Consider the following 57,671-nt stretch of genomic DNA (forward strand, 5'->3'; position numbering starts at 1 on the left):
AGCGACCTAATTGAGGAGATCGGTTTCTACAGTCTCGATCTAGGTTCCCTCGCAGAGGGCGGCCGACTCCAGTAAGCCGGCGGACCACTCGTGGGGGTCAATCCTACGTTCAGTGAACGGTTCCGTCCTTCCTATGATCGACTGACCAGGGAGGACGTGGCGCTTCACAATGACCTGTCGTTATTCTCTTTGTGACCGTCGCAACGATCACACCGGCTGGCGCAACGACGCTGGCAACGGTTTCCGGCGCTCATTTCGGCTATCGGCGCTCGTTGCCCCATATGCAGGTATAGCGATTGCCTTGGGATCGATGGCCGCAACCGCCGCAGCGGGGTTGGCGGCCTGGTGCTGCTTCGGCCGGCATTGCTACCAGGTGTTAAGGCAAGCGAGACCGACGCCACCGTTGTTGCTGCATTCTGGAAGCCTCGTTGTAGCAACCGATCGCACCGAAAGTTGCGATCACGATTCATCCGTCGAACTTGACCAAGTCCTTAAAGATCAGTTGACCCCAGCTATTTCCACGCGCCTGCACAAGCAGTCCACCGTCCGAAAGCCCGCCAAGTTTGATCGGCGAGAAACCGAGATTTTCCGCAAGCGTACCAATCTCCGCTGCGGCGCCGTCATCGTCGCTCGCCAGGAACACGACTCTCCTGCCGCCATGTACGGCCGGATCCTGGTCAAGGACAGCCGCGCCCAAATGGTTGAAGCCCTTAACCAGTCTACCGCCAGTGAAGGCCTGTGCGACGACCCTGGAAGAAGGTTGTCCGCCCAGTTCCTCAGGGGGCACGCCGTAGGCATTGGTCACATCGACGATAGTCTTCCCCTGCCAGGTGGACAGCGCGTTCGCGACATCCTGGTGCGACTCGAAACGGACAGCCAGAAAGACGATGTCCGCCTTGACCGCTTCCGCCAGTTTTTTGGGAACGATCCCGGGTCCGATCGCGGCCGCAGCGGACGCAAAGTTTTCCGGGTCGCGAGTGGTTGCAACGGATACTTCGATGCCGCTTCGGGCAAACGCCCTGGCAAGAGCCTGGCCGATCTTGCCGAAGCCGATAATTGCGTAGCTCATATATTTTCCTTCGGTTTACCACGCCCTGCGGGCTCCAAATATCGAATGGAGTGACCGGCCGGGCGTGGCGGTTCAGAGTTGCGGTAGCGCATCAGAGCTGCGCAAGGCCGCCGTCAACCGCGACCTCGCTAGCGGTCATGAAGCTGCTGTCCGGCGATGCGAGAAAGGCGGCCACCGCTGCGATCTCCGCCGGATCGGCCATGCGCTGAAGCGGAGTCATCGAGGCGAAGACCTTCTGGCCCTCCTCGCCTAGCGCTTCCTTCGCGAGTTCGGTCGCCGTCGCCCCGGGCGACAGCACGTTGACCCGGATGCCGGTGCCCTTCAGGTCCTCCGCCCAGCTCCGCGCGAGGTTGCGCACTGCCGCCTTGCTCGCGCTGTAGGCGCTCATTGACGGGGCACCCGTGGTGCCGGCGCTCGATCCGGTCAGGATGATCGAACCGTCCTGGCCCATCAGCGGCAGCGCCTTCTGGACCGTGAAGATCGTGCCCTTCACATTGGTGTCGAAGGTTTCGTCGATGTGCTCGGCGGTGATCTCGCCGAGCCGAAGCTGGCTTCCCGCCCCGGCATTGGCGAAGACGATGTCGAGGGTTCCGCGCTCGGCCTTCACCGCCGCGTAGAGTCGGTCGAGGTCGGCCAGATCGGAGACCGAGCCCTTCATCGCGCGGGCATTGGGCCCGAGGTCGGCCACAGCGGCGTCGAGCGCTTCCTGCCGGCGGCCGAAGATGAAGACGAAGGCGCCCTCCTCGATGAAACGCTTTGCCGCCGCGCGGCCGATGCCGGTAGCGCCACCGGTGATCACGGCGGTCTTTCCATTCAGTCTGGTCATGATATGCATCCTTCCTCGGAGTTGTACGGAAGCAGGAAACTGCTTACTTGAGGGAAGTATGCTGTTCTGGTAACTTGAGGACAAGTATGCACTTTTTGGTAAGTATCAAAACATGACGACGCCCTCTCAAATCTGCGATACCGGCTGCGGACTCAACGCCACGCTCCGCATCATCTCGGGCAAGTGGAAACCGCTGATCCTGTTTTTTCTGCGCGACGGCCCGAAGCGCTACGGCGAGCTCAAGCGCTTGACCCAGGGCGTCAGCGACAAGGTGCTGATCCAGCAATTGAAAGATCTGGAGGCCGATCGCGTGGTAGCGCGGACCGACTACAAGGAAGTGCCGCCGCGTGTGGACTACGCGCTGACCCCGCTCGGTCGCAGCCTGGCCGACGCGATCGTCCCGCTGTGCACTTGGGGAACCGAGAACGCAGCGGAAATGGCAAGCATCTTCGCCGAGCGCGACGCGTTGTCCTAGCGGGATGCTGAAGAACCGCCGGGTCGGACGATGCGAGGCGAAAGCATTTCGATTACATGTGGGCCGGTCTGTGCAGATCTCCCCGTCAATCCAGTGACGGTGGCCGATGTCTCACCTTGAATGACTTCAATCTCCTGCTGTGTATCCGTCCAATCCTCATTCATCCAATCGTAGTCGCCGTTGCTCGGCACCATGATCATTGCTGCGTCGAAATCCAGCGTAAGCGACCCGAGTGCGATGGAAGATATAGAGGCGTTTGATTTGCGCTAGAAGAAGTTGTCTGCAACCCACTGTCGACAATTTAGGCAACACTGTCGAACGGTTCTTTGTGGCCGAACCTTGTCCATTGTCTTCCAGCGCTCGTGGTTTTTCACGCCGCGCGCTACCCGGCAGTCCGTGCCCGACACGGACTGCCCGTCGACCCGGTGCCACATCTACGACGGCTTTCAAGGTACAACGGCCGTTCTTCGACTCGCGACGGTCAGTTCGAAGCGAGGCGACCACCCGGCGATGGCAACTCTGCAGGATGGCTATCTTGTGATGAACGTCAGGCGCTGCTTTAAGCCGCCAAGCCCCGGGCTTCGTGAAGAATCCATTTCGCAAATGCCTGTAGTGGCTCCTCACCCAACTCGATCGGCTCTGGAAGAACGAGGCAGAAGTTTTTGGTAATCGCTTTGCCGTCAGGCCAAGGCGCGACCAAACGGCCTTGTTCAAGCTCTGCCCCGATGTAAAGACGCGGCACCAACGCGACACCCAGGCCAGCCACCGCCGCCTCTATCAACATCGAATGGAGATCGTAACGTGCGCCAACCGCCGAATTGGTCAGCACGATGCCGGCCTCTTGTGCATAAAGCTGCCACGCGTCCGGATTTTGCCGCCTGTGAAGGCGTGGCAGCTCGTCGAGCGACAGGTTCGCAGCGGCGTCCGCGAGGAGCGCCGGACTACAGACGGGCACAAGCACCTCCTCCAGCAGGTGATGTAGATGCATACCCGCCCATGCTGGATGCCCAAAATGGATTGCTGCATCGAAACCGCTACCCGCAAGAATGAAGGGCTCCATCCGCTCGGCGATATGCACGGTGATGTTCGGATGCATATTCTGAAAGCGTTTCAGCCGAGGGATAAGCCAACGGGTGGCGAAGGTCGGAATGGCGGCGATATCAATGCTCGCGCCCTCGATGGGCTGCCCCATCAGATATAGGCTGTCCCGTTCCAGTCGATCCAGAACCTCGCGAACCTGCAACGCGTATCGCGCGCCGTTGGGCGCAAGCCTCACCCGATTTCCAACGCGCTCGAACAGCACAGCACCCAAAAACGCCTCCAGGCGGCCGATCTGACGACTGATGGCGCCCTCCGTCAGCGCCAATTCCTCGGCCGCGCGGGCGAAGCTGCCGTGTCGAGCCGCGGCCTCAAAAGCCAGGAGCGCGGAATTGCTTGGAATCTTACGTCGCATCGAAAGTCTCGCCGGTTGGAATGCGTTTGACCAGCTTGAGAAAACATCACTGAAGGCTGACTTTATATCGCTATATACGCGGAAAACATCAGATTAGCATTACGTTACTGCAATGAACATGGATCGTTTGCTGCATCATGACCAGCCGTCACGAAGGATAATCCGATGATCTACACCGTGGAATGCAGCTTCGCCGATGCCAACAGCGAAGCCGAATGGAATGACTTCTACAGCCTTGAAAAGCTGCCCGCCCTCATCTCGGTTACTGGCTTTCACACATCGCAGCGCTTCAAGTCGTTAAGCGACGGTTGCCCGGTCTACCTCGCCGTCCACACGATTGACGGTCTCGATGTTCTGACGGGAGAGGAATATCGCCAGAAAGGCGGTGGCAATTTTGCGAGGTGGCAGCAACACATCACCGACTGGCATAGAAATCTTTACAGCGATATCGGCCTCGCGCCGGCGGTCAATGCTGACGAACTCCTCGTGCTTTGCGCAGGCGGCCCCGAACCTCTGATCCAGATGGGCCTCACACCGTTGGCCATGCGAGCAGTCGCGCTGGAGAAGTTTCCGGACCGCCGTTGGCTCGCAAGACTGCCTCGGCGAAACGCTCAACTTGTCGAGAGCATGTCGGAAGGCGTTCACCTCTACTCGCCGATGACGGAACAACTGATACGCTCCTGCACCGTTTCGACCGGACAGGAAAAATAGGTCCGCGATGCCCAATGTCACTTTCTATATTCCTACCGGGCAAATGCCGTCTGATGAGAGGCTTGCCGAACTTTCCAGCGACTGCATCGTACTCTGTACGAGTGTCCTTGAAGCGGCGCTCGAAAACGTTCATGTCGTCTATGTCGACGTTCGGCATGGGCACGGACATCCCGTCTTCGCGGAAATCCAATATCGCCTTGAGACGTTTCGCACGCCTTCGGTGATGAACCAGTTCATGGAAGCCCTGGACGATGCCATTGCGCACCGCACGGGTTTCACGGCGCGCATCCGTTGTTTTGGGTATGCCGCATCGAACCTTCACGGTAAGCGTCAATCTGAGGCCGTCTTGACGATCAGAACTTGACCTCTGAGAGCCGCTGATTCGCGAGCACGAGATCGAAGGCGGCGGGATCGAAGCTGCCGCCACACCACTCGAGGAAGTGGTCGTGCTCCTCGTGCGTCGGATCGGTGATCGCTTCGAGGAAGTCGGCATATCCTGGCACTCCACCGACGTCTTCCGGCGGACACGCATTCTGCCCGTCCAGGCACAGCGGCCGGCTCATGTCTGGATCAGGCACCAGCGCCTTCTCGACCTTGATCCGATGCTGCCAGTTGTCACCGTAGTCGTAGATATAGGTGAATGATTTCAGCCCGCCCAGCGCCTTCGCCAGCGTGACCCGTGCTTCATTGAGCATCGGTGGATTGCTCTGGAATCCGAAGTCATCAGGTTCACCATAGTTGGTTTCGCCGAAGACGAACTCGTGCAGGTGCCCGCCTTCCCAGCCCATGGCCAGTTGCAGCACGACATGCAGCTTGTCCAGCCGGATCGAGCCGGGAACGATGATTCGTCGCCAGATCGCCGGCTTAATGTACTTCAGCTCAGCGCGCAGTACGTAATCGGGCACTGGCGCCTTGACCAGGCGCACGGCAGGTTTGCGGGGTTGGACCATCGGCTTGATTGTCAGGCGGCTTGCTGCTCGATGTGTGCAGCCGGCATCAGGCGCCACGGCAGCAACTCGTCGATGCGGTTGATGGGATGATCGGCGATGCGCTCAAACACCGTGCGCAGGTAGGCAAACGGCTCGATGCTGTTCAGGCGCGCCGTACCGATCAGGCTATAGATCACCGCCGCGCTTTGGCCACCGCCGTCGGAGCCTGCGAACAGATAATTGCGCCTGCCGAGAACCAGCGGCCTGATCGCGCGCTCCGCCGTATTGTTGTCCACCTCGACGCGCCCGTCTTCACAATAGCGTATGAGTGCATGCCAGTGTCCCAGCGAGTATCTGATCGCCTTCGCCAGCCCCGATTTCGTCGATACCTGTGACAGCGTGTGTTCGAACCAGGCCTTCAGTTCAGCGAGCAATGGGGCCGAGCGCAGCTGACGCGCAGACAGGCGCACGTCCGGCGTCTGGCCGCGAACCTCGCGTTCAACGGCATACAGCGCCCCAATGCGGCGCAGTGCTTCCTCGGCAATTGGTGAGCTGTCCAGCTTGTACAGGTCGTAGAACTTGCGCCGCGCATGCGCCCAGCACCCGGCCTCGATGACCGTGCCGTCACGATATAGCGCGTCATACCCGCTGAAGGCATCTGCCTGCAGGATTCCCGTGTAGCCCGCCAGATGTTCCCGAGGTCGTTCACCTTTGCGGTCGGGTGAGTACCTGTACCAGACCGCTGGCGGCGCGCGGCTCCCTGCCGGGCGGTCATCGCGCACATAGGTCCACAGGCGCGCCGTGCGTGTCTTGCCACGCCCCGGCTCCAGCACCGGCACGGGCGTGTCGTCGGTATGGATCTTGTCTGCGGCGCGCACGTAACCACCGAGCGCATCGGACAGCGGTTGCAGCAGCGCAGCCGCTTCACGAATCCACGATGCCAGTGTTGCCCGGTCCAGTTCGATGCCCGCGCGGCGATAGATGCCGGCCTGCCGGTACAGCGGCATATGGTCAGCGTACTTCGCGACGACGACCTGCGCGAGCAGCCCGGCACCCGCCATCGAGCGCGCTATCGGTCGCGAAGGTGCAGGCTCCTGCACCACTGCAGCACAGCGCGGGCAGCTCAGCTTCGGACGTACGTGACGCAGTACCTTGAAGTAGCCGGGCACATAGTCGAGCACCTCCGAGACGTCTTCGCCGAGCGCACGCATCTGTTTGCCGCATTCCGGGCATCCGCAGTTTGACGGCGCATGAACAACCGTATCGCGAGGTAAATGGGCAGGGAAGTGCCGCGGTTTGCGGCGCAGTGGAATAAGGTTCGTGGTGGCCGACGTATCCGCAGTCGCGTCGGCATCAGGCGCCTTCGCCGGTGCTGCCATATCTGGTTCAGGAACAGGCAGCTCACCGAGCGCGAGCTGCAGCTGGTCCATCAGTTCTGTCATGCGCTCAGATGAGCGGCCATACTGCCATCGCTTCAGTCGCGAGATCTCGGCCAGCAACTGCGCGATGGTCTCGTCGCGCGAGGCGACGATGCGCTTGAGAGCGGCGATGTCATCGGGCAGATGATTGGCTGGCATGCATGCCAGTGTAAATGAAGCCCACGCGCTTGTGCGTTCCCGCACCCGGCGTTACGCGGCGTGCGTCGGCTGCCACGTCCGCTCTGGATGCCGCCAGTCAATCCCCTCGAGCAGCATCGACAGTTGGGCGGCTGACAGATGGACTGTTCCCGAGTCCGCCTGCGGCCACACGAAACGTCCACGCTCGAGTCGCTTCGCGTACAGGTTCATGCCGTCACCGCTCCACCATAAAATCTTGATGAGGTCACCGCGACGCCCACGAAACAGGAAGATGTGCCCCGAGAAGGGATCACGTCCGAGTGCTGACTGCACCAGCGCGGCAAGTCCATCCATGCCACGGCGCATATCGGTAACGCCCGCTGCCAGCCATACGCGGGTACCGCCTGGCGGCGTAATCATGCTGGCATCAGGCAGCGCAGCACGAGGCGCAGCTGCACGGGGTCGACCATGCCCGTGACGCGTACACGGGCACCGTTCAGTTCGATCTCGATGCCCGACGCTGCCGGTACGCTCTCGCGATGTGGCTCGACAGGCTGTAGAGCGAGCGACGCCGGGTCTGCGGCATCGCCGGTCGGTGCATCAGGTAGCGCTACGGGCAGCAACACCGCTGCGCTGTGCGCCACCCCTTCAAACAGGCCCGCCCGCAGTTGCCGGCGCCACTTGAACACCATATTCGGATTCAGTCCGTGCGCCTGCGCGAGCTTGGCCACCGAAATACCCGGCTCGCACGCCGCGACGGCAACTTGCCGCCGGTACTCTGGTGTGTAGTTCGGTCGGCCCTTGCGGTTCGATGATCGCGCATTCCGTGTGTCCAAAGTAGTCCCCATCACTTGAAGTAACGGACATCACTTTGGACACCGGCTTCAGCTCTGTCCATGCGGCCACGAAATGACGCTTACCCTTCACGCCCGAAACTAAAAAGTCTTCCGGAGAAGAACTGTGTCCACCTTTGCCTTTCCAAGTCAGCGAGCCGGGGATTTCACGATCACCGCAATCAGCGACGGCTACCTTACCGCTAGTCTGGACTTCCTCTCGAACATCGCCCCGTCCGAGGCATCAAGAATGCAAAGTGATGCAGGGCAGAAGGAGCCTTCCGCCGTACATATCAACTGCTATGTAGTACGCGGAGCGGGCCGCACGATTCTCATCGACGGTGGGGCGGGAGGCATCAAGCAATGGGGCGGCCGCCTGAGAACCCATTTATCGCTTGCTGGCGTCGAACCATCCGAGATCGACACGATCCTGCTCACACACGCCCATCCCGACCATGTCGGCGGGCTAGTGGACACAGCCGGACAAATTACCTTTCCGAATGCGGAGCTTGTTGCTCATCAGCAAGAGGTCGCATTCTGGCAGGATGACGGAAACCTAAGTCGTGCCAGCGAGCGTGCCCGCGGTAACTTCCTGATAGCGCGTCGAGTATTCGACGGCTACCGCGACAAGCTTCGCACTTTCGATGACGGAGAAGTGCTTCCCGGTATCAGAGCGATGCCGCTACCGGGACACACCGATGGACACTCCGGATATCTTGTCGAATCCCCTGATCAGGGCCTGCTTGTTTGGGGAGACATTGTTCATTTCCCGCACATCCAGATTGAACGGCCGGACGTATCGATCGCATTCGATCAGGACCCTTCCCTGGCAGCCGCCACACGATCACGGCTTCTGGACCTGGTCAGTTCGGAGGGACTTTTGATCGCAGGTATGCATTTCGGGGAACTCGGCTTCGCGCGAATCAAGCGAACGAGCGGGAGCTACGGTCTGCGTTACGAGACCGAAGCATGAGGCCGCGCACAGAAGTGACTATGTCTGATACCACTCCGGCACTACGCACCGGAGCAACGACGAACAGTGCGATGCCGTGACAACAGCCGTGGCCGCTCCGTGTTTAGCTTCGTGTTTATTAAGGGACGTTCTCACTGCACTAACTGAGCGGCCGCTTCGGTTGACGAAGGAGCGTTTGTCTTTGTCAAGCGGATGGCCGGTTACGGGGTGAAGCCGACGCTTGAACGTCCGAGGGACGACCCATGCGAACGGCGGCTCCAGGCCGTTCCCTGCCTGCTGGCGGTCGGCGATCAACGGCAGCAATGCGCCGCGCACCGCGCCACCCGCACCGAACCCGGCAGGTCCGCCATGCATTTCGACCAGGGCGGCGAAACGCTCCCACGGGTCGTCCACCTGTGCGGCGATCACGAGGTCGCCATCCGCGGCGCGGAACACGCCATAGAGCGTCGACGTAGGCATGTCGTGACCGGTCTGCTCAGGGACGATGCCTTGCATCGTGTAGCACTGCACCGCGTATTCGTGCATCGACACCAGCGTGTCGTAGAGAGCCATGTCGATGTGCTGGCCGCGACGCTCTTCACACGACCGAGCAACTCGGCGTTGATCGCGGCCACGGCGTGAATACCCGTGTACATATCGCCGAGCATCAGGCCGCACGCGCTCACCGCCATTGCCCCCCCAACCGCGCGCAGGATGATCTATCCTGAATGACTGACGGTCAGCGCCGGTTGCCGGCCATCCAATCAAGGAACCGCAAAACAAGAGGTATCTGATGGATACAGTGTCAAGTTCCCGCGTCCGGTGCAGGCAGGTTTCCGATCTTCCGTGCCCGAAGGGTCTGCCTTTTGTCGGCAACCTTCATCAGCTATCGCCGACCCGCCTTCATCTCGTGCTCGAACAATGGGCCCAGGAACTCGGCTCGCCTTTCAGGTTTCAGATCTGCCGGATGCCTGTGACAGTGTGGACCGATCCGGAGCTGTGCCAGGCCATCATGCGCGAACGTCCGCACCGGTATCGCCGTTATGCATCGATCGAGCCGGTGTTGGAGGAAATCGGCACCAACGGACTGTTTTCTGCCGAGGGCGCAGCGTGGGCGCCTCAACGGAAACTGATCATGCAATCGTTGTCCATCCCGAATATCAAGGCCTTTTACCCCGGTCTCAAGGCCACCACGGAGAGGCTTTACCGACGTTGGCAAAGCGCCGCGGCGCACGGCAAGGTCGTCGAGATGACTGACGATCTGAAGCGGTACACGGTGGATGTCACCAGTGCTCTTGCTTTTGGCGAGGACCCGCGAACCCTGGAACAGGACCGGGGTGTCATACAGGAACATCTCGCGCTTATCTTTCCGATGCTGATGAATCGCATCAACGCGCCTTTTCCGTACTGGCGGTATGTCAAGCTCCCTCGGGACCGCCAACTCGACCGCTCCCTGGTCGAAGTTCACCGATATGTGCGCAGCATGATGAGCCGGGCGCGTGAACGGATGCGCGACGAACCGTCGGAGTCGCCACGTCATCTCCTCGAAGCGATGCTGGCCATGCGCGACACGCCCGGCTCCGGCGTCACCGACGACCAGGTCGCCGCCAATGTTCTGACACTCCTGCTGGCGGGCGAAGACACGACGGCAAATTCGATAGCGTGGGCTTTGCTATACATTGCCGCAGATCCGGCCTTGCAACGGAGGCTCTTCGACTCAGCGCGCGGTGTGCTCGGCTCGGAATCCGTTTGCCCGGACTTCACGTCGTTGAAGCAACTGGATCTGTTCGAGGCTGTCTGCACGGAGACTGGACGGCTGCGCCCTGTCGCGGCGGTGAACTCGTTCGAGCCATTGGAGGATGTATGTCTCGCCGACATCATGCTGCCGGCTGGCACGAAGATGTTTTTCCTGAATCGGCCCGCGACACTCGACGAGAAAAATTTCTCGAATCCGTTGCAATTCGACCCTGATCGCTGGCTGCATGACGGGAGCCGCCCGCGTACAGCGCACGACCCGCGCGCGTACCTGCAATTCGGCGCGGGGCCGCGTGTGTGTCCGGGACGTTACCTGGCTGCGGTCGAAATGCGCCTGGTGCTGTCGATGCTGATGGCGAATTTCTCGATTCAGATGGCTGTCGATCCAGGTACGATCCGGGAGGTCACTGCCTTCACGATGGTTCCGAGTGCCATGCCGGTGCGTCTGACCGCACGGACCGCCTAGATTTTTCGCCCCGCGCATCCGATCGATCCGGTTCTGGTGCGCGCACGAGCGCAAGTGCGTGTAAATTCGAATCCAGTGGCCTTCGACCCGCCACGGCGTCTTCCAATCGGTCGCCATCGGAGTGAGTCTTACAGGAGCCGATATGAACACGAAGCACAACAAAAAAGAACATCTGGAAGCCGCGGCGTCACATCACGAGAAGGCGGCACGATATCACCGCGAGGCGTCGCGGCATTTCGAGGCCGGTAAAGACTATGCCCACGCCGCACACCAGGCGATGATGGCCTACGGCCACACCTTGTACGCGATCGATCAGGCACACGAGGCCGGTGCACACAGCGCCACTACGCCGCCGATAACGCCTGCATCGACCGGCTCTGACAAAAACAATGAAATTGCGGCAAAACAGCACGCAACGGCAGCAGAGCTTCACGACCAGGCGGCACTGCATATGCGTCATGCCGTGAAGCTCTTCGATCAGAACCGTAGCGCAGTCGCCCACGACGCGCAGCTAGCGCTCTCGCTTGCACTGCGTGCCTTGTCCCATGGCAACGAAGCAGCCCGACTATTTGTGAAACTCGCTGCCGTCGAAGCTTCATGAGTGATGTGTCTGGCCGAGTGTTTCAGCGTTGAGCGGTTCCATTGGTGTCGCTTATTGAGCGTACCGAAGGCTGAACCGCTACCTTCACGGCACCCGCGCCGGACAGCACGAGGTTGTCGGCGGATCTACGGTCGCGACAGCCGTAAAGATCCGCGCACGGCTGAATCCAGCGTTCACTCACTCGGGCTAGGCCTTTCGGTCCAGCCAGTCTGCCGCAATGGACTTCGCATGAGCGACGGCCTCCTGCGCGTCAAGGAACACACCGAGCTGTTCCCAATTCTCCTCGGTCGCGTAAGTCCCCTTCATACCGAGTGCTCTTTGTATGCGCAACTGCGCCGAGTACCTGCCGTCCTCCAGTGGTCGAGCAGTTGCAATCACTTTGTGCGGAAGACCAGATCTCTCCGGTTGAACCAACTCAACAGGACCGCCCGGCACGGCAATGTCCTTCAACTCGTTTCTCACCTTGCAGTCTGGGCAATAGAAGCACCACCCCTCGTTCTCATGAATGGAGCCGACCTGCCCGCGGGCCAGCACAGCGCGACATTCAACGTTTTCGCAGATGAACGGCATAGCAGTCTCCTGAGTTGTTTGCGAGAAATCCTAGCATGACCGCCATCGCCCAACCATCGGCATTGTTGCCGTGCCTGTTCTGCGCGCTCGAGGTTGAACGTCACCCTTATTCACTCCCCAAGGAAAACCCTCAGCCGCGGGTCGGCTTGATCGCGGTACGCGGCCACAACGTCGCCATGATCGGGTCATCGGTCGGAGCTGAGCCGCCCGGTCGCGATCACGATCGCCCTCCACGCGTTTGACTGCCCTGTTCCAGCATGGCGCTCTTCGCTGCAAGTGCAACGTAAGCAACCGGGGTTAAAGACTGTTTCGCGCTGCTCTCAGTGGCAGGGCTGCTCATCTCAACCGGATGGCATCCGCTGTGGTCGCTGATAACGACGGCCTGCGCCCAGGCATATTGGCAGACGCACTCGACGGCGGTGGCAGATAGCGGCGGCGCATAACCCATGCGGCGAGCTTGTAAAGGCGCGATGAGTTGCATATGTTCATACATGAGTCACCTGTCTGTGCGACCGTGCAAGCGCTCGCGGGGTCTCGCCCATTCCTCGGAGTCGATCCAAGTGAATGATCGCCACCTTTCGGAGAGCATCGGCCATGGTCGAGAAGAATCGGATTCGTGCTGTGTTCCTCGCCCTGGCGATCGCCGCGTTTGCACCGGCCTGTCAGGCGCAAAACACCACCGACTGGCTGGCGAACACCTATGGCACCCTCGCCGGCCACGTGGGCAACACTGCGCGTGCCATGTGGGTCGCGCCCGAAGGGGTGATCTATACGGCCTCCATGTGGGACGAGTACGAGGGCGGCGTCGCCATCTACCAGAACGGCCGCGCCGCCGGCTCGATCGGGACTCACGGTGAGTTTCAGGGCAGCGCCATTACCGGAAACGCCGCTTCGATTTTCGCGGCGCTGCAGTACAGCAGCGCCTACGGAAGCGGCGCGGTGGGACGCTACAACCGCACCACCAGGAGCCGCGATCTTTTGATTCAGGTCAGTGCGTTGAGCAACCAGCCTCGGGTCGATGTCGTCACCGGACTCGCCACCGCCGGCTCGCTGCTCTATGCGAGCGACTTCTTTGGCAATCGCGTCCGGGTCTTCACCACCGACGGTGTGTGGAAGCGCGACATCAACGTCGCGAGTCCGGGCGCGCTCGCCCTGGATGGCGCGGGCAACGTCTGGGTTGCACAGAAGAAGACGGGCACGATCGTCGAGTTCAGTCCAACCGGCGCCCTGCTGAATACCATCCAGATGCCTGTCGACTCGCAGCCATCGGCGCTCTATTCCGATGCCTCAACGGGGCAACTCATGGTCGGCGACGAGGGCCCTGACATGAATATCAAGCGCTACAAGCTCTCGGGCACGCCCACACTAGCCGGTACATTCGGCATTCAGGGCGGTTATCTCGACACCACGACGGGAATCAAAGGCCAGGTCGGCGCGAAGCGCTTCACCCGCGTCACGGGCATCGGCAAGGACACCGCCGGCAACCTCTACGTGCTCAACAACCCGTGGGGAGGAAGCTGGGACCTCGGCCGCGACGGCGGCACCGACATTCACGCGTATGGCACCGCCGGCAACTTGCAGTGGACGCTTCAGTCCCTGAACTTCGAGGGCGTCGCCGCGCCGGACCCGGCCACCGATGGCGCGTTGTTCTATGGCGGCACCAGCATTCACGCCGGCACCGCAGGAGGCACCTTCGTCGCGAATACCGTCGATCCGTTCGCCTATCCGTCGGACCCGCGCGTCAACTTCAACGATCGCGCACGGGATGAGCACTTCGGTCAACTTGCCAGCGTGGGCGGCAACCGGATTCTCGTGGTGTCCAGCCAGAATCCCGATACGTTCTACTTCTTCCACTTCAACGCTGCGAATGGCTACATCGCGATACCGGACGCCACCCTTCCCGGTACGGCGTTCAATACGACCGCACCGGTCAGAAACGGATTCTGCATCGACAGCAAGGGGGGCGTGTGGGCCGGTCTGGACAGGACCGGTTATATCTACCACTATCCCTTGACCCGCTTCGACGCCAGCGGCAAGCCAGCATGGGGGTCCGGTATCCCGGTCCGCATTCCCGCCAGCATCCAGCCGTTGACGCGCATCATCTACCTGGCGGACAGCGACACCATGATTCTCGGACAGGGCATCGTGGGCAGCACGGACTGGACGTCGATCGGCACGCGGATCGAGGTGTATCACGGCTGGAGCGCGGGCAACACCACCGCGCCGAACCCGGTGATCAACCTCGCTAACGCCGGCGCCAAGTCGATTGCCGCGGCCGGCAACCATCTCTTCGTCGGCTACTGGTTCGGCGGCAGCGGGCCGGCCAGGCCGAACATCGACGCCTTTAACCTCGCTACCGGCAACCTCGACGCCACACTGATCAACACCAGTAGCAGTACCGTGGACGCCAGCAGCGCCCTCGATTCGATGTACGGCGTGAGGGCCTATCTTCGATCGACGGGCGAGTACGTAGTCACGAAGAACAACGTCAAGGGTTCCAGCATCACCGTTTATCGCTGGACGCCGTGATCGTGCGCTCAGTCCGGTCCATGAGAGAGGCCCCGGCGCGGATTGGCACTTGTGCTGAGCAGAGCGGGTACGAATCGGATTTTCTACACCGTCGTGGAACCGCGCAATAGAACTTCCGCTTCGAGCGAATGAAGCGCTCAAGACCGAGGACTTTTGCCGGGTCCGTTCTCGTCTGAAGGACGCCTTGAGCCTGGCGCATCAGCCAGAAGAACCCTTCGATCAGCCCGCCGACCTGCCGGGTTGAATCGTTGCCTGGGTCTCAATGCGTGGCGACGGAATCGAGCCCGGTCGATGTCACCTCCGGCTGCACGGCGGGCGACGCCAGATAGTCCAGCAGCGCTTTCGCCTCCTTCGGATGCTGCGCGCCGACCGGTACGCCCGCGGCAAAGCGCGTGACGGACTGCATCGACTCCGGAATCTTGCCGACGTACGCCGCGCCCTTCACCGGCAGCAGCTCGCTCACCTGCTGAAAGCCCACTTCGTAGTCGCCGGTCGCAACCACGGACGCCACCGGAATCTTCGGGATCATCTTCGCCCTGGTTTTCACCTGTTCCTCGATGCCGAGCCGCTTGAACAACTCGCGCTCGACATAGACGCCGCTCGCGCTATCCGAGTACGCGATCGACCGGGCATGCAGCAAGGTTTGCCTGAGCGCCGCCTCGGACGCGATGTCGGGCTTCGGCGCGCCGTCGCGCACGACCATGCCGATGCGCGAATCCGCGAGTTCGACGCGCGAATCGGGAATCACCCTGCCCTGCTTGATCAGGTCGTCGAGTGCATAGCCGACCATGATCACCACGTCGGCAGGCTCGCCGCGCTGAAGACGGTTCGGAATGGCCTCCGGCGACTTGCCCATCGACGGGCCGAGCGCGGTATCGAGCGTGTTGCCGGTCGACGCCGCGAACTTCGGGCCGAGCAGCTTGTAGGCGGCGGTAAAGCCGCCCGAGGTCATCACGTGCAGATCGGCGGCCTGCACATTCGCCGCGACGGCGCTGCCGAGCAGCGCCGCGGTGCAGAGTTTCAGAAGGATGGATTTCATGGTCGAAGGAATGTCAGTCTGAAATTCGAGGCGCGCAGCGATGCTTCAGGAAGCGGCAGGCAGCGGAACGGGACGGCGCCGATACAGTGCCAGCGTGGCACCGAGCCCGCACACCGCGGCGAAACTCATCCAGTAGCCGGGCGCGGCCTTGTCGCCCGTCGTGTGGATGAGCGCGGTGGAGATGACGGGCGTGAACCCGCCGAAGACCGCCGTCGCGAGGCTGTAGGCCAGCGAGAATCCCGCGACACGCACTTCGACCGGCATCACTTCGGTGAGCGCGACGATCATCGCGCCGTTGTACATGCCGTACATGAACGAGAGCCAGAGCAGCACGAGCAGCATGTTGACGAAGCTCGGCGCGTGAGCCAGCAGCGATAGCGCGGGGTAGGCGGTCGCAATCGCCAGGACCGTCATGCCGAGAAGGAGCGGACGGCGTCCGATCCGGTCCGACAACGCGCCACCGATCGGCAGCCAGATGAAGTTGGAGATCCCCACGCACAGCGTGACGAGCAGGCTGTCGGCGGTGCTCAGATGCAGGACCGTCTTGCCGAAGGTCGGCGCATACACCGTGATCAGATAGAAGCTCGTGGTGGTCATCGCGACCAGCAGCATGCCGGCGATCACGACATTCCAGTGCTGCACGAGCGTGGCGAAAACCTCCTTCATGCCCGGGCGATGCTGGCGCTGCCTGAATTCCCGCGTTTCCTCGAGATTGCGCCGAAGAATGAAGATGAAAGGCACGATCATGCAGCCGACGAAGAACGGCACGCGCCAGCCCCACGCGGCGATCGCCGCCGTGTCCAGCCACTGGTTGAGCGCGAAGCCGAGTGCCGCTGCCACCACGATCGCCACTTGCTGGCTGGCGGATTGCCAGCTCGTGAAGAACCCCTTGCGGCCGGGCGTCGCCATCTCGGCGAGATAGACCGACACGCCGCCCAGCTCCGCACCCGCCGAGAAGCCTTGCAGCAGACGGCCGATCAGCACCAGGGCCGGCGCAACGAGTCCGATCGTTGCATAGCCGGGCACGAACGCGATCAGGATGGTGCCGCTCGCCATGATCGACAGCGTGAGGATCAGGCCCTTGCGACGGCCGACATCGTCGATATACGCGCCGAGGATGATCGCGCCGAGGGGCCGCATCAGGAAGCCCGCGCCGAAAACCGCGAAGGTCATCATCAGCGAAGCGAACTCGCTCCCCGCCGGGAAAAAGACCGCGGCAATCTGCGTGGCATAGAAGCCGAACAGGAAGAAATCGAACTGCTCCAGGAAGTTGCCCGCCGTCACGCGAAGTACGGCGGAGGCCTTCGATTGCCCGGGGGCCAGGGGGGTTGAGGGGGAATGCATCGAGACGTCTCCAGAAATTTTGAGCTTGCGGTGCTCGGCGGATTGTTGTTTGTCCAATACTCGCCCGAACGCCGCGAAACGATAAGTGCTATTTTTGGAACGATTGATGTGTGCTGGTTATCAGTGGCGGCGAGGCGATGCACGAGATCCTGTCCGCCGATCGGCCCGCATGACGAGGATCGCGCGGCAAAATCCGGCCCGGCGATGCTAGAATCGCCGGCGTCTTTATCCTCTCCATCATGACTTCACGCTCCCGCCACCACCTGACCGCATGGCTTGGCCTGATCGCCATGTGGCTCGTCGTGTTCGCGCCGGTCGTGAGTCAGATGCTGGCGTCGAGCCGTGTGCATGAGCCCATTGCGGCGCTCTGTTCGGCGCTTCAGCCGCGCGGGCCGAGCGAGGCGAGCGCGATCGCTCAGGCCGGCCCCGCGCCGGTCAGTCTCAGCCACGCCGACGCCTTCGGCGCGTGCGGCTACTGCCATCTGCTCGAACATCACGTCGCGATGCCGGTTGTTGCCGCCGTCGATCTGCCGGCGCCGCTCGCGCTTGCCGGCACCGCGCCGCCCACCCTCTCCACCCGTTTCACGCCGCTCGGCGCGTTTCCGTCCGGACGTCCCCGAGACCCGCCTGTCGTTTCCTGATCGCCGTTGTTCCTGATTGCGTATTCGTCGCGTCCGTCGAGGGTGCGCGCGATCGCCTGTTCAATGCATCGAGGAAACGTTCATGTTCAAACTCGTTCTGCGAAGGCTGTGCCTTCGCGCTCGCCGTTGCGTGCCCGCGCGGCGTTCGCCGCGGTCTAGGCCCGCACACTTTTCGGCGCATCCTTTGGTTCAGTTGCCCGCTTGCCTGGCGCGGTGTTGGCCCGCTGGCGCGACCGTCTATCTACCCGGCTGTTTATCCGCCTTCGTTCCGGCGTTGGTGCCGGCATTCATCCCGTCGCCGGCTCATGCGGAGAACGCAATCGCGGACGCCACGCTGCCGGCAGTCAGCGTCAGCGCGAATGCGGCCGGCACGCCGCGCGCCGTGGACCCGAATCTGCCCGCCTCCGTCGAGACGGTGACCCGCGAACAGTTCGACAACTGGAACGTCGTCAACACCGAGGACGTGCTGAAGTACATGCCGAACCTTGCGGTGCGCAAGCGCTTCATCGGCGACCTGAATGCGATCATCGCCGTGCGCGGCACGAGCAACACGCAGAGCGCGCGCGGTCTCGTCTATGCGGACGGTCTGCTGCTCAGCAATCTGCTCGGCAGCAGCTTTTCGTTTCCGCCGCGCTGGTCGATGGTATCGCCCGACGAGATCCAGCAGGTCGACGTGATCTACGGGCCGTTTTCCGCGCTGTATCCGGGCAATTCGCTCGGCGCCACGGTGCTCATCAGCACGCGGATGCCGAAAAAATTCGAAGCCGACGCGGACCTCAAAGCCTTCACCCAGCACTTCAGCCTGTTCGGCGTGAATCAGAACTTCAACGGCAGCGAAGCGAGTGCGTCGATCGGCGACCGGATCGGCAAGTTCTCGTATCGGCTCGGCGTGAACCACCTGGACAACACCAGCCAGCCGCTGCAATTCACCACGCTCGCCAAATCGACCACGCCCGCGAAAGCCGGCGATACCCCGGTGAGCGGCGCGCACTTCTACAACAACCAGACCAATACGCCGACCGCGGTGCTCGGCGTGAACGGCGAAGGCATCGAGCACACCGTGCAGGACCAGTTCAGGCTGAAGATGCAATACGACTTCACGCCGACGCTGCAAGCCGGCTTCACGCTCGGCTACTGGCATCAAACGTATAACAGCGCGACGTCGAGTTTCCTGCGCGACGCGAACGGCAACCCCGTGTACAGCGGCAAGGTTGCGATCGACGGCTACGAATACACGATTCCCGCCGCCGCGTTCGCCCCGAGCCTCGGCCATAGCGAGAACTGGCTCTACGGCGTGTCGCTGAAAACGCGCAACGCCACGGGCTGGAACGGCGAAGCGATCGCTTCCTACTACGACATCGGCAACAGCGTGGCGCGCACCGCGAGCTCGGGTGCGCCGGGCAACGGCCCCGGCACGATGATGCTCGGCGACGGCACGGGCTGGAAAACGCTCGATCTGCGCACCACTTACACGCCTGCGCTGACCCAAGCCGGGCTCGCGAATCACGCGCTGAGTTTCGGCTATCACTACGACAACTACTTCCTCGACAACCAGAGCTACAACACGCTCAACTGGCGCGACGGCGCGGCCACGTCGTTTGCCAATGCATTCGCGGGCAAGACGCAAACCCAGGCGCTCTACGCGCAGGACGCCTGGCGTTTTCTGCCGCGCTGGAAGCTCGTGTACGGCGTGCGGTATGAAGACTGGCAAGCCTATGGCGGTTCTCAGGCATTGCCCGGCAAAAGGCTTGCATACGGCGATGCAAGCCAGCAGCATTTCTCGCCGAAAGCGTCGCTCTCGTTCGATGTTAGCGACGACCTGAGCTTGCGCGCTTCCATCGGCCGCGCTTATCGGTTTCCGACTGTCAGCGAGTTGTTCCAGGGGCAAATCAACGGCGCCTCGATCGTCAATAACAACCCGAACCTGAAGCCCGAAGACGATCTTTCGAAAGAACTGAGCGCCGAATGGGCGCACTGGAATGGCGTATTCCGCTTCTCGCTGTTTCAGGACGACGTGAAGAACACGATCTTCAGTCAGACCGATACGACCGTGATTCCCAGCGTGACGAACTTCCAGAACATCGGCAAGGTGCGCTCGCGCGGCGTGGAAACCAGCTACTCGGGAGAGGACGTGTTCGTGCGCGGCCTCGATCTGCTGGCGAGCGTGGCCTATACGCAATCGAAGATCATCGCCAACGCGCAAAATCCGGCCACGGTCGGCAAGTACTTCTATCGCATTCCGCTGTGGCGCGTGAATCTCGCGGCGACTTATCACATCGACGAACGTGCGGCGCTCACGCTCGCCGCGCGCTATTCGGGCCGCCAGTACAACACGCTCACCAATACCGACACGAATCCCGACGTGTTCGGCGGCACGAGTTCGTACACGGTGGCCGATGCGAAGTTCACCTTCAAGCCGACGAAGCTGAGTGAAATCGGCATCGGCGTCGACAACCTGTTCGACGCCCGCTACTTCGTTTATCACCCGTATCCGGGCCGCACGTTCTACGTCGAGGCGAAGCTGCGCATGTGAACGCGATGCGCTGCCACGCGTAGGCGCCGGGCGCGAACCGATTGACCCATTTTTCGTTTCAGGAAGATTCCATGTCGACCACGACCACTCAACGCACGGCTGCGCTCACCGGCATGCCGAATGCAGGCTATCGCACGCTGTGGCGCTGGCATTTCTATGCAGGGCTCTTCGTGATGCCGTTTCTGATCGTGCTTGCGATCACCGGCACGCTGTATTGCTTTCAGCCGCAAATCGAGCCGCTGCTTTATCCGCACCGGCTGATCGTCGAACCGCGAGCGACAGCCAGGCTCGGCGAAGACACGTTGCTTGCCAAGGCCCGCGCGGCGATGCCGCGAGGCGCGGCTGCCGTGACCGCCGTGATTGCGGGCGCGCCGGATCGCAGCACCGAATTCGTGTTCCGTCTGCCTGACGGCGAAAAACAGAGCGTCTATCTGAATCCGTACAGCGGCGAGGTGCTGGGCACGCTGAGCGTCGAGCATCGCTTCATGCAAGTCGACCGGATGCTGCATCGCAAGCTGTTGCTCGGCAAACCCGGCGAACTGCTGATGGAACTGGCCGCATGCTGGACACTGGTGATGATCGGCACCGGCGTCGCACTCTGGTGGCCACGCGAGAAAACCAGCTTACGCGCCGCGTTGACGCCGAGCTTCGCGCTAAAGGGCCGCGCGCTGTGGAAGAACATCCACGCGGCGATGGGCATCTGGCTCGCGCTCGGCGCGCTGGCATTCGTATTGACGGGGCTGCCGTGGTCGGGTTCGTGGGGCAAGCAGTTCAAGGCGCTCGCGAGCGCGGCGAATCTGGGCGCGCCGCCGGGATCGTGGGGCGGCTTGCCGTTGCGCTCGGTATTGCCGGGCGGGCGAGGCGAGCGGGCCACGGTCGGCGATACGTCCGCCGCGGCGCAATCCGCGCATGCGTCACCTGGAGAACACAGCGGGCACGAGGCCCACGCATCGAACGCGGACTCGATGCCGGGCATGGTGATGGACGATCTGCCCTTGCCGCTTACGCCGTGGGCGGTCGGCAACACGCCGGTGCCATCCTCCGTCGATGCGCATGCTCACGCGTCCGAGGCGCTGCCGCTTGGGCGCATCGTCGCGCTGACGGCATCGCTCGGCGTGACCGATGGCTACAACATCGCGCTGCCCGCATCGCCAACGGGCGTCTACACCGTCTCGTACTTTCCGGCTGATCCTAAACAGGAGCGCACCCTGTACATCGATCAATACAGCGGCGCGGTGCTGAAGGACATTCGCTATGGCGATTACGGCGCGGTGTCCAAGGCGGTGTCGTATGGCACGTCGCTGCATATGGGCCGTTATTTCGGCGTCGCGAATCAGATTCTTTGCGCCGCGATTTCGCTCGGACTCGCGGGCATGGCCGTAACCGGCTGCGTGATGTGGTGGAAGCGGCGGCCGCAACGCGCACTCGGCGCGCCGTCGCGCGAACGGGCCGCGCCGCCGATGCGCGGCTGGAAAGCCGCACTTGTCCTGCTCGGCATCGTCTTTCCGTTGATGGGCGCGACGCTCGTCGCCGTGTGGCTCGCCGATCGGGCATTTTTCGGGCGGACTTTGCGGCGTGATCCGGACGCACAGCCTTCCTGAGCTATCGCGGCGTCGTTGCATAGTTTGATCGTTTACGATACATTTTGCTCGATTATGAGCGATTTCAAATCAAGCAAGGCGGAGACATGCAACGAACACGACAGGAAGCAATGGAAGGGCTTCTGCCCGGGCAGCGCGAGCAGTTGATCCTGGAGCGGCTGCGCGCGCAAGGGCGCGTGCTCGCCTCGTCGCTCGCGGCGGAATTGCAGACTTCCGAACACACGGTGCGCCGTCATTTGCGCGACCTCGCCGAGCAGGGGCATTGCAAGCGCGTCTACGGCGGCGCCCTGCTCCTCTCGCCGGGCGGCGAGCCGGCGGCGGTTCGCATGCGGCAAGCAATGGACCGCAAGGCATGCCTCGCTGCCGCCGCGGCGTCGATCGTCCGGCCGAAACAGATCATCGTGCTCGACACGGGCTCCACCAACGTCGCCATCGCCGCCGCGCTTCCCGACAACGCGGACCTGACCGTCGTGACGAATTCGCCCGAGGCTTGCGCGCGCTTGCTGAACCGGCCGGGAATCGAGGTGATCCTGATCGGCGGACGCATCGCCAGGAACGTGGCCGGCTCGGTCGGCTCGACCGCCTTGCTGCAAATCCAGCAGATCAAGGCCGACCTTTGCTTTCTCGGCGCGTGCGCGCTCGATCCCGACGAAGGCGTCGCCGCCTTCGACGCCGAGGAAGCCGAAATCAAACGTGCAATGGTGAAAGCGAGCGGCCAGATCGCCATCGCGATGACCTCGGAGAAGCTGATGACCGCGGCGCCATTCGCGGTCGCGGCGGCATCGGCCGTCGATTATCTGTTTGTCGAAGCCGACGTGCCTGCCGGGCGGCTCGCGAGATTCGAAGCCGTGTGCGACAACGTGACGGTGGCTCGGTCATGACGTCACACATCGCATCGAGTATCAAGCCGTTGAAAGAGCGCATTGCGACCATCGGCGTGTTTCTCGCCAACGGATTCGGGATCGGCGCGTGGGCCGTCGAAGTGCCGCGCATCAAGGAAAGCCTCGCGCTCAGCGATACCGCGTTGGGTATCGCGTTGTTCGCCTTCGCGCTGGGCGCCATCGTCGCCATGCCGCTCGCGGGGCAACTCGCGCCGCGCTTCGGCAGCGGCCGGGCCACCTCGCTGCTCGGCGCGGCGTTCGTCGTCGCGCTGCCGCTGCCCGCGTTCGCGCCGGGCATGGCGGCGTTATGCATTGTGCTGTTCATATTGGGCGCGGCGAACGGCGCGCTCGACGTCTCGATGAACGGACACGCCAGCACCATCGAAACACAGTGGCGCTCGCCGATCATGGCGTCGTTTCACGCGGCATGGAGCGCGGGCGGGCTGCTCGGCGCGGCGACCGGCGCGCTGCTTCAGAAAGGCGGCGTCGGCGTGATCGGCGGTCTGCTGTTGCCGGGTGTTGTCATCGGTATCGTGATCGTCGCCGCCGCGCTTCTCGCGCTACGCGATCTCGGTCCGCGCGCGGCTGCGTCTTCGAGCGGATTCGCGTGGCCGAGCGGCGGCGTGATGAAACTCGCGATGCTCGCGTTTCTGTGCATGCTGGTGGAAGGCGCGGTGGCCGACTGGAGCGCGGTGTACCTTCGCTCGACGTTGAACCAGGAGGCGAGCGTCGCCGCGGTCGGCTATTCCGCGTTCGCATTGTCAATGGCGGCTTGCCGCATTGTCGGCGACGTGTCCGTGCGCCGCTTCGGCTCCAGCAAGGTCGTGGCGTTGGGCGGCCTGATCGCGGTGGCCGGGCTCGCGCTCGTGCTCAGCTTGCCGACGGTGCTCACCGCTTGCGTGGGCTTCGCGATGGTCGGCATCGGCCTCGCGAATATCGTTCCGGTTATTTTCAGCGCGGCGGGCCGCTCGACCGACACGCCGGCGATCGGCGTGTCGATGGCGGCCACCGCGGGCTATGCGGGCTTCCTCATCGGGCCGCCGTTGATCGGGCTCGGCGCCGGCTGGCTCGGCTTGCGCCTCGCGCTGTGCGTGCTCGTGCTGGCCGCCGCGATCGTCTGCCTGCTGGGCGGCAGGGCGGTGCGCGGCGTGCGGCTCGCGTGAACGTCAGGGCGTCCAGCGATAAACGATCAAACTCGAACCGTTGTAGTTGTCTTTCGTGATCACGTATTCGCCCGCCGCTCGCTGATAGGCACGCAGACCGTACATCGAATCCACGTCGTTGCCGACATCCAGCGTACCGGGACTCGAATTGGTGAGCGTGGCGTCGAGGTGGCCCGTGGTGAGGTTGAAGGCGTCGATGTTCGGCACGGTGTGCACGTAGCCGACGAACAGATAATTGCCGGCCGCCGTAATCGACTTCGGATTGGCGCTGGTGAGCGTGATCACCGGATTGGGGTTCGTCCTGTTGCCCGCGCTCCAGCCGTGATACACCTCGATTCTCGAATCTATCGCGGTCCAGTCCCAACTCCCCGCAATCCCTTGCGCGAGGATCATGGTGTCGGTCTCGGGCATGTAGATGATGCGCGTGAGCGGCCGGATGCTCTGCGGAATGGAAGTGGTGGTGCCCGGTCCCCACGCCGGTTTTCCCTCGCCGTTGAAACCGGTCAGCGGGTAGTGATAGATCTGGTTCGTTCTATCCAGACCGGCCCATACGTCTCCCCGGCTGTCGAGGCAGAATCCGCCTGTGACCTGCCGGGTCGTATTGAACGCGGTGCCCGGAATGGATGCGTCCGGTATGGCGATGTAGCCGCTCGCCGGATTGAAATGATAGAAGTTGAACGCGCCGGGATTCTGGCCGGAGGCCACGAGAATCCGGTTCCCGCCAACGTTGACGAGCTGACCGAAGTGCTGGCCGCGCTGCGTGTCGCTCGTGCTCAGGCGCGGGTCGGACGGATACGTGAACGGATCGACCGTATTCGCGACGAAGGTGCCGCCCGCGGTGCCCGTATAAATGTTCATGCCGCTATAGAAGTAGGCGCCGTCCGTCGCGGGGTCCGGCGCGGCGACCGCCTCGAAGTTCAGCGCCTGCAGCTTCCATTGCAGAATGCCGGCGCTGTTGTACATGTGAATGTCGGTGGAGCCGTTGCGGCCCAGGTCCCAGCCTCCGCCCCACGGATTGTTGAGCACATACAGGTTGCCGGCGGAATCCCTGCCGATGCCGACGACGCGCGTGAAGCGCTTGTCGCCCACCTGGCCTTTGATGCCGGTCGTGGTGTCGAGATAGCCGCCTTGAACGCCGAACGTGCCGGCCAGCGTCGGCGCGCCCGCAATGTTGTAGAGCTTGATGTTCATGTCCGGACCCTGATCGCCGACCATGAGTTGCCCGGACAACGCATCGAAATACAGCGCGGAGGGCCGCGATGCGGCGGACATCTGGATGGTGTTCAACGGCGCGCCGGCCGCGCTGTATTGCGCGATCACGCCGGCGCTCTTGCGGGCGACCCAGAGATTGCCCGCGCCATCCACGGCGAGCGCGCCCGGACCTGAGACGCTGATGTCGCGCTGCCATACGCCGTCCGTCGTGTAGACGCGCACGCGATTGCTGAAGAAGTCACTCGCATAAAGCAGCGAGCCCGCGGTCGCGAGACCTGTGATGACATCGCCGCGAGGAAGCGCGTCCCACACGCTGACATGAATGACGAGATCGCGGGTTCGAGTCGCGCGGTTGTATCGCACGACCGAACCGGTGCCGTCCGGCGTACCGTACTGCAACGCAGTGAAGATCGACGTGGCATTGCCCGTGATGGCCCCGCCCTGAAACTCGCTGTTGATGCCCATCGAGCCGATGCTCTTGCCGTTCTGGTAGATCGCGACGCCGCCCTCGTTTTCGTCCCACAGGGAAGCCGTATAGATGACGCCCTCGGGCGCGACCCACATCGAGCGTGCGCCGTTGCCGACGTGAGCGGCCAGGGTGCCGTAGGTGTTCGCCAGCCAGTCGGTTGCGTATTGCGCCTGACAGAGAGACGCGATCATCGCAATCACCGCGCCGAGGAACACGGCGCGCATTCGTTTGTGGACCATGAGTGATGCTCTCCCGACGGCGCCCGTTCGATAGTGAATGAATCGGAGACGTGAAATGTTAAATGCAATTGTTAAATAGGCTTTTTCAAAAACGGCTATTGAACTTTAAGCCTCTTTACTATTTTATTGGCCTAAATTCGCAAATAATTCAGAAATAATTCCCGCCCGGTTCTGACTCGGCAAAGTCGATGCAATAGCCGGCATTCGCGGGGCTGCCATGGTTTGCCGTGGGCGTTCGGAGTGGCCGCCAATGCGATGCGCATACTGCGTAGCGCCTCCGCCAATGTCCGCTGGAATGCCGTCACGGTAGCGACACACGCGCCCCGCGAAGTCGCGCGCGCCTTGGTCCGGCGGGCGCCGTGCTCAGCGCCCACTCGTTCCTGCAAGCGAAAAATCCGGTCTGGTGGAAAAAATTTGGAATAAGCGGCAAACCGGCGTGTTTGCCCCTACACAGACGGCGAAAAACAACTCGCCGCCAGTGACGAGACAAGCATCAATGCGTGACTCCATCACTAACCATCGCTGTTGGCAACAAGCAAAGACGTATTTCCCGATGACGTAGCGAGGCGTTTTGAATACGCCGATGCTTAGTCACGCCTGTGAAAAGGGAATGCCGAATTGCTAACCGAGGCAATCCGACTTATATCGGCTGGCACAACCGGACACACCTCGTGCAGTACAGCAGCAAGTCAAGCATCACTACTTTTCGGGGCAACCATTGCCCTTCATTTCATTACGTTGAACAAGGAATACTCATCATGAAAAACGCTCTGATCTGTTTCGCTCTCGCCGCCGGCACCCTCGCTGCTCCGGTTCTCAGCTTCGCACAATCGAACGCGCCATTGACACGTGCCGAAGTTCGCGCCGACCTGGTGCGCGTCGAGCAGGCAGGCTACAACCCGTCCGTCGCCGACGACGCTACCTACCCCGCCGACATCCAGGCAGCCGAGGCCAGGATCGCCGCGCAGGACGGGCCGCAAACCGGATCGCCGGCGTATGGCGGCGTGGCGCAGAACGGCAGTTCGTCGTCCGGTGCGTCCACGCGCATGTCGATGAATTCCAACTGCGTGGGACCGGTGAGCTATTGCAATGTTTTCTTCGGTAGCTGAACGGCTTGCATGAGGCGCCGCTTCGTCTCTCATAGGCGAAGCATGCCCGCCACGCGTTCCGCTATTGATCCCTTTCCTCTCGAAACTTTTTCTCGCCTATCAAAAGGAGTTAGTCATGAAACTGATGCCCGTCGCCGCTGCGGTCCTGTCATTGTCCGCCTGTCTTTTTGCCTCGACCGCCGCCACGGCGCAGGAGGTCAAAGCGCAAGGCGCTCCCGTCCATAACATTGTTCTCGTACACGGCGCGTGGGTGGACGGCTCGGGCTGGAAGCCGGTCTACGACAGACTGACGAAAGACGGCTATCACGTCACCGTCGTGCAGGAGCCGCTGACCTCGCTCGAAGACGACGTCGCCGCCACGAAGCGGGTTCTCGATCAGCAGAACGGTCCCACGATTCTCGTCGCCCATAGTTACGGCGGCTCGGTCATCACCGAGGCCGGCGTACACCCGAACGTCGTCGGCCTGGTATATGTGGCCGCCCATGCGCCGGCCGTCGGCGAGGACGAGAGCACACTCGGCAAGGGCATGCCGAGCTATACGTCGAAGCAGCCGGGCGCGATCATGAAAACGGACGACGGCTACACCTATCTGAACCCGGCGGATTTCCCGAAGGATTTCGCCGCCGACCTGCCGCTCAAGGAAGCTCGGTTCGAGTCGCATGCGCAGATGCTGACCGCCGCGAAAGTCTTCTCGACGCCGATGACGGTCGCCGCGTGGACCAGCAAGCCGAGTTGGGGCATCGTCGCCGCGGACGACAAGATCATCAACCCCGACCTCGAACGCTGGTACTACGCGCGCGCGCATAGTCACACGACGGTGCTCGCCGGCGCGAGTCACTCGGTGTATGAATCGCGGCCGAAGGAAGTCGTCGCGGTTATCGAGGACGCCGCGAAGCACACGCAACCGTAACCGGTCCCACGCGTGATTATTCGAGTCGACTCCAGCGGCTCACTCACGCTCGCCAGCCCCGTCCCTATGCCGTGATGCCTGGCGGTCTCTTCTCATGCAAGCTCATGCGCGGATTTCAAAGATCCGCCGCTTGCATTGGGGCGACGCGTTTTCCGCTCGCCGTCATCGCCTCACGCTCCCTCCGCATGCACATCATCGAATTGTCATTTTCTTTTCTGAGTGCAATGATATAACATTCTCGGCGCACGGGGAAAGTGGCAAATCGCCGCCATCCATTCTGAGCTAACAAGAACATCTCCGACGAAAGACACCCTCACCCAGTCGCCAACATTCAAACAAAATAACGATGAAGAACCGCACGCGCGTCTCGCACGCAGCCTTGCTGCTATCCGCTTTTGCCGCTCATGCCCACGCCGCGCCGACCGACCGCCCGGCAACCGGCGCTGTCGTCGATGCATCCGGCAAGCCGGTCAGCAACGCCACGGCAAGCACGGCAAACACCGATAGCGCCGCAAACAATGTGACCAGCAGCGACACGCTCGACGTTCAGGTGAACGCGAAGCGGCTCGATCGAGCCCGCAACGGCCTATTGCCGGAAACCGGCAGCAGCGTGTATCGCTTCAGTCAGGCCGACATCGATGCGCTGCCCGCGGGGCAGGACACGCCGCTGAATCAGGTGCTGTTGCAGGCACCCGGCGTGGCCGCCGATTCGTATGGACAGTTGCACGTGCGCGGAGACCATGCGGATCTGCAATACCGCATCAACGGCATCATCATTCCCGAGCCGATTAGCGGCTTCGGGCAAACGCTCGACACGCGCATCATCGATCAGGTGAACCTGCTGACCGGCGCGTTGCCCGCGCAGTACGGCTACCGCACGGCCGGCGTGGTGGACATTCGCACGAAGACGGGCGATGCGGGCAACGGCGGGTCCATCGGCGTATTCGGCGGCAGCCACCAGACCCTCAAGACCAGCGCCGACGTGTTCGGCAGTCAGGGGCCGTTCAGCTACTACTTCAGCGGATCGCTCGGCGTCAACAACCTCGGCATCGAGAATCCGACCGCGAGCGCCAATGCATTGCACGATCACACGCGCCAGGGCGACGCATTCGGCTATATGTCGTACATCATCAACCCGCTTACCCGGTTGAGCGTGATGTTCGGCACCACCAGCAATCAGTTTGAAATCCCCAATACGCCAGGCTTGCAGACGAACTTCACGCTCAACGGCAATAACACCTTCGATTCGAGCCGGTTGAACGAAACGCAATCGGAGCTGAACAACTTTGCGGTCGTGGCGCTTCAGGGCACCAATGGCGGCGCACTCGACTATCAGGTCGCGCTCTTTACACGCTACACGCGAACGCAATTCAATCCCGATCCGGTTGGCGATCTGCTATTCAATGGCGTGGCATCGAAGGACTTTCACAGCAACTCGGCTAACGGCGCGCAACTGGACACCACCTGGCGGCTGAACGACAAGCATACGATCCGCTCCGGCATACTCTTCCAGCAGGAGCACGCGGTATTCGACGACAACGTCAACGTCTTCGCGACGGACGCCGACGGCAACCAGGCATCGGACCAGCCCTTCAACATCCACGACTCGAGCAGCAAAACCGGCTACCTGTACAGCGCCTACGTGCAGGACGAATGGAAGATCACCGACAAGCTCACGCTCAACTACGGCCTGCGCTACGACAAGATGGACGAATACGTCAGCGCGAGTCAGTTGAGCCCGCGCATCGGTCTCGTCTATGCGCTGACACCGACCACCACCTTCCACGCCGGTTACGCGCGCTACTTCACGCCGCCTGCGTTCGAACTATTGTCCGGCTCGACCATCAGCCGCTTCAATGGCACGACCAATCAGAGTCCGTCCGCTCAGAACGATCCGGTGCAACCCGAACGCAGCCATTACTTCGATCTGGGCGTGACGCAGCGGCTCGGCTCGAACGTGACCATCGGCCTCGACGCCTACTACAAAAAATCCACCAACCTGCTCGACGAAGGTCAGTTCGGCTCCGCTCTCATCTTCACGCCGTTCAACTACCAGTACGGGCGCGTGTACGGACTCGAGTTCACCGCAAACTACAAGCAGGACAATGTGTCCGCCTATCTGAATCTCGCGTATAGCCGCGCGCAGGGCAAACAGATCGACTCGGCGCAATTCAATTTCGATGCAGACGAGCTCGCTTATATCAGCTCTCACTGGGTGAATCTCGACCACGATCAGCGCATCACCGCCTCGTTCGGCGGAACCTACGACCTCGGCAGAACCACCTTCACATTCGATGGCCTCGTAGGCAGCGGCTTGCGCAGCGGCTTTGCGAACACCGATCGCCTGCCGGTCTACGCGCAGATCAACCTCGGTGTGATTCAGCACTTCAACCAGCCTCTCGTCGGCAAGTTCGATGCCCGCCTCGTCGTGGTCAACGCGTTCAATCGCGTCTATGAGTTGCGCGACGGCTCGGGCATCGGCGTCGGCGCGCCGCAATACGGTCCGCATTTCGCCGTCTATGCAGGCGTCACCAAGCATTTCTGAATCCGTCGGCCCATAAGAGATCTGTCATGCAAGATTGGACACATGTTCTGGCGGCGGTGCGCGTGGGTGGATGGGTTATCTATCCGCTCACGGTACTCGCCATTCTCGCGGTCACGATCGTCCTCGACCGCTCATACGTGTTCCTGCGTTTTGGTCGCTTGCCGGCTGCGATGCGCGGATCACATGAAATCAGCGCGAGCGGATCAGCCCTCGACTGGTCCAGCAGCTTGAAACACGTCGCCAGCCAAAACGCTTTCAGGCGAATGAACGCGCCGTGGACGCCCGAGCCCGCAGTTCCGCTGTGGCTACGCGAGGCGAAGGCGGAATTGCTCGCCTCGCAAATCGAGCGCGACATGAGCAAGGGCTTCTGGGTATTGGAAACGATCGTCACGGCTGCCCCGCTGCTCGGTTTGCTCGGCACCATCGTCGGCATGATGCATTCGTTCCAGTTGTTTGGCGGGAGCGGGCTCGTCGATCCGGGCGGCGTTACCGGCGGTGTGGCGCAGTCACTCGTCGCGACCGCCATCGGTCTTGTCGTCGCGCTGTTCGCGCTCTTTGCGTTCAACTATTTTTCGCGTCGGCTCGAACGTCTGATGGACGAACTCGAATCGTTCGCAAATGCGCGACTCGGCGAAATCCGTCTGGCCGCATCGACGGCGGGAGAACGGTCGTGAAGTTCAAGCGTTCGCGTGCGGCGCGGCGCGGCCGCATCGAAATCATTCCGATGATCGACGTGATGTTCTTTCTGCTGGCGACTTTCATGCTGGCCTCACTGGCGATGCAGCGGCTCGACGCCGTCAAGCTCACGCTTCCCGCCGGCCGCGCGCAGCAAATGGCGGCGCATGAACCGCTAACGATTTCGGTGGACCGGCGCAACGAGGTATTTGTGAATCGTGAGTCGGTGCGCCCGGACCAGATCGAGTCGACGGTCAAGCACCTGCTCCAATCCAACGGAAATGTCGTCATTGCCGCCGACGACGCAGCCGGTCACGGCGTAGTCGTTCAAGCGATGCTGGCCGCTCGCCGCGGCGGGGCGGAGCACTTTCTGATCGCGGTGCATCGTGAGTAGCGGAACACGCGTTGCCGTCGCCATCGGCGATGCTTCGAAGGTACGGATCGCGCTAGCGGTCGTGCTGGCGTTCCTGCTCTGGTTTACGTTCCTGCTTGAATTCGGACGCTGGCTGGCCACGCCCAACGCAGCACCGACAGCCGAGGAGCCGTTGGAGATGCGCGTCGTCGAAATCGATCCGCCTGCCGCGACAAGCTCGTTGCATCCGGCTCGCGCCGCGCCCGCTCCGGCTGCTTCGCCGAGTCCGCCCCGTCCGCCGAAACCTGTCGAGCCGCCTCGTCGCGCGTTGCAGCAACACGCCGCATCAATCACCAAACCGAATGCGGATACGCGCGCAACGCAAAGCATCGCGCCGCTTCAGCCCGCACCGGTGGCGAGCGAATCGAAAGCCGCGGCCGAGGCGCCGTCTCACACCGTTGAAGGCTCGCAAGAAAAACAAAGCGCCACACCGTCCGCCACCTCATCCAACGATGCAGCCGCGCGCTCCCTCTCGCAGCCATTGCCGGAATTGCCCGACGATTTGCGCGAGCAGGCGTATCAAACCATCGCGACCGCGCGCTTCGTGATTCACGTCGACGGCTCGGTCGACGTCGAACTCATCAAGCCGACGCCCAATCCGCGGCTCAACCAGATTCTGCTTCAGGCGCTTCGCAAATGGCGCTACCTGCCGGCGATCCAGGGCGGACATCCGGTCGAAACACGCCAGGACGTCCGTGTGCATTTCAACGTGAACTAGCCGCCGATCGCCGACGGAACCATCCCCGCCCTACCCCTTCGTCGCGCCAAACGTCAGCCCCGCCACAAAGTGCTTCTGCATGGCGAAGAACATCGCGACCGAAGGCAACGCGGCGAGAATCGACCCGGCCGATACGAGATTCCAGGCGGTCGTCCATTGGCCCTTCAACGCGGCCACGCCGACCGTGATCGGCGCCGCATCGTCACCTTGCGTCAGGCACAGCGCCCAGAAGTAGTCGTTCCAGACGAACGTGAACACGAGAATCGCCAACGCCGCGAGCGCGGGACGTATCAGCGGCAACACGATCCTGAAGAACACGGTCCACTCGTTCGCGCCCTCGATGCGCGCCGCCTCGACCAGTTCGAATGGCAACTGCTTGATGAAATTGCGCAGAAACAGCGCGCAGAATCCGGTTTGAAACGACACATGAAACAGAATCAACGCGCTGACCGTATTGAACAGTCCCAATTGCAACGATAGATCACGCACCGGGATCATCAACACCTGCACCGGCACGAAATTCCCCGCGACGAAAGTCGCAAACAAGGTCGAGTTGCCGCGAAACCGGTAGATAGCCAGCGCGAACCCCGCCATCGACGCAAGCGCGATCGAGCCGACGACAGCAGGCACCGTGATCAGCACGCTGTTCCAGAAGTAATGCAGCATCGGCGACGTGGTCAGCGCCTCGCGATAGTTGTCGAACATCGCGAAGTGCTTCGGCCAGCCCCAGTAATTGCCCTCGCTCAGTTCCTCGGTGGAGCGCACGGAGGTGACGAGCACTGCGATCATCGGCAGCAGCCAGATCAGCAATGCGATCGGCAACGTCAGTTTGTACACGCGGCGCGACACCGGCTTCCATTTGTCGATCGAGATCGGAAACATGGCGGCTCCTTATTGCTCGGCGCGCAGCATGCAGCGCAAGTGATAGACGATGTACACCAGCATGATGCCGAACAGCACGACTGCCACCGCGGCCGAATAGCCGATGCGGTAGTACTTGATCGCCTGGTCGTACATGTAATACGCGAGCACGGTCGAACTTTCGAACGGGCCGCCGCCGGTCATCACGGAGATCAGATCGAAGCTGCGCAACGCGCCGATCACCGTGACGACGATCGCCATGAACGTGGTCGGCCGCAATTGCGGCAGGATCACGTGCCACAGCATCGACCAGCCGCGCGCGCCTTCCATGCGCGCGGCCTCGATCTGCTCGGCGTTCAGCGAAGTCAGGCCGGTCAGGTAAAGAATCATGCAATAGGCCGTTTGCGGCCACAGCGCCGCGAAAACGATGCCGAAGGTCGCATAGTGGGGATCGCCCAGCACCGGCACGCCGTGGCCGAGAATCAGCGCGAGCAGTCCGAACGTCGGATCGTAAAACCACGAGAAGATCAAACCGACCACCACGCCCGACAACACGAACGGCGCGAAGAACAGCGACTTGACGATGCGTATGCCCGCCACCGCCTGGTTCAGATACAGCGCGACGGCGAGCCCCATCGGCGGCGCGAGCAGGAACAGCAGCAGCCAGATGAGGTTGTTCTTGAGCGCCGTATAGAAGGTCTGCGCCTGGAACAATTCCGCATAGTTCGCGAGGCCGACGAAAGACGGCTCGGTCATGCCGTCCCAATTGAAGAAGCTCAAGCGGATGGTCGAGAGAATCGGCCACACCACATAGATCGCCACCATCACGCAGGCCGGCGCGAGAAACAGAAAAGCGGCGCGCCGCTGCCGCCGCGCGGTGGGCGACGGCCCACGCCGGCGCGCGGCGGCAGGCAGCCCGCCGCGTGATGCTCCGCCGGATGCGGGCAGGCCGGCGCCCCCGGAATCGGCAGCGCCGCCAATGGGTTGACGGGTGACGGAATGCGACACGATCATTCTCCCGATCGAACGTGGCGAACGGCGGCCCAAGGCCGCCACCGCTTACTTCTTGTAGATGCGCTTGCGCGTCTGTTCGAGTTGCGCGAGCACGCTGTCGAGCTTCGATGGGTCGGAGATGAACTGCTGCATTCCCTTCATCCCTTCATCGGCCATTTCCTTGGTCATATCGCGGTCGTAGAACTGCGCAATGCCGCCCTTCGTGTTCGCGAGAATCTGGAAACCGATCTTCGAAATCGGATCTTCCGGCTCGGGCGACTTGCTGTTCGCCGACAGCGAGCCGAGCCCGGCGGCCAGCTTCGCGCCGATTGCAGGCGTCTCCACGAAAGCGAGGAACGTGTGGGCGTCGGCCTTGTTCTTCGCTTTCGACGGAATGTGCAGCGATTCGACCGGCCCGTCTTCGGCGGTCGGCACTTTGTCGTCGATGATCGGAAACTGGAAATAGCCCATTTCCGGCTTCACGCCCGGCGGAAAGCCGGCGGTGATGAACGTGCCCATCAGCATCATTGCGGCCTTGCCCTGGAACAGGAACGGTTGCACCGAATCCAGATCGTAGGACAGCGAGTTGTCGATGAAATAGCCCGCGTCGATCAATTGCTTCCACGTCGTGTAGACCTTTTTCACGCGCGGATCGGTGTAGGCGATCTCGCCCGCCATCAGCTTCTGATGGAACGCGTTGCCGTTCAGGCGAAGGTCGAGATAATCGAACCAGCCGGCGAGCGTCCATGCATCGCGCCCCGCCACCGCGATCGGCGTGATGCCGGCGGCCTTCAGCTTCTTGCAGTCTTCGAGAAACTGATCCCAGGTTTTCGGCTCGCCGGTAATGCCGACTTTCTGGAACAGATCCTTGCGATAGAACATGCCCCACGAGTAATACACGGTCGGCGCGGCATACTGCTTGCCTTTATACGACGACGCTTCCCTGGTCGACGCATACATGTCGTTCCAGCCGTTCTTTGCCCAGTCGCCGCTCAAATCCTCGAACAGGCCGCGCTGCGCGTAATACGCCATGCGCTCGCCGTCATGCCAGTTGACGATGTCGGGCGCGACGGTGGAGAGCCAGCCCGGCAGTTGAACCTTGTACGCTTCTTCGTCGATGAACGACACCTTCACGTCGATGCCGGGGTGCGCCTTCTTGAACTCGTCGATCGTCGACTGCCATACCGCGCGCTGGCTTGCGCCCTTGAACGCGATATTCACGGCGAGCGTGCCGGCTTGCGCCGTGCTGACGACGGACGTTCCAGCCGCCGCCGCGGCCAGCGCGAGTGCCAACAGAATCTTGCGTGGTTTCAGTTTCATCCTGCCTGTCTCCTTTGTGCGTCGATTTTTACGTCGTTGTGGTGCTGCGTGGAACCTGGCTCATCCATTCGATCGATAGACCGCGATGCCTTGCGGCTCAACCACGCGTGAGCCGATCACGAAAGCCTTGTCGTCCACCTCGCCGAGCGTGTGCGCGTCGTCGCCGTAGTTGAACACGTAGGTCAGCGCGCCGCGCCGGCTGATCCGCACGCTCTCGCCGAGCGACAGCGTATCGAGGCCCGCTTGCTGAGCGATGCGTGAGAATAGCCGCATCGTGAGCGCATCGTCGAACAGGCTCGCGAGGTAATGAAACGCGCCGCTTTGCACATACGCGGGATGACCGTCGGCAAAACGCGCGCGCACGTCGAATGAACCTGCCGCATCGCTGTCGATGAAATCACGCCAGTGACGCGCGAAGCCATCGTCCACGCTCGGGTCGTTGCTGTCCGTAAGCCGCACGGCTTCGGTCACGTTTGGCCGCATCGATTCGACGCGCCACACGCGCAACAGCAGCACCGAGGTAAGCGCCCCAGGCGGCAGGTTGGCCGGAATCTGCAAATCGTGAGTCTTCGAACCGGTGCGCGGACCGAACACGACGTGCGCGCCGGAACGCGCGAGGCGTGCCGCGAAATCGTCCGGCACAACCGGCAGCGGCGGCACGACGATCAGACGGTAGCCGTCGAGCGGCGCGTCGACCGGCACGACGTCCACATCGAGCCCCAGCGCGCGCAGCGCGGAGTAATACTCGAAGGCGAAACGCGGATAGTGAAAGTCCGCGCCCTGCGGATGAATCTCGAACAGCCACTTCGCTTCATAGTCGTAGACGAGCGCGACTTTCGAGCGAATCGCGGCGTTGGCATCGGCGTTCGCCGCGAGCACCGTGCGAATTTCGTTGGCCACTTGCGCAGCCTCGTTGCCGCCCACGTCGAGCCGGTTATCGGGCGTGTTCAAGCCCGCATGCATCTGCTCCTGGGCGAACGGCGCCTGACGCCAACGGAAATACGACACGCATCCCGCGCCGTGCGCGAACGCTTCCCAACTCCACAGGCGCACCATGCCCGGCAACGGCGCCGGATTCCACAACGCCCAGTTGACCGGACCCGGCTGCTGCTCCATCACCCAGAACGGCAGCTTCGACATGCCGCGGTACACGTCGTGATTGAACGAAGCGAAGTCGGGATGCCCGCTGCGCAGCCAGCGCGCCTTGATGTCCGGCGCGAACCATTGCTCCTCCAGCGCGCCGAGCGGATAGCTGTCCCAACTCGCGACATCGAGATCGGCCGCCACCTTGTAATGATCGAACTCGGTGAAGAGCTGCATGAAGTTATGCGCGACCGGCCGTCCCGGCGAATGCGCGCGGATAATCTCGACCTGCATGCGGTTGTAGCGCGCGACTTCGTCGGAAGCGAAACGCCGGTAATCGAGCCGGTGCGACGGATGCGCCTCGGTAACGGTCGCCACCGGCGCGTCGATTTCGTCGAAGCCGCGGTACTCCATGCTCCAGAACACCGTGCCCCACGCACGATTGAGCGCGTCGACCGTTTGATAACGCGCCTTCAGCCATTCGCGAAAGCGCTCCACTGCCGCGCTCGAATAGCTGACCACCGTATGGTGGCAACCGAATTCGTTATCGGTCTGCCAATAAGCGACGGCCGGATGCTTGCCGTAACGCTCGGCGATCGCCGTGCAGATTTTCTGCGAGGCGGCGAAATACGAAGGCGACGAAAAATCATAATGACGGCGCGAGCCGAACGCGCGCGGACGCCCATCCGCGCCGACCGGCAGAATGTCGGGATGGCGGTCGATCAGCCACTTGGGCGGCGTCGCCGTCGGCGTGCACATGACGACCTGCAAGCCGGCGTCGCCCAACACGTCGATCGCGCGATCGAGCCAGCCCCAGTCGTATTCGCCAGGCGTCGGTTCGATCCTGCTCCACGCAAACTCCGCGATCCGCACCTGCTCGATGCCGAGTGCTTTCATCCGGCGAGCGTCGTCTTCCCACATCGACTCCGGCCAGTGTTCCGGGTAATAACAGACTCCAAGGCGCATTGGAATGTCCTCTATGCGTAGTGTTCGACGGATTCGAGCGAAGCGGCCGCAAAGCCGTCCTCGGTAAACAAATGACTGGCGTGGCGCGGCACGCGCAAGTGCGCGCGGTCACCCGGCGCGAGACGTGTGTCGCCGGGCGCCTTGGCGATCAGCGCGGCGCCGCCGGGCTGATCGAGATGCACATAGCTGTGTTCGCCGAGCTGTTCGACGAGAGAGACGGTGCGGGTCAATACGCCGTTACCCGGTGTCGCGAAAGAGGCATCGACGAATTCCAGATGTTCGGGGCGCACGCCCAGCGTGACCGGCTGCGCCGCTTGCAGTCCTTCGCCGTTCACCGGCACACGCACGTTTTCCTCGGTGTGATCGAGCGTGACGATCACGCCTTGCGGATCGATCGACGTCACGCGCGCAGGCAGAAAATTCATGCGCGGCGAGCCGATGAAACCCGCGACGAAGCGGCTGCGCGGACGGTGATACAACTCGAGCGGCGCGCCGATCTGCGCGATGCTGCCGTAGCGTTCGGTGTCCTTGCCCGCGTGCAGCAGCACGATCTTGTCGGCGAGCGTCATCGCTTCGATCTGATCGTGCGTCACGTAAACCACACTCGCGGTGGCGAACTGCTTGTGCAGCCGCGCGATTTCGATGCGGGTCTGGCCGCGCAACGTGGCGTCGAGATTGGAGAGCGGTTCGTCGAACAGAAACACGCCCGGCTCGCGCACGATGGCCCGGCCGATCGCCACGCGTTGCCGCTGGCCGCCGGAGAGTGCCTTCGGCCGGCGCTCGAGCAGCGCTTCCAGTTGCAGAATGCGCGCGGCTTCCCGCACCTTGCGGTCGATTTCGTCCTTGGGCGTCCTGGCGAGCTTCAGGCCGAACGCCATGTTCTCGTACACGGTCATGTGCGGAAACAGCGCGTAGCTCTGGAACACCATCGCCACGCCGCGCTGCGCCGACGGCACATCGTTGACGATGCGTCCGCCGATCGAGAGGTCGCCTTCAGTGAGGTCTTCGAGTCCCGCGATCATGCGCAACAGCGTGGACTTGCCGCAACCGGACGGGCCGAGAAAGACGCAGAATTCGTTTTCGCCGATCTCCAGATCGACGTCGCGGATCACCAGCGCGCCGTCGCCATACGCCTTCTGCACGCCTCTTAACGAAATGCTCGCCATCGCATCGACTCCGTGATTTAATCGGCTCGACGTCGGAGATTAAGCGCTTAATCAGCAAGACCAAAAAAATCGACCGCATGCGATCGTTGGGGTCCCGCCTGTCTCCGATATCGTTTGTCTGTGCGAGAGATGGTGCCGCGCCTTCGGCCACGATGCAAATGTCGGACACCTATCCCAAATACTGAAAGCACCATGCCCACACTCAGCGAAGTCGCGCGTCACGCCGGCGTTACCCCGGCCACGGTGTCCAACGTGCTGCGCAATCGCGGCCGCGTCGGCGCGACGACGCGTCAGCGCGTGCTCGATGCCGTCGCCGCGCTCGGCTATCGCCCTCACCTCGCGGCCCGCGCGCTCGCCGAAGGCCGCGCACCGACGCTCGCGTTGATGGTGTCGAGCATCGCCAATCCGTTCTACCCGGAGTTCGCGCTCGCGGTCGAACGCGCGGCGCGCACGCGCGGCCAGTTCCTGATCATCTGCAACACCAACGAAGATCCGCTGAGCGGTCGCGCGTATCTCGACCAGATCGCCGGCACGCTCTCCGAAGGCGTGCTCGTGACGAATGCAAACCTCGATTTCGCGGATCTTCACGCGACCGAAGCGCGCGGCACGCCCGTCGTGTTGTGCATGTGGGAGCGGCCCAATGAACCGCCGGGGCTGCCGTGCGTCGCGGTCGATTTCCGGCTGGCGGGCGAGTTGGCCGGCACGCATCTGCTGGAACTCGGGCATCGGCGGATCGGCGCGATCGTCGGCAGCAAGGCCTCGGGCATTCACGCGGCACGCTATCAAGGTTTCGTCGATGCGCTGCGCGCGGCCGGCGCGCCGAAGGGACGCGTCAAGCACGCACCCGACACGATCCAGGGCGGCTACACGGCGACGCGCGCGTTGCTCGAAGCCGACCCGAAGCTCACCGCGATCTTCGCGACCAACGATCTGCCGGCGCTCGGCGCGATGCACGCCGCCGCCGATCTCGGCCTGAACGTGCCGGGCGACCTGTCCGTGGTGGGCATCACCGACATTCAACTTGCGCGCGAGTCGCGGCCCGCGCTGACGACGGTGGCCGTGCCCACGGTCGAAGTCGCCGGACTCGCGGTCTCGCTGTTGCGCGAGTTGATCGAGTCGTCGTATGGACAAGCGGGTCGCGGCGCGGCGAAGGTGCCGATGCTGGTTTCATCCGCGCCGCAGCTCGTCGTGCGCGCGTCCACCGGAGCGCCGCGTTTGCGGTGATGTGATGCGTGACGTGCTGCGGTGATGTAAGCCGCATGCACTCGCGCCGCGGTGCCTGGCACGTTCAACCCGTGCCCTCGCGCTCGCGCATTTCGTGCGTCACCCCACACCTGCCCGGCGTAACCATTTGCCGTCGAAAAGGCGAATTCAAATTACAACAAGCCTTCAATCGAGCCAGGACTTTCCCCAAGTCCCGGCCTTCCCCCTTGCACCGCACTACTGCCGCCAAGCCCCGCCACATATGGCGCTCCGCCCTCACGCGCACGCTGCCGCCTCCTCGGCGGCGCGGATCGTTTCCTTGACGAGCGTCGCCGCGCCTGCTGTACTAAATCAACTCAAGTGATTTAGGCGGCCGGTTTCGGGCCGCATCCGCGTCCCACAGTTTCACAAACCAGGTTGCCGACGCGCAGCGTTCGCATGGGCAACCGCCAGCAGTTCATAACGTCGTTGCCAATAATCGGAGGAGCGTCCCATGAATCTGAATTCCCGCAGGCATCCTGTCGCCAGGAAAATCGTGTCGATGTGCGTGGCCGCATCGGCGGTGTGGTGTGCGAGCGCCAGCCAGGCGGCCGACCAGCCCATCGTCGGCCTGATCACCAAGACCGACACCAATCCGTTCTTCGTGAAGATGAAACAGGGCGCCGAGGCGGCCTCGTCGAAAGACGGCGCGAAGCTGCTCACCGCGGCCGGCAAGTTCGACGGCGACAACGCGAGCCAGGTCACCGCGATCGAAAACATGCTGACGGCCGGCGCCAAGGCGATTCTGATCACGCCGAGCGACACGAAGGCGATCGTGCCGAGCATCAAGAAAGCGCGCGCCGCCGGCGTGATGGTGGTCGCGCTCGACACGCCCACCGATCCGCAAGACGCCACCGACGCGCTCTTCGCCACCGACAACTTCAAGGCCGGCGTGCTGATCGGCCGATACGCGAAAGCCGCGCTGAACGGCAAACCCGCGAAGATCGCCACGCTCGATCTCGCACCCGGCGTATCGGTCGGCGTGTTGCGTCATAACGGCTTCCTCGAAGGCTTCGGCGTGAAGGAAGGCGATCCGTCGATCGTGTGCAGCCAGGACACGCGCGGCGATCAGTCGAAGGGACAAACGGCGATGGAAAACTGCCTGCAGAAATCGCCCGACATCAACGTGGTCTACACGATCAACGAACCGGCGGCGGCGGGTGCTTATCGCGCGCTCAAGGCGGCCGGCAAGGACAAGAGCGTGATGATCGTCTCGATCGACGGCGGCTGCGAAGGCGTGCGCAATGTGAAGGCCGGCGCGATCGCCGCGACCTCGCAGCAGTATCCGCTGAAGATGGCCGCGCTCGGCGTGACGGCGGGCGTCGAGTATGCGAAGACCGGCAAGAAGGTCTCCGGCTATCAGGACACGGGCGTGACGCTGATCAGCGACAAGCCGATGTCCGGCGTCGACAGCAAGGATACGAAGTTCGGCCTCGACAACTGCTGGGGCAACAAGTAACGCGCACTGCATGGCGGCCCGGCGCGCCGGGCCGCCTCTGACTCGCCGCGTGGCCACGCCACGCTCATGCATCGAGGACCTTCATCATGTCGACTCCCACCGCGCCCGTCGGCCACTCGCGCCACTTCACCGACCGTCTGCCGTCGCTCGCCGAGGTCGGCCCGCTGATCGCGCTGGTGCTGGCCTGCGGCTTCTTCATTTCGCAGAGCAGCCGTTTTCTGTCGTTCCAGAATCTCTCGCTGATCCTGCAACAGACCATGGTGGTCGCGGTAATCGCGATCGGCCAGACGCTGATCGTGCTGACCGGCGGCATCGACCTGTCATGCGGGATGGTGATGGCGTTCGGCTCCATCATCATGACCAAATTCGCGGTCACGCTCGGCGTGCCGCCCGCGCTTGCGATCCTGTGCGGCGTGGCCGCGAGCACGCTGTTCGGCGCGCTCAACGGCGTGTTGATCACGCGCATCAAGTTGCCCGCGTTCATCGTCACGCTGGGCACGCTGAACATTGCGTTCGCGCTCACGCAGATCTATTCGAACGCGGAAAGCGTGTCGAACCTGCCCGACGCGATCATGTTCTTCGGCAACACCTTCAAGCTCGGTCCCGCCGATGTCACCTACGGCACGGTGCTCACGCTGCTGATGTATCTCGCCACATGGTTCGTGTTGCGCGATACGGTTCCGGGCCGGCACCTCTACGCGCTCGGCAATAACGCCGAGGCCGCGCGGCTGATGGGCCTGTCGTCGCAGAAGATTCTGCTCACCGTGTATTCGCTTGCCGGCGCGATCTATGGCATCGCCGCGCTGCTGTCGGTGTCGCGAACCGGCGTGGGCGATCCGCAGGCGGGGCAAACCGAGAACCTCGACAGCATTACCGCAGTCGTGCTCGGCGGCACGAGTCTGTTCGGCGGACGCGGCTCGATCGTCGGCACGCTGCTCGGCGCGCTCATCGTCGGCGTGTTCCGCAATGGCTTGACCTTGATCGGCGTTTCCTCGGTCTATCAGGTGTTGATCACCGGCATGCTGGTGATTCTCGCGGTGGCCGCGGACAAACTCTCTCATCGTCGCGGTTAACGGAGACACCTCTCATGTCGACATCACCTTCCGCTTCTCCCGCGATGCCGGTTCTGCAAGCACGCGGACTCGTCAAACGCTACGGCAACGTCACCGCGCTCGACGGCTGCGATTTCGAAGTGCTGCCCGGCGAAATCCTCGCCGTGATCGGCGACAACGGCGCGGGCAAATCGTCGTTGATCAAGGCGCTTTCCGGCGCGACCGTGCCGGATGAAGGCGAGATTCTGCTCGACGGCCAGCCGGTCAAATTCCGCAGCCCGCTGGATGCGCGCGCCCAAGGCATCGAGACCGTGTACCAGGAACTCGCGGTCGCGCCCGCGATGAGCATCGCCGAAAACCTGTTCCTCGCCCGCGAACTGCTCAAGCCCGGCTGGCGCGGCTCGATCTTCAAGATGATCGACAAGCGCCGCATGCTGGAAGAAGCGACCTCGCATATGAAGGACCTGCAGATCGGCATCCGTTCGATGCGTCAGGCGGTCGAAACCCTGTCGGGCGGTCAGCGTCAAGGCGTGGCCGTGGCGCGCAGCGCGGCCTTCGCGCGGCACGTCGTGATTCTCGACGAGCCCACCGCCGCGCTCGGCGTGAAGGAAGGCAACATGGTGCTCGAACTGATCCGGCGCGTGCGCGATCGCGGCCTGCCAGTGATCCTGATCAGCCACAACATGCCGCACGTATTCGAAGTGGCCGACCGCATCCACATTCAGCGGCTCGGCCGGCGCGCGGCGCTCGTCAATACGAAGGACGTGCATATGTCGGAGGCCGTGGCGATCATGACGGGCGCGAAAGAAGCGGACGTCAAGGCGATCGCATGATGCACGCATCCTGTTGAGCGGGCTCGCGACGATGGATACCACCGGCACGCGCCCGCCCCTGAAACGCACGGTCGGCTCGAATCAGGTCGGCATGCGGCAGTTCAACGAACGGATCGTGTTGCAGGCGATCCGCTTGCATGGGCCGCTGCCGAAAGCCGACGTGGGCCGCTTGACGCGTCTTTCGATGCAGAGCGTCTCGATGATCGTCGACCGCTTGATCGACGACGGTCTGCTCGAAAAGCAGGCGCGCGTGCGCGGCAAGATCGGCCAACCCTCGGTGCCGATCGCGTTGCGCGCGGACGGCGCGTACACCATCGGCGTCAAGGTGGGGCGCCGCAGTCTCGACGTGCTGGCGATGGATTTCGCGGGCCGCGTGGTGTGCCGCGACGTGTTCGAGTATGCGTATCCCGATCCCCGCACGCTGTTTCCCGCGCTCGAAAGCAGACTGGCGCGCGTGAACCAGACGCTCGGCGCGAATGCCGGCAAAGTGGTCGGCGTGGGCGTGGCCGCGCCTTTGTGGCTCGGCGGCTGGCGCGACTTTCTCGGCGCGCCGCCCGACGCCCTGGGCGCATGGCACGAGATCGACTTGCGCAGCCGCATTGCCGGCATGACGGGTTTGCCCGTGGAGTTCGCCAAGGACACCACGGCCGCCTGCGCCGCCGAACTCGTGATGGGCCAGGGCCGCGGCATTCACAACTTTCTGTACCTGTTCGTCGGCACATTCATCGGCGGCGGCCTCGTGATCGACGGCCGTTTACATGGCGGGCCGCACGACAACGCCGGCGCGGTCGGCTCGATTCCGCTGCGCGACGGCAGCGCGCGCAAACCCGCGCGGCAACTGCTGCACGCGGCGTCCGGCTTCGTTCTGGAACAGTTGTTGAGCGATGCGGGCGTGCCGCCCGCGGCCGCGCACGATCATCGGGCGTTGTCGCCGGACCTGTGGCGTCACACCGAGCAATGGCTCGATACCGCCTGCCCCGCGATCGCCAACGCGCTGACCAACGCGGCCGCGTTGCTCGACCTCGAAGCGGTGGTGATCGACGGCGAACTCGACCGGCAACTGGTGCGGGAAATCATTCGCCGCACCGAGCGTGTGCTCGATCGCTTCGAATGGGAAGGCATGGTGCGTCCGCAACTGCTGGAGGGCACCATCGGCGCGGACGCGCGAGCAATGGGCGGCGCGATTCTGCCGTTGTACGCGCATTTCGCGCCGACGCACGAGCTGTTTCTCAAGCCCGCCGTGGACGCGGTTTATTAGACGCGGTCAGGCGCGGTCCGTTTTGCCGGGCATCGGTCTCATGCGGCACCGTTCCACTGAATGACCCGCTCAATGCGCGTCCACCTTCGTGATCGACGCGGTATCGGCGGGTTGTTCGTCCAGCAACGGTTGCAATGCCGGCGCCATCGACTTCAGCAACTGCACCGACAACGCGCTCGTGAACTCGTAGTGAGCCGCATAGGGTTCATGCACCCACGCGGTCAGCGTGCCGTAGAAACGATCGCCCATCGCGAACACGAAAGTCGCGCTGCGGTTGACCTTGCGCGATTCGATCAGCCGCGCGCCCTTGGCGAACACATTGAAGCGCTGATCGCCGGTGCCGGTCTTGCCGTAGACCTGAAGCGTTTGACCATCGGGGAACGTCATGCCTTGCGCAAGACGCCGGGCCGTGCCGCCCGTCACGACGTCACGCAGCAGCCCCTTCATCACCGCCGCGATTTCCGGCGAGATTTGCTGTTGCGGCGCCACCGCCGCGCGTTTGAAATGCGTCTCGTACGGCGTGTCTTTCGCGAAGTCGAGTTGCGTGAGGCTTTCGGTCGGCACCTTGTTGCCGTCGTTGGCGATCAGCCCGATCAGTTGCGCGAGCGCGGCGGGCCGATCGCCCGACGCGCCGATCGCCGCGGCATACGAAGGCGTGAGCGTCGCGAACGGATAGCCGAGCGCTTGCCACGATTTGCCGATCGCCTCGTAGGCGCGCAACTCCACCATGCGCTTGATGCGGCGGTCTTGCGTCGCGTGATAGCGGGTCTTGAAGAGCCACGAATACGTCGACAGGCGCACGTCGCGGCTCGCGTTCTGAATCTCGCTGAGCGTTGCGTCGGGACGTTCGCGCAAGTAATTGACGAGCCACAACTCCAGCGGATGAACACTCGAAATATAGCCCCTGTCGTTCAGATTGAAGCGGTCGATCGCGTACTTGCCGTATAGCTTCGCGAGGTCTTCATCGTCGAGTATCGTGGCGGCCGGCGTGTTCTTCAGCGCGGCGCGCATCCTCGCGTTGAACCATGCGTTGGACTCGTCGGGCGCCACGCTGCGCAGCACCGTCGCCACCTTGGGCGGCGACTTGCGCACGCCGAGCAGCAGCAGGGCCAACTGCTGATCGCGTGTCTTGCCGTGATACTTCGTGTAGAAACGACTCATGTATACACGGCTTTCCTGATCGGCGAAACGCGTCAGGTACATCTTGCGGGTCGCCGGATCGCCGAGCCATTGCGACGACGACCCGGTGGTCCGCATCATCTCGTAGTTGACGATATCGCGCATCAGCCGCACGAACACCAGGTTCACCGAATGCTGGAACGCGCTATGAAGAGTCAGGATGCGGCCGTTGTCCTCGGCTTCGAAATTGTTGAAGGTTTGCGCGCCGCCGCCCGTGTAGAACGTTTCGCCCGCGCTCGCCGAGTATTTGCGTTCGACGGCCGCGTCGAGCATGGCTTGCAGCGAACGGTCGGAGGTGTGCGCGAAATAGTCGAGCGCCCAGCGGGTCAACCTGTCGTTCGGATCGGGCTTGACGGCCTTCAGCTCAGCGGGGCTGAACGGCGCAAAACGCGCATGCAAGTCGGAGACGATCTGCAAGTACGTCACCATCGTGCGAAGTTTTGCCGTGGAGCCGAGATTCAGCCGCGCGCCCGAGTTGATATCGAACGGCTGGTTGACGCTGTCCGTTTGCACCCGCACGAGGTTGGCGCCGTCGCGCCGTTCGAACAGCGTGAAGCTATAGGCGATCTTCGAGGGGTCGTCCGCGGGGCGCAACATATGAAAGCCGACGAGACCCGCGGCTTGCGCGCCGTCGCGCGTCGCGGCGGCGGCGAGCCGTTCGCTCACGGCCTGTTGCACGGCGTTGTTGAGCGTGCCCTTCGCTTGCAGGTCCAGGCGATCGAGTTCGTAGAAACTCTTCACGCCGAGCGCGGCCAACAGATTCGAGCGCATCGACGTGACGGCCTTGCGCGATACGAACGAGTCAACGCTCTGCGTTCGGGTGGGCCCACGGCGCAGTTCGACCTGCGCCGACAACGCGGCATCGCGCAGCGGCATGGAGATGATGCCGCCGTTCGCCAGGAGCCGCAGATAGCTATCCGTCAGACGTTCGAGTTCGGCATAGCCGCTGTGCAGCAGACGCGAGGGCGCGCGCTGCGCGATCATCAGCGAGAGCACCTGACGGAAGGCCACGCCCTGCCCGGGCAGATTCCCGGGAGTCGACGGCGCGTTCAGGATGCGGTTCACGTCGCTGAAATCGCGGCCGTACCAGGCGGCGAGACCGTCGCCGATGCCGTTGATCTCGCCGATGCCCGGTTGCGCCGCAAGCGGCACCGAGTTCAGGTAATGCACGACGATCTGCTGACGCGCGGGCATGGTCTGCGGACCGTCCAGATAGGCGCGCACCGAAGCCGATGCGATTTGCCGCAATTTCTCGGGCGGCGTCGCGGTGCGCCCGCCCTCGGAGTGGCGGAATTTTTCGATCTGCGTGGCAAGCGTGCTGCCGCCAGGCGTCGATTGATGATGGTTGAAAACACGCGCGCCCTGGTCGACCACCGCGCGGCTAAAGCGTCCCCAGTCGATCGCCGGATTGCGGTTGGGCTGGCTCGGATCGAGCAGATAGCGATCTTCGATAAAAAGCAGCGAATTGACGATGAGCGGCGGAATGGCCTCGAAGCTGTCATACACGCGCCCCGGAAACCGCGCACCAAAAAGCGGCGCGCCGGTGCCGTCGAAGAGTTGCAAACCCGCCTGATCTTTTTCGACGTAGGGCAGAAAGAGACCGTTATCCGCCAGCGACAACATGCGCTCCGAACTGCGCGCCTGCGAGGTGATTTCGAAGCCGCGTTCGAGCAGCCGCTGCTGGATCGACGGCAGCAACGCGTAGCCGAGACGGCTGTCGTAAGGGCCTTGACTTGTCTGAGGGAAGCGGATGGAGTGGCTCGGACCGTCCGCGACCGAGAAACCCACGTCGCGTGTCAGTTCGGAGAGGTAACGCGCCTGCAGGCGCGACGTTTCGATTTCGACCTGGCAGAAGCGTGCCGCTGCGGCTAGCGCAAGCAGAAACGCTGCCGCCAGCCCCCATTTGAACCACTTGCGAACAGGCGCCGTACCCGCCGTGCGAAGTGGAAGCCGAACCAGTGGCCGATTCATGGTTGCTCTCCCCGAGCCGGCGCCATGCTTATTAATCTGGCGCACCTTCAACTCAGTGTAGCGCGGAACGCGAGGCTTTAATCGGTTCGGATTTACCCGAAGGTGTCACGGGTACAACATCTGCTGACGAGACATGGCGCGGCGTGAATTGCCGTGCGATATTGAAGAACTTTTCTCGCACCAAAAAATGCGCGTTAGCTAACTTTTTGCCGCGCGCGCAGCAGTTCGATGAATTGCTGCGCCGGCGGCGACAGCACGCCGCCCTTGCGCGTGACGACGCCGAAGGTTTGCGACGGCGATTTCAGCTTGACCGGCACAAGGCGCAGCATTTTTTGCCGAACGAATAACTCGGCAATCGCGGTCGGCAATAACGAAACCAGTTCGGCGCTGCTTTGCAAAAGCGCGACGGTCACGAAAGTCGATGCAGTGGAAATAGGGTTGTCGGGCATTTCGAGTCCGGCGAGATCCATTTCCCGTTCGAGCAGCGCATGCAACGGCATATGTGACGGATAGACCACCCAACGGTGCGCGGCCAACTCGGCCAGTTTTACTTCTCTCCTCGGCAACGGTGGATGGTTATGACCGACCACCACGGATAACGGCTCGTCGCCCAGCGGACGATAGTGATACTTCGACGGATCGGCGGCGACCGCCGCGCGGCCGATCATCAGATCGAGCCGTCCGTCGTCGAGTTGCTGGAGCATGCGCGCGCTGGTGTCTTCCACCACTTCGATCGACAGATTCGGCTGCCCCGTATGCAGTTGATTCAGCGCCGGCACCACGCACGCCGGAATCGCGCCCATGATCGCGCCGATCGCGAGACGCCCGCCGCGCCCCGAACGAATCTCCGCGACGTCCTGGCATAGCGCGGTGAGATCGGTCGCCACGAGGCGCGCATAGCGGACCACGCAATGACCGAGCTGATTCGGGATCATGCCGCTTTTCGAGCGCTCGAAGAGCGGGGCTTCCAGCATCGATTCCAGTTCCTGCAGCGCCTTGCTCGCGGCCGATTGCGTCATCGACATCGCGCCGGCCGCCTTGTGCAGCGACTTCTGGTCGTCGAGCGCGATCAGCAATTGCAACTGCTTCATGCGCAGTTTCGACAGCAGCGTGTTGAAGGTGTCTTTCATGGTTCGGCGGATCGCAAAAGCACGTGAGTCGCAAAAGCGATCACAAGATGGAAACAATTCACTATACCCGCCGGGCCCGCCGCCGTATAGTCGGCGACGGAGACATTCAAACGAGCTTCGCTCATCACCGTCAAACCACGCACATCGCCATGACCCAACTACGCAATCCTGCCGCGCTGCGCGGCGTGTTCCCCGTCGCGCCGACCATCTTCGACGAAGCGGGCCGCCTCGACCTCGAAGGCCAGAAACGCTGCATCGACTTCATGATCGACGCGGGTTCGAACGGCCTGTGCATCCTCGCGAACTTCTCCGAGCAGTTCGCCCTTTCCGACGACGAGCGCAACACGCTGATGCACGTCGTGCTCGAGCAGGTCGCGGGGCGCGTGCCCGTGATCGTCACGACCACGCACTTCAGCTCGCATCAGTGCGCCGAGCGCAGCCGCAGCGCGCAAGCGGCGGGCGCCGCGATGGTGATGATCATGCCGCCGTATCACGGCGCGACGATCCGCATCGGCGAGCGCGGCATTTACGAGTTCTATCGCACGGTGTCCGATGCGATCGACATTCCGATCATGATCCAGGATGCGCCGGTCAGCGGCACGGCGTTGTCCGCGCCGTTCCTCGCGCGCATGGCGCGTGAGTTGGAGAACGTGTCGTACTTCAAGATCGAAGTGCCGCAAGCGGCGAACAAGCTGCGCGAACTGATCGAGTTGGGCGGCGACGCGGTGGTGGGTCCGTGGGACGGCGAGGAGGCCATCACGCTGATGGCCGATCTCGATGCGGGCGCAACGGGCTCGATGACGGGCGGCGGCTATGCCGACGGTATCCGTCTGATCGTCGACGCTTACGCGGCCGGCGACACGGAAGCGGCCGCCGCGCATTATCAGCAATGGCTGCCATTGATCAACTACGAAAACCGCCAGGGCGGCCTCGCGTCGTGCAAGGCCTTGATGAAGGAAGGCGGCGTGATCCGCTCGGACGCGGTGCGCCATCCGCTGCCGCAGATGCATCCGGCCACGCGTGAAGGGCTGCTGAAAGTCGCGCGGCGACTCGATCCGCTGGTGCTGCGCTGGGGCCGTTAAGGCTGATTCGAGCAGGCGCGAGCAGACGCGGGGCACGCGCACTGGACGCGGGCGCGCGCTTGCGGCTAACCTAGCCGGATGCAAAGCTATTACGAAGCCACTGTCACGCGCGCATCCGGGCTCGCGTCTGCTTACGCGCCGCTAACCGGCCGGCGCGGCGTGAACGTCTGCATCGTCGGCGGCGGGCTCGCGGGTTTGTCGACCGCGTTGGGGCTCGCCGAGCGCGGTGTCGGCGATGTTGCCGTACTCGAAGCCGAGCAGGTCGGCTTCGGCGCATCCGGGCGCAACGGCGGGTTCGTGTTCGGCGGCTACAGCCTCGATTGCGCGGACCTGCTGAAAACGCTTGGGGCCTCTCGCGCCCGCGAGCTGTATGCGCTGACCACGGATGCGGTCGATCTGATGCGCAAGCGTATCCAGCGTTACCGCATCGATTGCGACGTGACCGATGCCGGCGTGATCCTCGCCAACTGGTTCGACGAGCCGGCGCTGCTCGATTCGCAGCGGCGCTTGATGCGCGATTCGTTCGGCGTCGAATGGGAACCGGTGCCGGCCGCGCAACTCGCCTTGCAACTGAAGACGAACCGTTATCACGGCGGGCTCCTCGAGCGCCACGCGTTCCACTTTCATCCGCTGAAATACGTGCTGGGCGTCGCCGCCGCGGCGGCCAATGCCGGCGTGCGGATCCACGAGCATTCGCCCGTGGTGCGCCTGCAACCCGAGGGCGCGGGGTTCGTCGTGCATACGCCGCATGGCTCGCTCGAAGCGCGTCACGTCGTGATGGCCGGCGGCGGCTATGCGCGCAACGTCTATCCGAAGGTCGAGCGCACGGTGCTGCCGATCGCCACTTACGTCATTGCAACGGAACCGCTCGGCGCGCGCCTGAAAGACGCGATCGACACGCGCGCTGCCGTCTACGACACGCGCTTCGCCTTCGATTATTACCGCCCGCTGCCCGACACGCGCATCCTGTGGGGCGGCCGCATCTCGGTGCGCGACCGCGCGCCCGAAGTCATCGCGCGGCTGTTGCGGCGCGATCTGCGGAAGGTCTATCCGCAATTGCACGACGTGCGTATCGACTATGCGTGGGGCGGCCTGATGAGTTACGCGCGTCACAAGATGCCGCAAATCGGCCGCGGCGCGGACGGCGTCTGGTACGCGGTCGGCTTCGGCGGACACGGCATGGCGCCGACCACCGTGTCCGGTGAACTGCTGGCGGCAGCCATCGCGGGCGAGCGGCCGGTGCCGGAAGCGTTCGCGGCGTTCGGCCCGACGCCCGCTTACGGCGCGTTCGGTCTCGCGGCCGCGCAATTGACCTACACCGCCATGCAGGCGCGCGACGCGCTCGCCGCGCGCCGCCGGCCGCGCCGCTCGTCCTCCCGATAACCGCCGAGGCACGGCTCGTCATGCCCGAAACCCGCGCCAGAGGCCGTTTTCACCATGCTAGAATGCGCCGTCACTGGCGCTCGAATACACAATGAAAAAGGGAAGCAAGGCCGCCGAGCCTGATACCAACGGCATCCCGTCCGAGACGCCGCGCACCGACGCCCGGCGCAGCGACACCCGACGCAAGTACGATCCCGAACAGACCAAGCGCAATATCCTCGAAGTCGCGACTCAGGAGTTCTCCGCAATGGGCCTGACGGGCGCGCGCGTCGACGCGATCGCGGAACGCACGAACACCACCAAGCGCATGCTGTACTACTACTTCGGCAGCAAGGAAGGCTTGTATCAGGCCGTGCTCGAAAAAGTGTACGGCGACATTCGCGCGCTCGAACAGGATCTGCACATCAGCGAACTCGATCCGGTCGAGGGCATGCGCGCGCTGGTCGAGTTCACCTTCGATTATCACGACCGCCAGCGCGATTTCGTGCGCCTCGTGACGATCGAAAACATTCACGGCGCGAAGTACGTCGAGCAGGTCAAGACCTTCAAAGGCCGCAACGTCACCGTCATTCATACGATCGAGGATCTGCTCGCGCGCGGCATCGCGTCCGGGCAGTTTCGCAGCGACGTCGATGCGATCGATCTGCATTTATTGATCAGTTCGCTGTGTTTTCATCGCGTCGGTAATCGCCATACGTTCGGCACGGCGTTCGGGCGCGATCCGTCGCATCCGCGCTTGCGCGCGCGGCATCGCGCGATGATCGTCGACGCCGTGCTGCGTTTCGTGCGCAAGGAAAACTGAAGCCGGCCGGAAACGAAAAAAGCGGAACGCGGCCTCGCCGCGTTCCGCTTTTTTATTTGCTCGATCCGTCTGGTTGCGATCGAGTCGAATCGCTCAATGCACCAGCACGATCCGCTTGATGTCGCCGACGATGAAGATATACGACAGCGCGCCGATCAAGGCGATCACGCCGATGAACACCAGCGCGCCGACAAACGAGCCGGTCGCCGCCACGATGAAACCCACCACCAGCGGCGTTATGATGCCGGCCAGATTCGCCGCGAAGTTGAAGATGCCGCCGGTCACGCCGAGCAGGCCGTCGGGCGCGATGTCCGACACCAGGGTCCAGCCCAGCGCGGCCATGCCTTGCGCGAAAAAAGCCACCGACAGAATCGCGATCACCGCCACGTTGCTTTCGACGTAGTTGGCGAGAATGATCGTCGACGCGAGCAGCAGGCCGGCGATGATCGGCAGCTTGCGCGCCACGTTCGCCGACTTGCCGCGACGCAGCAGCCAGTCGGAGAACAGACCGCCGAACATCACGCCGACCGACGCCGCAATGAACGGCATGATCGCGAAGAAGCCGATCTTCAGCCACGCCATATGACGTTCGGTGGCGAGATACGTGGGAAACCAGGTGAGGAAGAACACCAGCGTCGAATTGCCGGCGAACTGGCCGAGGCAGATGCCTGTCAGTTGACGGTGCTTGAGCAGGCGCCCAATCGTGCGCCATTCGAAGCCGGTCTTCGCTGCGGGCTCAGCGCCCGAAGCAGCCGCTTCTTTTTTCCGGTGCGTGAGACCGCCGCCCGCTTCGATATAGTCCAACTCCGCCTGATTCGCCGACGGATGATCGCGCGGCTCACGATAGAACATCCACCAGATGCCGCCGAACACGATGCCGGCGCCGCCCACCACCAGAAACAGCGAGCGCCAGCCGAACGCGCCCATCAGCATGAACAGGAACGGGCTGAAGAAGGCGAGGCCGATATATTCGCCGACCGTGTAAGTGCCGGTCGCCATCGCGCGCTCGCTTTGCGGAAACCACGTGGCCACCACGCGGCTATTGGTCGGAAAACACGGCGCCTCGGACACGCCGAGACCCAGCCGGAACGCGAACAGCCCGCCCACGCCGTTCACGAGTCCTTGCGCGAGCGTGCACAGCGACCACAGTGTCATCGAGAGGAAATAAGTGAGCTTGCTGCCGAAGCGGTCGAGAAACAGGCCGCCCGGAATCTGCGAGGCCACGTAGCTCCACGAGAACACCGAGAACAGCAGGCCCATCAGCGCGGCGTTGATGCCGAGTTCCTTGGTCAACTGCGGCGCCGCGATGCCGAGCACCGTGCGATCGAGATAATTGATCATCGTGCCGACAGCGAGCAGCGCGAGAATCTGATAGCGGGCTTTCGAGCGGCGCGGGGTGCTCACGGCGGCGTCCGTCTGGAGCGTGGCATTAGCGGAACTGGCTTGTGTTGGTTGTGACATGTATGTCCGTCTCCTCGATCTGGCATCGATCCGTTATGTACCGGCGCTTGCGCCGCCGGCTAGCGTTGCAACAGCGACTGAAAGTGGGTGTACACGCGCTCGGCGTCCGGTTCGAGACCCGTGAAAATGCGCATTGCGTCGACCGCCTGATACACCGCCATACCGCCGCCGCTCAGCGTGCGGCAGCCGAGCGCTTCGGCCGCCTGCAACAGCGCGGTGCGAATCGGGAAATAGACGATGTCGGCCACCCACAACTCGCGGTGCAGCAATTCGATCGGCAAGGGCAAGCCGGGCAGCTTCGCCATGCCGGTGGGCGTGGCGTGAATCAGGCCGTTGGCGGCGGCGAGCGACTCGGCGAGCGAACTGCCGGCGCTGACCGTCGCGCCGGGGAAGCGCTGCTGCAATTCCGCGGCGAGCGACGCGGCGCGCGTGGCGTCCACGTCGAACAGCGCGAGGGCTCGCGCGCCCATCGTCAGCGCGGCGTGGGCGACCGCCGCCCCGGCGCCGCCCGCACCCAGTTGCACGACGCGTTCGAGCGATACGTCCGGCAAGCCGCGCTGAAACGCACGCGCGAAACCGGACCAATCGGTGTTGTGGCCGATGCGCTTGCCGTCCTTGAACAGCACGGTGTTGACCGCGCCCAACGCGCGCGCGTCGTCCGACAGTTCGTCGAGCAGCGGGATCACCGCTTGCTTGCAGGGGTACGTGATGTTCAGACCGTCGAAGCCCATGCGTTCGGCGGCAACCAGCAGATCGGGCAGCGCCGCGACATCGAGCTTCAACGCGTCGAGATCGATTCGCCGATAAACGTAGTTCAGGCCGAGCTTGCCGCCCTCTTCCTCGTGCATCGCGGGGCTCAGCGATCCGCCGATGCCCGAGCCAATCAGGCCGACCAGATAAGAATTCGGGTTGGCCTTTGAACTTGCGAGTGCGTTTGCTTGGGCGTTCGCTTGTGTGTTCGCTTGTGTGTTCATTTAGCCGCCCTATTCTTAAGGATGGTCGCCATCCGTTCCAGGGCAAGCACGTAGCCTTGCGTGCCGCAGCCGACGATGACCGCCTCCGCCACCGCCGACACATACGAGTGGTGACGGAAGGCTTCACGTCGATGCACGTTTGAAATATGCACTTCGATGACCGGCTTTTCGATCGCGCTGAGGGCGTCGGCGATGGCGACCGAGGTGTGGGTGTAAGCCGCCGGATTGATCACGATGCCGTCGACCTTCGTGCGCGCCGCGTGCAGCCAGTCGATCAGTTGATGCTCGGCATTCGACTGGCAAAAGTCGATCGACAGGTCGAGGCGCGCGCCGGCTTCGCTGCATAGTTTCGCGACGTCGTCGAGCGTTTCCGAGCCGTAGATGGCCGGCTCGCGCGTGCCCAGCAGATTGAGGTTCGGTCCGTTGAGAACCAGTACCGATGCAAAGCTCATGACAGCTACTCCTGCGAAGTAAGACTTGAAGCAAACCACGGCACTCGCGGCGGTTCTACGACGTGAACGAAGTGTGCGCGCATTGTCCGTCGCCGTCATTCGGGGTTTGTACGAATTTGTACCATCTAGTTAGTTTGTATAAACTGGCGAAAATTCCGGCTATTATGGATAGGTTTGGCCCATGGTTTTCAAAGATTGGGTAACTAGCTGGACCAATTTTGCGCATTGCAGCACGCGGCTCGCGACGCATGCCGCGGCGCGGCGCACCGGCCGCCGCCCGCAGTTCTTCAACAGCCGTTCCATTGTTTTTGCAGGAGCCGTTCATGCAACGTTCGATTGCCACCGTGTCGATCAGCGGAACCCTCGTCGAGAAGCTGAACGCGATCCACGCGGCGGGCTTCGAGGGTGTCGAAATCTTCGAAAACGATCTGCTGTATTTCGACGGTTCTCCTGCCGACGTGCGGCGCATCGCCGAGAATCTCGGGCTGAAAATCATGCTGTTCCAGCCGTTTCGCGATTTCGACGGCGTGAGCCCCGAACGTCTCGCGCGCAATCTCGATCGTGCGAAACGCAAGTTCGACGTGATGCACGAACTGGGCACGGACCGCATTCTGGTGTGCAGTAACGTGTCGCCCGACACCATCGGCGACGATTCGCTGATGATCGATCAGTTGGGCGCACTGGCCCGCGCGGCCGAGGCGGCCGGCGTGATCGCCGGATACGAGGCGCTCGCGTGGGGCAAGCACGTGAAAACCTACCGCCATGCGTGGAAGCTCGTGAACGCCGTGAACCATCCGAATCTCGGGCTCGTGCTCGACAGCTTTCACACGCTGTCGCTGAACGATACGGTGGACGGCATCGCCGACATCCCAGCCGAGCGCATCGCCTTCGTGCAGATCGCCGACGCGCCGAAGCTCGCGATGGACGTACTCGAATGGAGCCGCCATTACCGCTGCTTTCCCGGCCAGGGCGATTTCGACGTGGCCGGCTTCACCGCGCAAGTCGTGAAAACGGGCTACAAGGGGCCGCTTTCGCTGGAGATTTTCAACGACGGCTTTCGCGCCGCGCCCACCGCCATTACCGCGGCGGACGGCCATCGCTCGTTGCTGTTTCTCGAGGAGCAGACCCGCGCGCTACTCGAAGCCACACAGCAGCCGGTCGGCGATCTCTATCGATCGCCCGCGGCGCCCGCGCACGTCGGCTATCAGTTTCTCGAGTTCGCGGTCGACCGCACCACGCGCGCGCAACTCGTCGACTGGCTCGGCAAACTGCGCTTTCGCCAGGCCGGTCAGCATCGCTCGAAAGAGGTGACGCTGTATCAGCACGGCGCGGCGTCGATCGTGCTGAACGCCGAGCCCGATTCGTTCGCCAACGCGTTTTTTCAGCAGCACGGCTTGTCGCTCTGTGCATCGGCGTTTCGCGTGGACGACGCCCGCCAGGCATTCGAGCGCGCCGCCGGTTTCGGCTACGCGCCGTTCTCCGGCCAGATCGGCCCGAACGAACGCGTGCTGCCCGCCGTGCAGGCGCCCGACAGCAGCCTGAACTATTTCGTCGACGAAAGGCCGGAACAGCCCACGTTGTTCGAAGCCGACTTCGTTCTGACCGACGTCAACGGTCCTACCGAAGTAGGGCCGCTCACCCGAATCGATCACGTCTGCCTGTCGGTGCCGGCGAATTCGCTCGATACATGGGTGCTGTTTCTGCGAACCGCGCTAGGCTTCCAGGCCGAGCCGGGCGTGCTGGTGCCCGACCCATACGGCCTCGTGCGCAGCCGCGCGCTGCGCAGCCGTGACGGTTCGGTGCGCATCGTGCTGAACGCTTCGGTGGATCACCATACGGCGGTGGCCGAAGCGTTGCACACCTATCACGGCTCCGGCCTGAACCATGTCGCGTTCAGCACCGGCGACATTTTCAGCGCGATTCCCGAGTTCGTCGCCGATGGCTTGCCGGTGCTGCGCATTCCGCGCAATTACTACGACGATCTCGCGGCCCGCTACGCGCTGCCGGACGAGACGCTGGAGGCAATGCGGGCGCACAACATCCTGTACGACCGCGACGAGCGCGGCGGCGAGTTTTTCCACGCTTACACGGAACAACTGGATCAACGCTTCTTCATGGAAATCGTCGAGCGGCGCGGCGGCTACGACGGCTATGGCGCGGCCAACGCGGCCGTGCGGCTTGCTGCTCAGGCGCAGCGCCGCAAGTAGGGGGCCGGCACCGGCATCGCCCGGAAGACCGCGAGCGGGTCGAGCGGGGGCAAAGGGCGGAGCGGGCACGTCCCGTGCGGCATTGGCGGGAGCCGTCGCATCGCATCGATATAATGCGTTGTTTCGCGGCCGGAGCCGCGGGCCGCGCCCGTACCGGCGTTGCACGTACCGTCAGCCGAATCAAATGCCAGGAGAGATATGAAGAAGTTTGCCGTAGTGCTGTCCATTCCCCTGCTTCTGAACGCTTGTGCCTATTTCCAGAAGAACCCGGACGCCGGCGAGCCCGTGACGGACACCACCACGCAGCGCTCGGTCAACGACGTGGTCGCCTGTTTGACCCAGCTCGCCACGAGCCACAACGCCGCGTTCAAGTCCACGGCAATCCCGCAAGGCCAGATGCTCGACTTCGGCGATTCGAATATCGTCAAGGTGCGCAGCGACAATGGCGCGACCACTTACCGTTTCTATGCGGGCAAGCGCCACGTCAACAATCTCTGGATCGAAACAGCGGGCAAGACCTGCGCGCCGTAAGGCCCGTGAAGGGTCATCGGGGGTAAACGCAGTAGCGGTGACAATCGGTA

General features: G+C 62.9%; 50 protein-coding genes and 1 pseudogene. 28 read left to right on the forward strand and 23 right to left on the reverse strand.

From position 1 onward, the window contains the following. Positions 1–466: 466 nt before the first annotated feature. Both CUJ90_RS19190 and CUJ90_RS19195 read right to left on the reverse strand, forming a co-directional pair. Entirely contained in the window at positions 467–1,069 is a 603-nt protein-coding gene (locus tag CUJ90_RS19190; RefSeq protein ID WP_114163683.1) for an NADPH-dependent F420 reductase, read from the reverse strand. Between the two features lie 91 nt (positions 1,070–1,160). Beyond that, a complete protein-coding gene (locus tag CUJ90_RS19195) occupies positions 1,161–1,895 on the reverse strand; it encodes an SDR family NAD(P)-dependent oxidoreductase (protein ID WP_114164660.1) in 735 nt (244 codons plus the stop codon). Between the two features lie 112 nt (positions 1,896–2,007). Here CUJ90_RS19195 and CUJ90_RS19200 point away from each other — a divergent pair, with 112 nt between their 5' ends. After that, complete coding sequence (locus CUJ90_RS19200; RefSeq protein WP_073432538.1) at positions 2,008–2,370, forward strand: winged helix-turn-helix transcriptional regulator; 363 nt, start codon at positions 2,008–2,010, stop codon at positions 2,368–2,370. Positions 2,371–2,929: 559 nt separating this feature from the next. On the opposite strand, the gene CUJ90_RS19205 is transcribed toward CUJ90_RS19200, so the two are convergent. After that, on the reverse strand, positions 2,930–3,823 hold the full coding sequence (locus tag CUJ90_RS19205) for a LysR substrate-binding domain-containing protein (protein ID WP_114163684.1): 894 nt from the start codon (positions 3,821–3,823) through the stop codon (positions 2,930–2,932). A 165-nt stretch (positions 3,824–3,988) separates the two neighbouring features. Between CUJ90_RS19205 and CUJ90_RS19210 the strand changes: the two genes are divergently transcribed. Beyond that, the gene (locus CUJ90_RS19210) at positions 3,989–4,534 is read left to right on the forward strand and encodes a sugar ABC transporter (protein ID WP_114163685.1); all 546 of its coding nucleotides are present in this window, start codon (positions 3,989–3,991) and stop codon (positions 4,532–4,534) included. Positions 4,535–4,541: 7 nt separating this feature from the next. Continuing rightward, a complete protein-coding gene (locus CUJ90_RS19215) occupies positions 4,542–4,898 on the forward strand; it encodes a hypothetical protein (protein WP_114163686.1) in 357 nt (118 codons plus the stop codon). Here the strand turns inward: CUJ90_RS19215 and CUJ90_RS19220 are convergent. The 4 genes from CUJ90_RS19220 to tnpA are packed head-to-tail and all read right to left on the reverse strand — an operon-like array spanning position 4,888 to position 7,867. After that, positions 4,888–5,484 carry a plasmid pRiA4b ORF-3 family protein gene (locus CUJ90_RS19220; protein WP_073430804.1) on the reverse strand — a complete coding sequence of 199 codons (597 nt, stop codon included), beginning with the start codon at positions 5,482–5,484 and terminating at the stop codon, positions 4,888–4,890. The two genes, CUJ90_RS19215 and CUJ90_RS19220, sit on opposite strands and share 11 nt — an antisense overlap. Before the next feature lie 11 nt (positions 5,485–5,495). Beyond that, complete coding sequence (gene tnpC, locus CUJ90_RS19225) at positions 5,496–7,040, reverse strand: IS66 family transposase (protein ID WP_114163687.1); 1,545 nt, start codon at positions 7,038–7,040, stop codon at positions 5,496–5,498. A 51-nt stretch (positions 7,041–7,091) separates the two neighbouring features. Next, complete coding sequence (tnpB, locus tag CUJ90_RS19230) at positions 7,092–7,439, reverse strand: IS66 family insertion sequence element accessory protein TnpB (RefSeq protein ID WP_114163688.1); 348 nt, start codon at positions 7,437–7,439, stop codon at positions 7,092–7,094. Then, complete coding sequence (gene tnpA, locus CUJ90_RS19235) at positions 7,436–7,867, reverse strand: IS66-like element accessory protein TnpA (protein ID WP_073430870.1); 432 nt, start codon at positions 7,865–7,867, stop codon at positions 7,436–7,438. Before tnpA ends, tnpB begins: the two co-directional genes overlap by 4 nt. Before the next feature lie 112 nt (positions 7,868–7,979). Between tnpA and CUJ90_RS19240 the strand changes: the two genes are divergently transcribed. Next, positions 7,980–8,825 carry an MBL fold metallo-hydrolase gene (locus CUJ90_RS19240; protein ID WP_073432534.1) on the forward strand — a complete coding sequence of 282 codons (846 nt, stop codon included), beginning with the start codon at positions 7,980–7,982 and terminating at the stop codon, positions 8,823–8,825. A 324-nt stretch (positions 8,826–9,149) separates the two neighbouring features. On the opposite strand, the pseudogene CUJ90_RS19245 reads toward CUJ90_RS19240, so the two are convergent. Next, positions 9,150–9,475, reverse strand: a pseudogene (locus tag CUJ90_RS19245) (CoA transferase); the annotation flags it as partial. Between the two features lie 122 nt (positions 9,476–9,597). Between CUJ90_RS19245 and CUJ90_RS19250 the strand changes: the two are divergent. After that, positions 9,598–11,025, forward strand: coding sequence for a cytochrome P450 (locus CUJ90_RS19250; RefSeq protein ID WP_114163689.1), 1,428 nt, complete (start codon positions 9,598–9,600; stop codon positions 11,023–11,025). Between the two features lie 142 nt (positions 11,026–11,167). Next, complete coding sequence (locus CUJ90_RS32670; RefSeq protein ID WP_161553703.1) at positions 11,168–11,626, forward strand: hypothetical protein; 459 nt, start codon at positions 11,168–11,170, stop codon at positions 11,624–11,626. A 186-nt stretch (positions 11,627–11,812) separates the two neighbouring features. Here CUJ90_RS32670 and CUJ90_RS19260 read toward each other — a convergent pair whose 3' ends face one another. Beyond that, positions 11,813–12,196: a hypothetical protein gene (locus tag CUJ90_RS19260; protein WP_114163691.1), complete on the reverse strand. Its 384-nt coding sequence runs from the start codon at positions 12,194–12,196 to the stop codon at positions 11,813–11,815. A gap of 217 nt (positions 12,197–12,413) precedes the next feature. Continuing rightward, positions 12,414–12,689 carry a hypothetical protein gene (locus CUJ90_RS32415; RefSeq protein ID WP_152035361.1) on the reverse strand — a complete coding sequence of 92 codons (276 nt, stop codon included), beginning with the start codon at positions 12,687–12,689 and terminating at the stop codon, positions 12,414–12,416. Positions 12,690–12,790: 101 nt separating this feature from the next. On the opposite strand from CUJ90_RS32415, the gene CUJ90_RS19265 reads away from it, so the two are divergent. Next, the gene (locus CUJ90_RS19265; RefSeq protein WP_114163692.1) at positions 12,791–14,725 is read left to right on the forward strand and encodes an SMP-30/gluconolactonase/LRE family protein; all 1,935 of its coding nucleotides are present in this window, start codon (positions 12,791–12,793) and stop codon (positions 14,723–14,725) included. Positions 14,726–14,984: 259 nt separating this feature from the next. Here CUJ90_RS19265 and CUJ90_RS19270 read toward each other — a convergent pair whose 3' ends face one another. Both CUJ90_RS19270 and tcuC read right to left on the reverse strand, forming a co-directional pair. Then, positions 14,985–15,764 carry a substrate-binding domain-containing protein gene (locus CUJ90_RS19270; protein ID WP_114163693.1) on the reverse strand — a complete coding sequence of 260 codons (780 nt, stop codon included), beginning with the start codon at positions 15,762–15,764 and terminating at the stop codon, positions 14,985–14,987. Positions 15,765–15,809: 45 nt separating this feature from the next. Further along, positions 15,810–17,108: an MFS transporter gene (gene tcuC, locus CUJ90_RS19275; protein ID WP_114163694.1), complete on the reverse strand. Its 1,299-nt coding sequence runs from the start codon at positions 17,106–17,108 to the stop codon at positions 15,810–15,812. Between the two features lie 239 nt (positions 17,109–17,347). Here tcuC and CUJ90_RS19280 point away from each other — a divergent pair, with 239 nt between their 5' ends. The 5 genes from CUJ90_RS19280 to CUJ90_RS19300 all read left to right on the forward strand — a co-directional run bounded on the left by CUJ90_RS19280 (position 17,348) and on the right by CUJ90_RS19300 (position 23,927). Beyond that, the gene (locus CUJ90_RS19280) at positions 17,348–17,749 is read left to right on the forward strand and encodes a DUF2946 domain-containing protein (protein WP_114163695.1); all 402 of its coding nucleotides are present in this window, start codon (positions 17,348–17,350) and stop codon (positions 17,747–17,749) included. Between the two features lie 82 nt (positions 17,750–17,831). Continuing rightward, positions 17,832–20,282 (forward strand): TonB-dependent receptor, encoded by a 2,451-nt coding sequence (locus CUJ90_RS19285; RefSeq protein ID WP_114163696.1) that lies wholly within the window; start codon positions 17,832–17,834, stop codon positions 20,280–20,282. Between the two features lie 71 nt (positions 20,283–20,353). Continuing rightward, positions 20,354–21,883, forward strand: coding sequence for a PepSY-associated TM helix domain-containing protein (locus CUJ90_RS19290; protein WP_114163697.1), 1,530 nt, complete (start codon positions 20,354–20,356; stop codon positions 21,881–21,883). Positions 21,884–21,969: 86 nt separating this feature from the next. Next, complete coding sequence (locus CUJ90_RS19295; protein ID WP_114163698.1) at positions 21,970–22,764, forward strand: DeoR/GlpR family DNA-binding transcription regulator; 795 nt, start codon at positions 21,970–21,972, stop codon at positions 22,762–22,764. Beyond that, a complete protein-coding gene (locus tag CUJ90_RS19300) occupies positions 22,761–23,927 on the forward strand; it encodes an MFS transporter (RefSeq protein ID WP_114163699.1) in 1,167 nt (388 codons plus the stop codon). The genes CUJ90_RS19295 and CUJ90_RS19300 overlap by 4 nt, the downstream gene beginning before the upstream one ends. Positions 23,928–23,930: 3 nt before the next feature. Here CUJ90_RS19300 and CUJ90_RS19305 read toward each other — a convergent pair whose 3' ends face one another. Continuing rightward, positions 23,931–25,847, reverse strand: a complete 1,917-nt coding sequence (locus CUJ90_RS19305) for an NHL repeat-containing protein (protein WP_114163700.1) — start codon at positions 25,845–25,847, stop codon at positions 23,931–23,933. Positions 25,848–26,605: 758 nt separating this feature from the next. Here CUJ90_RS19305 and CUJ90_RS19310 point away from each other — a divergent pair. From CUJ90_RS19310 to CUJ90_RS19335, 6 genes are all read left to right on the forward strand, one after another. Next, positions 26,606–26,956 (forward strand): DUF4148 domain-containing protein, encoded by a 351-nt coding sequence (locus tag CUJ90_RS19310; RefSeq protein ID WP_114163701.1) that lies wholly within the window; start codon positions 26,606–26,608, stop codon positions 26,954–26,956. Between the two features lie 115 nt (positions 26,957–27,071). Further along, entirely contained in the window at positions 27,072–27,866 is a 795-nt protein-coding gene (locus CUJ90_RS19315; RefSeq protein ID WP_114163702.1) for an alpha/beta hydrolase, read from the forward strand. A 346-nt stretch (positions 27,867–28,212) separates the two neighbouring features. Further along, a complete protein-coding gene (locus tag CUJ90_RS19320; protein ID WP_114163703.1) occupies positions 28,213–30,411 on the forward strand; it encodes a TonB-dependent receptor in 2,199 nt (732 codons plus the stop codon). A gap of 26 nt (positions 30,412–30,437) precedes the next feature. Next, positions 30,438–31,085, forward strand: coding sequence for a MotA/TolQ/ExbB proton channel family protein (locus tag CUJ90_RS19325; protein ID WP_073432085.1), 648 nt, complete (start codon positions 30,438–30,440; stop codon positions 31,083–31,085). Next, positions 31,082–31,480, forward strand: coding sequence for an ExbD/TolR family protein (locus CUJ90_RS19330; RefSeq protein ID WP_073432084.1), 399 nt, complete (start codon positions 31,082–31,084; stop codon positions 31,478–31,480). Before CUJ90_RS19325 ends, CUJ90_RS19330 begins: the two co-directional genes overlap by 4 nt. Beyond that, the gene (locus CUJ90_RS19335; RefSeq protein ID WP_167449682.1) at positions 31,473–32,216 is read left to right on the forward strand and encodes an energy transducer TonB; all 744 of its coding nucleotides are present in this window, start codon (positions 31,473–31,475) and stop codon (positions 32,214–32,216) included. The genes CUJ90_RS19330 and CUJ90_RS19335 overlap by 8 nt, the downstream gene beginning before the upstream one ends. Before the next feature lie 30 nt (positions 32,217–32,246). On the opposite strand, the gene CUJ90_RS19340 is transcribed toward CUJ90_RS19335, so the two are convergent. From CUJ90_RS19340 to CUJ90_RS19360, 5 genes are read right to left on the reverse strand one after another with little or no spacing between them, the layout of a single operon-like run. Then, positions 32,247–33,098 (reverse strand): carbohydrate ABC transporter permease, encoded by an 852-nt coding sequence (locus CUJ90_RS19340; protein WP_073432082.1) that lies wholly within the window; start codon positions 33,096–33,098, stop codon positions 32,247–32,249. A 9-nt stretch (positions 33,099–33,107) separates the two neighbouring features. Continuing rightward, the gene (locus CUJ90_RS19345; protein WP_114163704.1) at positions 33,108–34,091 is read right to left on the reverse strand and encodes a carbohydrate ABC transporter permease; all 984 of its coding nucleotides are present in this window, start codon (positions 34,089–34,091) and stop codon (positions 33,108–33,110) included. Positions 34,092–34,136: 45 nt separating this feature from the next. Next, positions 34,137–35,390, reverse strand: coding sequence for an ABC transporter substrate-binding protein (locus CUJ90_RS19350; RefSeq protein WP_114163705.1), 1,254 nt, complete (start codon positions 35,388–35,390; stop codon positions 34,137–34,139). A 60-nt stretch (positions 35,391–35,450) separates the two neighbouring features. Continuing rightward, positions 35,451–37,439, reverse strand: coding sequence for a beta-galactosidase (locus tag CUJ90_RS19355; RefSeq protein WP_114163706.1), 1,989 nt, complete (start codon positions 37,437–37,439; stop codon positions 35,451–35,453). 11 nt (positions 37,440–37,450) lie between these two features. After that, positions 37,451–38,605, reverse strand: coding sequence for an ABC transporter ATP-binding protein (locus CUJ90_RS19360; protein ID WP_114163707.1), 1,155 nt, complete (start codon positions 38,603–38,605; stop codon positions 37,451–37,453). A 192-nt stretch (positions 38,606–38,797) separates the two neighbouring features. Between CUJ90_RS19360 and CUJ90_RS19365 the strand changes: the two genes are divergently transcribed. The 5 genes from CUJ90_RS19365 (at position 38,798) to CUJ90_RS19385 (ending at position 44,449) form a co-directional block, all read left to right on the forward strand. Then, positions 38,798–39,829, forward strand: a complete 1,032-nt coding sequence (locus CUJ90_RS19365) for a LacI family DNA-binding transcriptional regulator (protein ID WP_114163708.1) — start codon at positions 38,798–38,800, stop codon at positions 39,827–39,829. 472 nt (positions 39,830–40,301) lie between these two features. Next, entirely contained in the window at positions 40,302–41,306 is a 1,005-nt protein-coding gene (locus tag CUJ90_RS19370; protein ID WP_073432076.1) for a sugar ABC transporter substrate-binding protein, read from the forward strand. 86 nt (positions 41,307–41,392) lie between these two features. Further along, the gene (locus CUJ90_RS19375) at positions 41,393–42,379 is read left to right on the forward strand and encodes an ABC transporter permease (RefSeq protein WP_073432075.1); all 987 of its coding nucleotides are present in this window, start codon (positions 41,393–41,395) and stop codon (positions 42,377–42,379) included. A 14-nt stretch (positions 42,380–42,393) separates the two neighbouring features. After that, positions 42,394–43,191, forward strand: coding sequence for an ATP-binding cassette domain-containing protein (locus tag CUJ90_RS19380; RefSeq protein WP_073432074.1), 798 nt, complete (start codon positions 42,394–42,396; stop codon positions 43,189–43,191). Positions 43,192–43,222: 31 nt separating this feature from the next. Beyond that, a complete protein-coding gene (locus CUJ90_RS19385; RefSeq protein ID WP_114163709.1) occupies positions 43,223–44,449 on the forward strand; it encodes an ROK family transcriptional regulator in 1,227 nt (408 codons plus the stop codon). 69 nt (positions 44,450–44,518) lie between these two features. On the opposite strand, the gene CUJ90_RS19390 is transcribed toward CUJ90_RS19385, so the two are convergent. Next, a complete protein-coding gene (locus CUJ90_RS19390) occupies positions 44,519–47,599 on the reverse strand; it encodes a transglycosylase domain-containing protein (RefSeq protein ID WP_114163710.1) in 3,081 nt (1,026 codons plus the stop codon). Positions 47,600–47,793: 194 nt separating this feature from the next. Then, complete coding sequence (locus CUJ90_RS19395; protein ID WP_114163711.1) at positions 47,794–48,729, reverse strand: LysR family transcriptional regulator; 936 nt, start codon at positions 48,727–48,729, stop codon at positions 47,794–47,796. Positions 48,730–48,878: 149 nt separating this feature from the next. Here CUJ90_RS19395 and CUJ90_RS19400 point away from each other — a divergent pair, with 149 nt between their 5' ends. From CUJ90_RS19400 to CUJ90_RS19410, 3 genes are all read left to right on the forward strand, one after another. Continuing rightward, positions 48,879–49,811 carry a dihydrodipicolinate synthase family protein gene (locus CUJ90_RS19400; protein WP_114163712.1) on the forward strand — a complete coding sequence of 311 codons (933 nt, stop codon included), beginning with the start codon at positions 48,879–48,881 and terminating at the stop codon, positions 49,809–49,811. A 78-nt stretch (positions 49,812–49,889) separates the two neighbouring features. Next, entirely contained in the window at positions 49,890–51,194 is a 1,305-nt protein-coding gene (locus CUJ90_RS19405) for an NAD(P)/FAD-dependent oxidoreductase (protein WP_114163713.1), read from the forward strand. A gap of 91 nt (positions 51,195–51,285) precedes the next feature. Then, a complete protein-coding gene (locus CUJ90_RS19410; protein WP_114163714.1) occupies positions 51,286–51,996 on the forward strand; it encodes a TetR/AcrR family transcriptional regulator in 711 nt (236 codons plus the stop codon). Positions 51,997–52,089: 93 nt separating this feature from the next. Here the strand turns inward: CUJ90_RS19410 and CUJ90_RS19415 are convergent, their stop codons facing one another. Genes CUJ90_RS19415 through aroQ form a run of 3 tightly spaced genes read right to left on the reverse strand, consistent with a single transcriptional unit; the run spans position 52,090 to position 54,883 of the window. Further along, positions 52,090–53,457, reverse strand: a complete 1,368-nt coding sequence (locus CUJ90_RS19415) for an MFS transporter (RefSeq protein WP_114163715.1) — start codon at positions 53,455–53,457, stop codon at positions 52,090–52,092. 59 nt (positions 53,458–53,516) lie between these two features. Next, a complete protein-coding gene (locus tag CUJ90_RS19420) occupies positions 53,517–54,431 on the reverse strand; it encodes a shikimate dehydrogenase (protein WP_114163716.1) in 915 nt (304 codons plus the stop codon). Next, complete coding sequence (aroQ, locus tag CUJ90_RS19425) at positions 54,428–54,883, reverse strand: type II 3-dehydroquinate dehydratase (RefSeq protein ID WP_073432065.1); 456 nt, start codon at positions 54,881–54,883, stop codon at positions 54,428–54,430. The genes CUJ90_RS19420 and aroQ overlap by 4 nt, the downstream gene beginning before the upstream one ends. Positions 54,884–55,206: 323 nt before the next feature. Between aroQ and CUJ90_RS19430 the strand changes: the two genes are divergently transcribed. Then, the gene (locus CUJ90_RS19430; RefSeq protein ID WP_114163717.1) at positions 55,207–57,090 is read left to right on the forward strand and encodes a bifunctional sugar phosphate isomerase/epimerase/4-hydroxyphenylpyruvate dioxygenase family protein; all 1,884 of its coding nucleotides are present in this window, start codon (positions 55,207–55,209) and stop codon (positions 57,088–57,090) included. 198 nt (positions 57,091–57,288) lie between these two features. Then, a complete protein-coding gene (locus CUJ90_RS19435; RefSeq protein WP_073432063.1) occupies positions 57,289–57,621 on the forward strand; it encodes a hypothetical protein in 333 nt (110 codons plus the stop codon). Positions 57,622–57,671: the final 50 nt, after the last annotated feature.

Origin of the sequence: Paraburkholderia terricola (assembly GCF_003330825.1) — a bacterium.
GTDB classification, from domain to species: Bacteria; Pseudomonadota; Gammaproteobacteria; order Burkholderiales; family Burkholderiaceae; genus Paraburkholderia; species Paraburkholderia terricola.

Bases quoted from the DNA above. Each gene is read 5' to 3' on its own strand.
- CUJ90_RS19190 (WP_114163683.1), bottom strand. From the start codon at position 1,069: ATGAGCTACGCAATTATCGGCTTCGGCAAGATCGGCCAGGCTCTTGCC.
- CUJ90_RS19195 (WP_114164660.1), bottom strand. From the start codon at position 1,895: ATGACCAGACTGAATGGAAAGACCGCCGTGATCACCGGTGGCGCTACC.
- CUJ90_RS19200 (WP_073432538.1), top strand. From the start codon at position 2,008: ATGACGACGCCCTCTCAAATCTGCGATACCGGCTGCGGACTCAACGCC.
- CUJ90_RS19205 (WP_114163684.1), bottom strand. From the start codon at position 3,823: ATGCGACGTAAGATTCCAAGCAATTCCGCGCTCCTGGCTTTTGAGGCC.
- CUJ90_RS19210 (WP_114163685.1), top strand. From the start codon at position 3,989: ATGATCTACACCGTGGAATGCAGCTTCGCCGATGCCAACAGCGAAGCC.
- CUJ90_RS19215 (WP_114163686.1), top strand. From the start codon at position 4,542: ATGCCCAATGTCACTTTCTATATTCCTACCGGGCAAATGCCGTCTGAT.
- CUJ90_RS19220 (WP_073430804.1), bottom strand. From the start codon at position 5,484: ATGGTCCAACCCCGCAAACCTGCCGTGCGCCTGGTCAAGGCGCCAGTG.
- tnpC (WP_114163687.1), bottom strand. From the start codon at position 7,040: ATGCCAGCCAATCATCTGCCCGATGACATCGCCGCTCTCAAGCGCATC.
- tnpB (WP_114163688.1), bottom strand. From the start codon at position 7,439: ATGATTACGCCGCCAGGCGGTACCCGCGTATGGCTGGCAGCGGGCGTT.
- tnpA (WP_073430870.1), bottom strand. From the start codon at position 7,867: ATGGGGACTACTTTGGACACACGGAATGCGCGATCATCGAACCGCAAG.
- CUJ90_RS19250 (WP_114163689.1), top strand. From the start codon at position 9,598: ATGGATACAGTGTCAAGTTCCCGCGTCCGGTGCAGGCAGGTTTCCGAT.
- CUJ90_RS32670 (WP_161553703.1), top strand. From the start codon at position 11,168: ATGAACACGAAGCACAACAAAAAAGAACATCTGGAAGCCGCGGCGTCA.
- CUJ90_RS19260 (WP_114163691.1), bottom strand. From the start codon at position 12,196: ATGCCGTTCATCTGCGAAAACGTTGAATGTCGCGCTGTGCTGGCCCGC.
- CUJ90_RS32415 (WP_152035361.1), bottom strand. From the start codon at position 12,689: ATGTATGAACATATGCAACTCATCGCGCCTTTACAAGCTCGCCGCATG.
- CUJ90_RS19265 (WP_114163692.1), top strand. From the start codon at position 12,791: ATGGTCGAGAAGAATCGGATTCGTGCTGTGTTCCTCGCCCTGGCGATC.
- CUJ90_RS19270 (WP_114163693.1), bottom strand. From the start codon at position 15,764: ATGAAATCCATCCTTCTGAAACTCTGCACCGCGGCGCTGCTCGGCAGC.
- tcuC (WP_114163694.1), bottom strand. From the start codon at position 17,108: ATGCATTCCCCCTCAACCCCCCTGGCCCCCGGGCAATCGAAGGCCTCC.
- CUJ90_RS19280 (WP_114163695.1), top strand. From the start codon at position 17,348: ATGACTTCACGCTCCCGCCACCACCTGACCGCATGGCTTGGCCTGATC.
- CUJ90_RS19285 (WP_114163696.1), top strand. From the start codon at position 17,832: ATGTTCAAACTCGTTCTGCGAAGGCTGTGCCTTCGCGCTCGCCGTTGC.
- CUJ90_RS19290 (WP_114163697.1), top strand. From the start codon at position 20,354: ATGTCGACCACGACCACTCAACGCACGGCTGCGCTCACCGGCATGCCG.
- CUJ90_RS19295 (WP_114163698.1), top strand. From the start codon at position 21,970: ATGCAACGAACACGACAGGAAGCAATGGAAGGGCTTCTGCCCGGGCAG.
- CUJ90_RS19300 (WP_114163699.1), top strand. From the start codon at position 22,761: ATGACGTCACACATCGCATCGAGTATCAAGCCGTTGAAAGAGCGCATT.
- CUJ90_RS19305 (WP_114163700.1), bottom strand. From the start codon at position 25,847: ATGGTCCACAAACGAATGCGCGCCGTGTTCCTCGGCGCGGTGATTGCG.
- CUJ90_RS19310 (WP_114163701.1), top strand. From the start codon at position 26,606: ATGAAAAACGCTCTGATCTGTTTCGCTCTCGCCGCCGGCACCCTCGCT.
- CUJ90_RS19315 (WP_114163702.1), top strand. From the start codon at position 27,072: ATGAAACTGATGCCCGTCGCCGCTGCGGTCCTGTCATTGTCCGCCTGT.
- CUJ90_RS19320 (WP_114163703.1), top strand. From the start codon at position 28,213: ATGAAGAACCGCACGCGCGTCTCGCACGCAGCCTTGCTGCTATCCGCT.
- CUJ90_RS19325 (WP_073432085.1), top strand. From the start codon at position 30,438: ATGCAAGATTGGACACATGTTCTGGCGGCGGTGCGCGTGGGTGGATGG.
- CUJ90_RS19340 (WP_073432082.1), bottom strand. From the start codon at position 33,098: ATGTTTCCGATCTCGATCGACAAATGGAAGCCGGTGTCGCGCCGCGTG.
- CUJ90_RS19345 (WP_114163704.1), bottom strand. From the start codon at position 34,091: ATGATCGTGTCGCATTCCGTCACCCGTCAACCCATTGGCGGCGCTGCC.
- CUJ90_RS19350 (WP_114163705.1), bottom strand. From the start codon at position 35,390: ATGAAACTGAAACCACGCAAGATTCTGTTGGCACTCGCGCTGGCCGCG.
- CUJ90_RS19355 (WP_114163706.1), bottom strand. From the start codon at position 37,439: ATGCGCCTTGGAGTCTGTTATTACCCGGAACACTGGCCGGAGTCGATG.
- CUJ90_RS19360 (WP_114163707.1), bottom strand. From the start codon at position 38,605: ATGGCGAGCATTTCGTTAAGAGGCGTGCAGAAGGCGTATGGCGACGGC.
- CUJ90_RS19365 (WP_114163708.1), top strand. From the start codon at position 38,798: ATGCCCACACTCAGCGAAGTCGCGCGTCACGCCGGCGTTACCCCGGCC.
- CUJ90_RS19370 (WP_073432076.1), top strand. From the start codon at position 40,302: ATGAATCTGAATTCCCGCAGGCATCCTGTCGCCAGGAAAATCGTGTCG.
- CUJ90_RS19375 (WP_073432075.1), top strand. From the start codon at position 41,393: ATGTCGACTCCCACCGCGCCCGTCGGCCACTCGCGCCACTTCACCGAC.
- CUJ90_RS19380 (WP_073432074.1), top strand. From the start codon at position 42,394: ATGTCGACATCACCTTCCGCTTCTCCCGCGATGCCGGTTCTGCAAGCA.
- CUJ90_RS19385 (WP_114163709.1), top strand. From the start codon at position 43,223: ATGGATACCACCGGCACGCGCCCGCCCCTGAAACGCACGGTCGGCTCG.
- CUJ90_RS19390 (WP_114163710.1), bottom strand. From the start codon at position 47,599: ATGAATCGGCCACTGGTTCGGCTTCCACTTCGCACGGCGGGTACGGCG.
- CUJ90_RS19395 (WP_114163711.1), bottom strand. From the start codon at position 48,729: ATGAAAGACACCTTCAACACGCTGCTGTCGAAACTGCGCATGAAGCAG.
- CUJ90_RS19400 (WP_114163712.1), top strand. From the start codon at position 48,879: ATGACCCAACTACGCAATCCTGCCGCGCTGCGCGGCGTGTTCCCCGTC.
- CUJ90_RS19405 (WP_114163713.1), top strand. From the start codon at position 49,890: ATGCAAAGCTATTACGAAGCCACTGTCACGCGCGCATCCGGGCTCGCG.
- CUJ90_RS19410 (WP_114163714.1), top strand. From the start codon at position 51,286: ATGAAAAAGGGAAGCAAGGCCGCCGAGCCTGATACCAACGGCATCCCG.
- CUJ90_RS19415 (WP_114163715.1), bottom strand. From the start codon at position 53,457: ATGTCACAACCAACACAAGCCAGTTCCGCTAATGCCACGCTCCAGACG.
- CUJ90_RS19420 (WP_114163716.1), bottom strand. From the start codon at position 54,431: ATGAACACACAAGCGAACACACAAGCGAACGCCCAAGCAAACGCACTC.
- aroQ (WP_073432065.1), bottom strand. From the start codon at position 54,883: ATGAGCTTTGCATCGGTACTGGTTCTCAACGGACCGAACCTCAATCTG.
- CUJ90_RS19430 (WP_114163717.1), top strand. From the start codon at position 55,207: ATGCAACGTTCGATTGCCACCGTGTCGATCAGCGGAACCCTCGTCGAG.
- CUJ90_RS19435 (WP_073432063.1), top strand. From the start codon at position 57,289: ATGAAGAAGTTTGCCGTAGTGCTGTCCATTCCCCTGCTTCTGAACGCT.